This window comes from Curvibacter gracilis ATCC BAA-807 (genome assembly GCF_000518645.1).
Lineage (GTDB): Bacteria > Pseudomonadota > Gammaproteobacteria > Burkholderiales > Burkholderiaceae_C > Curvibacter > Curvibacter gracilis.
In genome coordinates this window covers 137465-193641 of the sequence record NZ_KI912467.1, presented here as the reverse complement: position 1 = coordinate 193641, position 56177 = coordinate 137465, and the positions used below count along the sequence as shown (strand labels likewise).

The following is a 56177-nucleotide window of genomic DNA, read 5'->3' as shown; positions in this document are numbered from 1 at the left end:
CCTGCGCATCCAGGCCCGACCCCTGTGGTGGTGGTCGGGGGCGGCCCGGCCGGCCTGATGGCGGCCGAGGTGATGGCCAGCGCCGGGGTGGCGGTGCATCTGTACGACGCCATGCCCTCGGTGGGGCGCAAGTTTCTGCTGGCGGGAAAGGGCGGCTTGAACCTCACGCATTCCGAGCCGCACGAACCCTTCATGAGCCGCTATGCCGAGGCCCGCGCGGCCCTGGAGCCCGCCATGCACGATTGGGGTGGCCCCGAGTGGCGGGCCTGGGCCGCCGACCTGGGCATAGCAACCTTTGTGGGCAGCTCGGGACGCGTGTTCCCGACCGACATGAAGGCGGCACCGTTGCTGCGGGCCTGGCTGCATCGCCTGCGTGGCCTGGGGGTGCAGTTCCACATGCGACACCGTTGGCTGGGCTGGGATGCCTCGGGGGCTTTGCTCATGCAGGGCCCGCAAGGCCTGGTGACGGTGTCGGCTCGGGCCGTGGTGCTGGCGCTGGGCGGCGCCAGCTGGGCGCGCCTGGGGTCGGACGGGGCCTGGGTGCCCTGGCTGCAGGCGCGTGGCGTGGCGGTGGCGCCGCTGCGCCCTTCGAATTGCGGTTTTGAGGTGGCCGCCACGGCGCGCGAGCGGGGTGAGTCAAGGGGCGAGTCACGGCGCGAGTTCCTGGGCGAACTGCTGGGGCATGAGGCTGCGCCCAAGACCGGCTGGACCCCCTTCTTTGCCGAGCGCTTTGCCGGCCAGCCGTTCAAATCGGTGGCGCTGCGGCATGTGGACGGCGAGGGGCGGGTGTTCGAGCGTCGCGGCGAGTTTGTGGCCACCGCCAGCGGGGTGGAGGGCAGCCTGGTCTATGCGGTGTCGCCCGCCCTGCGTCGTGGCATCGAACAGCACGGCAGCGCCACTTTCGAGCTGGATCTCTTGCCCGACCATTCGGCCGAGCGGGTGCTGGCCGAAGTGCGGCATCCCCGAGGTTCACGCTCCTTGTCCAGCCACCTGAAAGGGCGGCTGGGGCTGGACGGCATCAAGATGGGGGTGCTCAACGAGCTGCTGAGCCGCGAGCAGATGAACGACCCGACCCAGCTCGCCGCAGCCATCAAGGGCTTGCCCATCACCGTGGTCGCCACCCGTCCCCTGGACGAGGCCATCAGCACGGCAGGCGGCGTGACCTTCGAGGGCCTGGACGCCGACCTGATGCTGGGCTCATGCCCGGGCGTGTTCTGTGCCGGCGAGATGCTGGATTGGGAGGCGCCCACGGGCGGCTATCTGTTGACGGCCTGCGCCGCGACCGGCCGCCGTGCCGGGCAGGGTGTGTTGCGCTGGTTGGCAGCCCAGCCCGCTTGAGCGGCCCAGCTCAGCGCCAGCCGCGGTGCCAGCCGTGATCGGGGTGGTGCCAGCCCCAGCCGTAGCGAGGGTGCTGGATCCAGACCCAGCCCACGCCCGGGCTGGCATAGGCGGGGGCCACATACACCGGGGCGGGTGCCGGCGCGACATAGACCGGTCCGGGGTTCACCACCACCGGGCGGGCGGGCACCGGCGCCACGACGCAGCCGGTGAGGCTGGCGCCGATGGCCAGGGTGGCCAGCGTGATCAGGGAGCGGATGGGGGTCTTTTCGAGCATGTGAGGCCTTTTGTCAGCATTCTGATACCGATAACGCCTGACGAATGGCGAGGTTGACCCCTGTTACCGAGGCTTTACACGACCCGGTTGCGACCCCATTGTTTGGCCTGGTACAGCGCCTGATCCGCCGCCGCGTAGAGGGTGTCAAAACTGGCCTCCGCATCGGGTGCGGTGCTGGCCAGGCCAATGCTCATGCAGATGCCCAGAGGGCGCCCCTGCACATGGGCCGGGGTGTTCTGGATGCGCAGGCGCAGCTTTTCGGCCAGCACGCGCCCGGCCTCGGGCCGGGTGGCGGGCAGCAGGATGATGAACTCTTCGCCCCCCAGGCGCCCGACCAGATCGGTGCTGCGCACCGTGCCGGAACACAAGGCCGCCACATGGCGCAGCACCTCGTCACCCGCGGGGTGGCCCCAGGTGTCGTTGACCTGTTTGAAATGGTCCAGGTCCAGCAGCAGCAAGGTGGTCGGTGTGCCCTGGCGCCGGGCCCGGGCCAGCTCGTTGCGCGTCAGTTCGACAAAGGTGGATCGGTTGAGCAGGGCGGTCAGACCATCGACCCGGGTCAGGCGCTCGAGCTCGCGTTGTTTGGTCTGCAGTGCCTGGTTGGCTTTTTCAAGCGCGCGCTGCTGCAGGGTGATCACGGCAAACTTGCGCCACAGCAACACCGACAGCGTGAGCCCCAGCAGGCAGGCGCACACGCCGTTGACGCGGTTGGACAACAGGTTTTCGGGCTGGGCCTGGGTCAGCCCGATGCCCGCCATGAAGCCCCCAGCCGCCAGGGCAAACAGCAGGGCCGATTCGCGTGGCCGCAGGTGCAGCAGCAGGCCGGCCAGCATGCAACCCAGCACAAACGGGGTGATGTTGGGGGTGACCCACTGGTCGATGCAAGCCAGCACCGTGGCATACACCAGTTCGATGACCAGCCAGGCCAGGGGCAGCAACCGGCCGGCCAGGCGCCGGGCGTCATGCCGGAGGTGGTGGGTCAAGCCCATGAAGACCAGCATCAGCAAGCCCATGGCGAGGTGGGCCCAGAGCAGCCCGAACAGCCAGTCGCGCGAGGCGCCCGAACTCTCCAGCAACAGCAATCGGAAGGCAAACACCAGGGTGGACAGCGCACTGAGCCCGCCCAGCAAAGGGGTCAGGATCCGCATGCGGGCCAGGTTGATCTCGCCGGCCTGGGGGGCCACCTGATCGTGCTCGCGGGCCCATTGGCGAAGCTTGAACCGCAGGGCTGGCCAGTCAAACGGGAGGGAGAGCATGTTGAAGCGGGGGGGCTGAAAAGCGGACCATCTACGCGATACCAAAGCACTCTAAACCGATTTGGGGCCCCTTGTCGCATCCGGTGGCAAGGCTTGAGTCCTGTTCAGGCGGTTTGAATGGATGGGCGGATGGCACAATCCGCCCGATCCGATTTGATGGGTGCCCCTTTGTCCAAACGTTTTCCCGGCAGACATTTTTCAGGCCTGGCCCGGGGTCTGTTGCTGCTGCTGATCCAACTGGCCGGCACGCTGGGCTACCACTACATCGGGCGGCCCACCGCAACCTGGATCGACAGCTTCTACATGACCTTCATCACCATCGCCACCATCGGCTATGGCGAGACGGTCGATCTTTCCAACCACCCCATGGGGCGGTTGTTCACCGTGCTGATCGCCGTGGTGGGCATCGGCACCATGAGTTACCTGTTCTCCACCATGGTGGCCTTGCTGGTGGACTACGACCTCAATGCGGCCATCAGGAGAAGACGGATGCAGAAGGAATTGGACCGGCTCAGCGGCCATTACATCGTGTGCGGCATCGGGCGCGTGGGCTCCAATGTGGCCGACGAACTGGACCTGACCCGGCGCCGCTACGTGGTGGTCGAGACCGACCGCCAGGTGCTGGACGCCTGGCTGGAGCACCACCCCGACGCGCTGTACCTGCACGAGGATGCGGCGGACGACGAAGCCCTGCTGCGTGCCGGCCTCAGCCGCGCGGCCGGGGTGTTCGCGGTCACGGGCGACGACAGCCACAACCTGATGGTGTCGCTGTCGGTCAAGCTGATCAACCCCGCGGTGCGCGTGGTGGTGCGCCTGCACGACATCCGCAACGAAAAAAAGGCCCGCCGCGCCGGCGCCGACGAGATCGTGTCGCCCGACTTCACCGGGGGCATGCGCATTGCATCGGCCATGGTGAGGCCGCATGTGGTCAATTTCATGGACCAGATGCTGCACAGCGACGAGGCCATGCGGATGGAGGAACTGGTGCTGCCGGCCCACTTTGTGCCTTGTGCCCTGAGCGAGGCCGTACCCCGCGCACGCGACTATGTGGTGCTGGCCGTTCATGCGGGTGGCGTCTGGGTCTTCAACCCCGATGAATCCCACCAGTTGAAGCCCGGCAATACCCTGGTGCTGATGACCAACCCCGCCGGGCGCGAGGCGCTGGAGCGGCGGCTGAAGGTGTGAGGCGAAGGCTTGGTGGAAAAGCCGATGGATTGCGAGGCCACAGCGCACTTGTTTCAAGCTTGCGTGTGGCACCCATGGCGTACAAACCGTTGTCTTGTGCCGGTGACCCGTGCCAAGTGCTGATCAGCCAACGATTTGAAAGAAGAAGTTGACGAGCCTTACCCCCGGCACTGGCTCCACAGTTAGGGCTGCTTGGTTCCCCACCTGACCCGGTTGGCCGCTTCACCATGCGGGGAGGCCCGTCAGCGATTTCTTCTTCATGTGTTACACGGATGTCGCACAGAAAATATGCCCAAATTCTAGGACAGGAACGGGTTTGAGCTACAGCAAAACCGCTGTGAAAGGGGCTGTTCCGTGCCCTCAAAAACACTTGCAAAGGCGTCAGTTCAACCCCAAGAGCCTTTGAATTTGAAGTTGGTCCTCGTGGCTCAGTGTCAGGGTGTCAGGCCCGTACAGACCGGCATCCAATTTCGCCAAAATTCCCTTCATCACAGCTTCCTGGTCCAGCTTGCCCTGGTTGTCGAACCGCCACTGTGCCACCCTGACAGACTCCAGTTCCAAAACGACGCCGTTCCTGACCAAGACATGTGCGTAGGCCACCTTCATCACCAGGTTGGCAAACTGGCGCAGGCTCAGGTCATCGTCGGTGTAGACCTCGAAAGAATCCGCAAGATCAAAGTTTCGCCATCCTGTGCGTGGGTGCTTGATCAGCACCCGGATTGAAATTTTGGCAGGCGTGTCGTCGCCCCAATCTGTTTCGTTCTGGTTTGTCATGCGCTCTCCCATCAAGCCAAGACGATGGCCAGTACCGCATCCCGGTCGATCACGGTGGGCACCGCGTCGCTGTTGCCAGTGACTTGTCGGTATGCATCGACCAACTTGCGCTCATTGGCGGTCAGGGCAGTGCCCTGCAGCGCTTGCTCGACAACCTCCCACACACCGGGCAGGTATTCGGTCACAACGAGTCGCACCAGATACGCTGGATCGACGCCCAGAGCGGTTGCCACGGCCTGGACATGCTGCACTGGCAGCTTGGCACGACCTTCACCGACCAATTGCAGCAGGTTCGGGCTGCTCAGGTCCGCCTCATTGGCGATCTGGCTGGGAGATTTGCTGGATTCGGCCACGCGCTCGCGGATCAACTGGGCAACGGTGGCGGAATGAGGCTGGTGATTCATCTTCGGGCTCTTTCATTGAGGTTGATCGCACCGTCAAACATCGCGGTGCGAAGCCCTTATTTCAGTGTCGGCAGTGCTTAACTTGCGATGGCAGTTTGTGCGCCCCCAAGCGGTGATCCGGCCCAGGCAGGCTCTGCGAAATGGCCCTGTAAAGCTGTGTACTATCGACGCACATCAACGAACAAAAAGACTGCAGGGAGCGTGCCGATCCACCAGGTGAGGCATCCCTGGTGACGACCTCATGCTGGAAGACATCAAGAAGACCCTCTGGGCCACCGCTGACAAGCTGCGGGCCAATATGGATGCGGCGGAATACAAGCACCTGGTGCTGGGCCTCATCTTCGTCAAATACATCTCGGACACCTTCTCAGCCCGCCGCGCCGAGCTGACCACCCGCCTGACCGACCCCGACGACGAATACTTCTACGGCGATGCCGACCCGGCTGACATCGAGGCCGAGTTGGAAGACCGTGACTACTACAAAGAGGTCAACGTCTTCTGGGTGCCTGCCGAGGCCCGTTGGGAGGCCCTGCGCAACACCGCCAAGCTGACCGACATTGGCAAGCGCATCGACGACGCCCTGACCCTGATCGAGGCCGAGAACCCCAAGCTCAAGGGCATTTTGGACAAGCGCTACGCCCGTGCCCAGTTGCCCGATGGCAAGTTGGGTGAGTTGGTCGATCTGGTGTCCACCATCGGCTTTGGCGAGAACGCCAGTACAGCCCGTGATGTGCTGGGCCAGGTGTACGAATACTTTCTGGGCATGTTTGCGAGCGCCGAGGGCAAGCGGGGCGGGCAGTTCTACACACCGGCCTCCATTGTCAAAACCTTGGTTGCCATCCTGGCCCCGCATGAAGGAAAGGTGTACGACCCCTGCTGCGGTTCAGGCGGCATGTTTGTACAGTCAGAAAAGTTCATTGAGGCGCATGGCGGCAAGTTGGGCGATGTGAGCATCTATGGCCAGGAGGCCAACCCCACCACCTGGCGCCTGGCCGCCATGAACCTGGCCATCCGCGGCATCGACTACAACCTGGGCCGCGAACCCGCCGACACCTTCACCCGCAACCAGCACCCCGATCTGCGGGCCGACTACATCCTGGCCAACCCGCCCTTCAACATCAGTGACTGGTGGCATGGCAGCCTGGCAGGCGACCCGCGCTGGGAGTTTGGTGACCCACCCCAAGGCAATGCCAACTACGCCTGGCTGCAGCACATGCTGCACCACCTCAAGCCCACGGGGCGCGCCGGCATCGTGCTGGCCAATGGCTCGATGAGTTCTAGCCAGAACAACGAGGGCGTGATTCGAGCTGCCATGGTCGATGCCGACGTGGTGGAGATCATGGTGGCCCTGCCAGGCCAGTTGTTCTTCAACACCCAGATCCCCGCCTGCCTGTGGTTTTTGACTAAGCAGAAGACCACCCGCAAGGGTGAGGTGCTGTTCATAGACGCCCGCAAGCAGGCCAGCATGATCAGCCGGGTGCAGGCCGAGCTGACCGATGAGGTCATTGCCCGCATTGAAGGCGTTGTCGCCGCCTGGCGTGGTGAGGCGGGTGCCGGCCCCTATGAAGACGTGAAGGGCTTCTGCCGCAGCGTGCCCCTGGCCGAGATTGCCCAGCATGGCCATGTGCTGACACCTGGGCGCTATGTGGGTGCTGAAGAGGTCGAGGACGACGACGAGGCCTTTGGCGAGAAAATGCGCAAACTGACCGAGAAGCTGGGCGAGCAGATGGCCAAAGGGGCGGAGTTGGATGCGCTGATTCGGGCGAAGTTGGGGGGGCTGGGGTATGAGTTCTGAGTCGTTGCCCGGCTGGAAAATTACTACGATTGGATCGGTTATTGATTGGTTTTCCAGCGGGGAACCATTTCTCAAGTTGGAGTACAGCACTGATGGTGTACCTGTGTTGTCGAAGGGCGATGTAAAGCCTTTTGGTCGACTAGAGTGCAGCGATACTCGATTCATTAGCCATGAATTGGCTCAAAAAAAGGGTTGTCGAGCCACGCAAGATGGCGACTATTTGCTAACCACAAGAGACCTTACGCAAGCCGCGAATTTCTTGGGTCTGCTTGCTCGAATCCCGTCTGACAGGCCATACCTTGTCAATCAAGGGGCGAATGTCGTCAGATTCAAGTCAGGCGTCAATGGGCGCTTTATGGTCTATTGGTGTAATGGACCGATCTACCGTATTTACATCAAGGGACACTGCGTTGGGTCAACTCAGATTCACATCAGAAAAGGCGATTTCCTAGAAGCTCCGCTTTGGCTGCCACCTCTTGACGAGCAGGACCGTATAGTTGGTGTCTTGGGGGCGCTTGATGATCAAATCGATCTACTGCGCGAAACCAACGCCACCCTCGAAGCCATCGCCCAGGCCCTGTTCAAGTCCTGGTTTGTCGATTTCGACCCCGTGCGCGCCAAGATGGAAGGCCGCATGCCCGAAGGCATGGATGAGGCCACGGCGGCCTTGTTTCCGGATGGGTTTGAAGAGACGGAGTTGGGGGAGGTGCCAAGGGGATGGCAGCCAGTGCGTCTGGACTCATTGATCGAGCTTGCTTATGGCAAGGCACTCAAAGCAGAACACCGTAAACCTGGGTCAGTTCCTGTATATGGGTCCGGTGGTATAACAGGGTGGCACGATGTCGCGCTCATTGACAGGCCTTCAATCATCGTCGGGCGCAAAGGCACTGTTGGAAGCCTTTATTGGGAAAGCCGACCGTTCTACCCGATTGATACGGTCTTTTACGTGAAATCTCATCACCCGCTGACCTACTGCCTCCAATTGTTGAAGACCCTTGGGCTGCATGACATGAATACCGATGCGGCTGTTCCTGGGCTTAATAGGGAGAATGCTTACCGGCTGCTGGTGCCGGGTGCCCCGGTGGGTGTGATAGCGGCGTTTGATGTATTTGGCAGCGCTTTGCGTAGGTGCATTGATCATAATGAGGCAGAAGCGCATACGCTCTCCACCCTCCGCGATACCTTGCTTCCCCGTCTCATCTCCGGCCAACTGCGCCTCCCCGATGCTCAATTGCCATTGGAGGCCGCTGATGCCCTTTGAACGATCAACGCCTTATAACGATTTACCCCTGCTTCCACCGGCGGTGGAGTTGGAAACCAAGGCGGTTCTCAAACAGGCCATTTCCACCAACCGGGTGTTGGCCAATCTGCGCGGCCTGGCGGCGCAGATTCCCAATCAAGGGGTGTTGATCAACAGCATCGTGCTGCAAGAAGCCCGGTTATCGTCAGAGATCGAGAACATCGTGACCACGAGTGACGAGCTGTATCGCGCCGATGCCGACGCCGATGGAAAAACCGATCCTCATACCAAAGAAGTGCTGCGCTATCGGGAGGCCTTGAATTTTGGCTTCAAGGAACTCAGCAAGCGGCCGTTGACCACCAATTTGTTCGTCGACATTGTTCGCATCATCAAAGAGGTGGAGTTTGGTATCCGCAGGATTCCGGGGACGGCGCTCCAGAACGATCACAAGGAGGTGGTTTACACCCCACCCGTGGGTGAGGACGTTATTCGAGCCAAGCTGGCTAACCTGGAGCAGTTCATCCACGAGGAGGATGGCCTCGACCCCTTGGTCAAGATGGCGGTCATGCACTACCAGTTCGAAGCCATCCATCCTTTTGAAGATGGCAATGGCCGCACCGGACGGATTCTTAACCTGCTTTATCTGGTGCAGTGCGACTTGTTGGACATTCCCGTGTTGTTTCTGTCTCGCTACATCATCGCCAACAAGGCGGGCTATTACGAGGGCTTGCGAGGCGTCACAGAACATCAGGATTGGGAGAACTGGATTCTGTACATGCTGCGCGCTGTCGAAAGTACAGCCCAGCAGACCTTTGACCAGGTGACCCGCATCCGTGCGCTGATGGAGCAGGTTCGTGAGCGGGTGCAGAAAGAAGCGTTCGGCATCTATAGCAAGGATCTGGTCGAGGTCATCTTCCGTCATCCATACACCAAGATTCAGTTCCTGGTGGACGCTGGCATTGCCAAGCGCCAGACCGCATCAACGTATCTGCAAACCTTGGCGGGCTTGGGCATCTTGCGTGCCGACAAGCACGGCCGTGAGATGTACTACATCAACGATGCCCTGTTTAACGAGCTGGTGACATGACGATGGAATCGACACGTCCTCAGAACGTGTCGATTTTTCTCGAAAAAATAAACATGTTCTCCCTAAGTGTCGATGCCGTCGACATGAGTGCGGAGGCTCAACGGAGCTGCGACGATGGCTTCGTGGTCAAGCAAGTGGCGCGAGGAAAGCCTTCCTGCACCTTGAAATGAGCGTTTAGCAAACTTCATGCTGGACCGGTGTTTGAGGAAAAACTCATTGAAATCAAGGGGTTGTTACGATTTCTGTTAAACACTTTGTTAAACGCTTTGGTGGCTCGACGGGCACGTAGCAAGAAAACGCCGAAATGTATGCGCGTCAACCATGACATGTCTAAAAAAGGCCGCATTTCTATACACATCAGGGAGAGGCATGACCGAAGACCAACTTGAACAAGAAACACTGGCCTGGCTGCAAGGCGTGGGCTACACCCACCGCTACGGCCCCGACATCGCATTTGACGGAGCCTCGCCCGAACGCTCCGACTACCGCCAGGTCTTGCTGCCTCTTCGCCTGCGCGAGGCCATAGCCCGCCTGAACCCCAACATCCCCGCTGCGGCCCGAGAGGACGCTTTGAAGCTGGTGCAAGACCTGGGCATCCCGGCCTTGCTGTCGGCCAACCGGGCCTTTCACAAGCTCTTGGTGGGCGGCGTGCCGGTGCAGTACCAGAAGGACGGCGAGACCCGCGGCGACTTTGTGCGCCTGGTTGATTGGGCGCAGCCTGAGAAGAACGAGTGGTGGGCGGTCAACCAGTTCACGATCAAGGGCGACAAGAGGCCGCGGCGCCCCGACATCATCCTGTTCGTCAATGGTCTGCCTCTGGTTTTGCTGGAGCTGAAGAACCCCGCCGACGAGAACGCCAACATCTGGAAGGCCTTTGACCAGATCCAGACCTACAAAGAGCAGATTCCGGACGTCTTTCAGTACAACGAGGTGCTGGTCATCTCCGACGGCACCGAGGCCTTGATGGGCTCGCTCTCGGCCGATGCCGAGCGCTTCATGGCTTGGCGCACCATCGACGGCGTGACGCTGGACCCGCTGGGCACCTTCCAGGAGTTGCAGACGCTGGTGCGCGGTGTGCTGGCCCCCCAGTACCTGCTGGACTACATCCGCTTCTTTGTGCTGTTTGAGGATGACGGCACCCTGGTCAAGAAGATCGCGGGCTACCACCAGTTCCATGCCGTGCGTGCGGCCATCCAGCAGGTGGTGACGGCATCGCGCCCCGGGGCCTCGCGCAAGGGTGGCGTGGTGTGGCACACCCAGGGCAGCGGCAAGAGCATCACCATGACCTGCTTTGCTGCGCGGGTGATGCAAGAGCCGGCCATGGAGAACCCGACCATCGTGGTGATCACCGACCGCAATGACCTGGACGGCCAGCTCTTCGGCGTGTTCAGCCTGGCGCAAGACCTGTTGCGTGAGCAACCGGTGCAAGTCCTCACGCGGCCCGACTTGCGTGCCAAGCTGGACAACCGCCCTTCGGGCGGCATCATCTTCGCCACCATCCAGAAGTTCATGCCGGGGGAGGATGAAGACACCTTCCCGGTGCTGTCGGAGCGCAGCAACATCGTGGTGATTGCCGATGAGGCCCACCGCACCCAATACGGCTTTGAAGCCAAGCTCAAGACCATCAAAAAGCGCTCGGCAGGCCTGACAGGCCTGGCCACGGGCGACGGCGTTCCGGCCGCTTTGCAGGCTGAATTGGACCCCGGCAAGTACGAGGTGACGCGCTACCAGGCGGGCTACGCCCAGCACCTGCGGGATGCCCTGCCCAACGCCACCTTTGTGGGCTTTACCGGCACGCCCGTCAGCAGCGCCGACCACGATACCCGGGCGGTGTTCGGCGACTACATCCACGTCTACGACATGCAGCAGGCCAAGGAAGATGGCGCCACCGTGGCCATCTACTACGAGTCGCGCCTGGCCAAGCTGCGCCTCAAAGAAGACGAGCTGCCCGCCATCGACGACGAGGTGGACGAGCTGGCCGAGGACGAAGAAGAAAGCACCCAGGCCAAGCTCAAAAGCCGCTGGGCCGCCCTGGAGAAGATTGTGGGCGCCGAACCCCGTGTGGCCCGCGTGGCGGCCGATCTGGTGCAGCACTTCGAGGAGCGCAACCAGGCCCAGACCGGCAAGGCCATGGTCGTGGCCATGAGCCGCGAGATCTGCGTCCACCTCTACAACGAGATCATCAAGCTGCGGCCCGACTGGCACGATGACGACCCGGAGAAGGGCGCCATCAAGATCGTGATGACCGGCTCGGCCAGCGACAAGGCCTTGCTGCGCCCGCACATCTACGATGGCCGGGTCAAGAAACGGCTGGAGAAGCGCTTCAAAGACCCGCAAGACCCGCTGCGCTTGGTGATCGTGCGCGACATGTGGCTGACCGGCTTTGACGCCCCCTGCGTTCACACGCTGTACGTGGACAAGCCCATGCGCGGCCACAACCTGATGCAGGCCATTGCCCGGGTCAACCGGGTGTTCAAGGGCAAGCAAGGCGGCCTGGTGGTGGACTACATCGGCATCGGCAACGAGCTGAAAGCCGCCATGAAGGAATACACCGCCAGCAAGGGCCGGGGCAGCCCCACGGTGGACGCCCATGAGGCCTACAGCGTGCTGATGGAGAAGCTCGACGTGCTGCGGGCCATGCTGCATGGCTGCGACTACAGCGATTTCTTGACCGGGGGCCACCAGACCCTGGCCTGGGCCGCCAACCACGTTCTGGGGCTCAAAGAGGAGGCCGGCAAGGACGGCAAGCGCCGCTTTGCCGATGTCACCCTGGCACTGAGCCAGGCCTTCTCGCTGTGTTGCACCCTGGACGAGGCCAAGCTGGTTCGCGAGGAGGTCGCCTTCATGCAGGCCGTGAAGGTGATCCTGACCAAGCGCGATATCACGGCCCAGAAGCGTACCGACGAGCAGCGAGACGCCGCCATCCGCCAGATCATCAGCAACGCCGTGGTGTCAGACCAGGTGGTGGACATCTTCGACGCCGTGGGTCTGGACAAGCCCAACATCGGCTTGTTGGACGACGAGTTCCTGGTCCAGGTGAAGAACCTGCCCGAGAAGAACCTGGCGGTGGAACTGCTGGAGCGCTTGCTCGAAGGCGAGATCAAGAGCCGGTTCGGCAGCAACGTGGTGCAGGAGAAGAAGTTCTCTGAAATGCTGGGCAACGTCATCAAGCGCTACCAAAACCGCTCCATCGAAACCGCCCAGGTCATGGAAGAGCTGGTCGAGATGGCCAAGAAGTTCCGCGAGCAGGCAAGCCGGGGTGAGCTGCTGGGGCTGTCAGACGACGAAGTGAAGTTCTACGACGCCCTGGTCAACAACGAATCCGCCGTCAAAGAACTGACCGACGAAACCCTCAAGAAGATCGCCCATGAGCTGACCGAGAACCTGCGTCAGAACCTGACTGTGGACTGGTCACAGCGTGAAAGCGTGCGGGCCAAGCTGCGTTTGATGGTCAAGCGCATTCTGCGCAAGTACAAATACCCGCCGGATCAGCAAGAGGCCGCTGTCGAGCTGGTGCTGGAACAGGCGCAGGCATTTGGGGAGGCTTGGGGGGAGTGAGCGGGGTTGAACTCGGGAATGAGGCTTGGTTGAGCTGGTCTTATGACCTGGATCTCCGGCTCACTATAGTTTCGTTTTCTATAGCCTGAGCATAGGTAAATCCGGCCTTTTGTTTCGTGGGCGTCGAAACTATCGAAGTCCTAGAAGGATCCGTGGACGTTGGGGGTGGTCGAGTCCTCAATCCGAGAAATTTCCCGAGGATCCTTATATTTCGGTCAACGTGGCCCGGATGACTCTGCTTCTTCGTGGGGAAGCAGTGGCATCGGAGCCCAGCGAACTGCGTAGACTAGATTCCACCTGCCTTCCGCATCAGGTCTCCTCCAAGATGCCGTTTTCATTTGTGACAAACGAAACAGGGCCTCTTCAAAGTTGGAGTAGTACTCGGGCGATTCCTTGCTGCCTAGCCAATAGTTCTGCGCTATCGGCCTAAGATCCTTCAGGTCGGGGTGGAAGTACGAGCCATCCTTGGCAAAGGGGACGAGAGGGCGGTTGCTTTGATTTGTCTTTCCAGTCATCGGTATGCAGGACTCTTGCCCCCACCAAGGGTGTGGTGGGGTGGCATGGTGCCATAGTTGTTTTGAAAAGTTCAGAGAAGTTAAGACTGTATTGTTGGTCGAAATTGATACAGATAACTTCGGAAAAACAACCATGTCACCCCACCACCCCGCCAACTCCTGGTGTGAGGCCTCAACATTCATCAGGTTGGTTGGGCGCTTCTGAATCTCTTCTCCCAACCCTATGCGTCAGGCCTGTCGAAGGCAAAGACCGTCAGCGCAGCATGCCACTCGCAATTGCATGCCGTTTGACAACTCGGTACTCCTCTGCCCAAGCCTTGCTGTCTTTGGCGTGCCAGGCATCAAGGTTGCGGACGGCGAGCAGGTTGGGGCGGTCGTGACCAATGGAAATGCGGCGCATCTGGTAGGGGATAAGTCGGCGAAGTGCCCTGCCGAGAGCAGTTTCGCTCGTCCTGGTCGAGCCCTCATGCTTATGGAAATGAATCAGGAGGTCTTTCAGGGACACGATCTCCCCGCCAAGTTGGCTGTCGATGAAGTCGTCTGTGATGACGTCAGCAACCCAACGCTCCAACTCTGTCTTGCTCTGGTCAATCATCTCGACCTTTGCCTTTGTCTGCGGAGCGTGCCCATGTGGGTCAAAGCCCGACAGGTCCAAGCTCAACAGGTGGTCCATCAAAGCACTTTGGCCTGCACGCGAGTCCTTCCATTGTGCATAGGCTTCGTAGAAGGCCGGATCCCTGGGTTGAGCGTCAATGGACCAGACGAAAAAGCGCCGGTCATGAACCTCCAGATAGAAAGCGTTGGGGTGGTTCGAAGTGAACATGAAGTTCAGCATGTTCGGCCGCTCTGTCCGGTCAAAGTACTTTCTCTCGACGAACATCGTGTCGCCGGTAATGAGATGTTTCAAACGATTGGAGTCTGCACGTCGATCGGCGCTTGAGTTCTCTTCCCCCAGGACAAACAACGCGTCCTCGGCCCAATTGTTGAACTTGTCGTGAAGCTCTGTAGCCGTGATGGTTTTGCCGTGTGCGCCATACAAGGCACTGACAGTTTCTCCGAGCAGCGACTTGCCCACGCCTTGGCGAGAACTCCAAAGGACGACTGCTGAAGTCAGCTTGGTGCCTGGATGTTGCAGTGGATAGGCGAGCCATTGCTCCATCCACTTCCGTTCGGCTGTGCCGGCCCCGAACATGTAGTCAAGCAGGTCAATCCAAGGCTGGATGTTGCCGGCTCGCGGCTCTGCTCCCCAGCCAGTCCACAGATTGACCTGGTTGTCGACGATCTCAGGTTGACCAGGGCGGAAGGTGAGGTCGATGTGTTCGCGCCGGTCATGTGACTCACTCCAAATCTGGAAGTGGCTCACCTTCTTGGTTTTGAGGCCGTCGCCAACGACGGCCATGGCATTGGCATACCTGTCCCGCATCATCTCCTTGGATTGGCGCTTCTTGTCTTGGATGCTGATGATGACGGAGGGTTTGGTCAGGAACGCGTACTTGCGATTCATCTGCTCGACGATCTTGCTGATCTCGGTTTCGCTGATGTGCGCCTTGCGCTCTGCAGTTTTGAAGATGCTCTTGACGGTGGTTTCGACCTCTCTCTCTGGCAGGGGACTCGGTTGCTTGCTATTCCAGAGGTGGGCGAGTCGCAGCACGAGATCGAGGTCTTTGTTGCGAGCAATAGCTTGGCCAACCAATTGGGTGAGACGAGTGTTGCGAGACCCCACACTGGCGGTTGGAGCCACAAGAGTCAGGGCGCCCGTTGCCGCGCCCGATGTGGCCGCGGTGGCTGCAGGAGCGCTGGGGATGGATGCCAGCGACGTCGTAGCCAATTTTCGATCTACGTACTCACCGTGGAGGCGCGCGGACCTGAACAAGTGCTTGGCGTCAGGCGGGCAGGCTGGCAGGTAAAAGAAGCGCGCAGGTTCCATGCAGGCCTTGTCCAGGTGGCCACCGAGGAGTGCGTCCATCTGTTGGCACATCGACCTGAGCTTGTTGGACGGGATGGGGGCGCTCAAGGGCAGCACAACACGAAACTTGTGCTGGTCAGGGGTGTGGGAGTACGACGTGTGCATCACGGCCTCGAAGCCCGCCAGGAGGTCTTGGGCGTGGTCAAAGGTGATGCCACCGTCGCAGTCCAAGACCACGTAGTGGACGGCTTTGATGTTGTCAGCGTTCCTGCCAGCGGCTTGATTCTTCAGGGAGACCGGCATCCACCCCATGTGGTCCTTCTCCACCTTCTTGGTATCTGCATCAGCGGCCAGGTACTCAGTCAGAGGCAGGCTGCCATGGTGGCAGGGCGCCAGGAGCATGGTGGTCAGTTCGTTCCACGTCATGCTCTGGCTCTGTGGAGCTTTGTCAGTCCTGCATGCCAGGAAGTTGACCTCAGTGGTCTTTGTGCCCGCGTCGTTTGCAGCGTCTTTGTGTTGTGTCGGGGTCTTAGGTTGGGGTACTGCCATGCGTGATTCCTTTCGGGTTGGTGAAGAAGGCCGAAAGGTATCAAGAGAAGGTTGGCACTCAAGACCATATTTTTTAGTTGAGTTTGGCGCGCCACAGAACCTGAGTTCGCCAAGAGCGGGCCTTGTTGCGCCAACCTTCGTGTGGTTGGAAATTCCTCGCTTACCTGGCTTGGCAAAGACAATGCCTCCGTGCATTTGGGCGGAGATAGGTTCGTTCTGCAAGCAAGTCATACACCGCACCGGAGGCTTGGCGAACCTATGCATTCACCAGTGCAGGCATGGGTTTGCCCGACGTCAAACAATGTTAGAGGCTCGTAATGAAATTTTATTCGGTTGGCCGACCCCGTGTTTGGAAGGTGTTAGCATTTGATGCTGGATTAAATTATTAATTTTCAGGGGGTATCTTGGCTTCTTTAAAAAATCGTTCGCAACAGAAATTGCTTGATGCTATTAATGAGCGCGTTCAAGAGTTTCGAGACTATGTGCCGACTGTTGCCATATTTGGGGATTCCGGGGCTGGCAAGTCTAGTCTTTGTAATGCAATCTTTGGAAAAGATGTTGCTGAAATAAGCGATGTGGAGGCTTGTACTCGCGAGCCACAAGATTTTTTATTGAATAATGCTGATTATGGCGGAATTCGACTTTTGGATGTCCCGGGTGTAGGGGAGGATCCTGGTAGGCAGGTTGAGTATATAAAGCTTTATAAAAAACTATTGCCCAAAATTGACTTGGTGTTGTGGGTTCTTAAATCTGATAGTAGAAACTATCACTCCGCAATAGAGGCCTATTCTGCTGTGTTTGGGGGGCGAAAAAATGCACCTCCAGTGATATTTGTCCTGACGCAGGTGGATAAGATTTCTCCCGCTGCTGAGTTTGATTATAAGAAATTCGAGCCTAGTGGATCTCAGTATGAAAATATTTTGAAAAAGCAAGATGATGTATGGCGGCTTTTTAAAGGGGTGGGTTCGGTAATTTCGGTCGCAATCGAGGAGAGGAAATATCGTAAAAACTACAATCTCATTGGTCTTGTTGATTTGATTGTGGAGGTATTGCCTAATGAAAAAAAGTATTCAATTACACGGGAGGCTAATGATGTGGTGGTGAGTTCGGAGGCTAGATTTGGTGCGGAAAAAGGAATTTGGGATGCCGTGAAAGAAATGGCTGGCGATGCTTGGGATGTAGTTAAAGAACGTGCTTCTGAAATAATTATTGGCACGATCGCTGCAAAGGTTCAAAAAATCGTCGCACCTTTTGTAGTTGCGGCTGCAAAGTCAGTCTTTAAGATTTTCGGGCTTTGATGGTTGGCTGAGTCCTATGGTGGATTGATTTGGCTTAAATCTTGTTTTTCTGTTTGTTTGAGGTGGGTATGTATTTTCAATTCAGTTTTCCCGCATGGCGGTTAGTAAGGGTGGCAATTCTTCTGATTTTGTCTGCTGGTTGTGGGGTCTCTTTTGCTGCCAAGGATCCGGCCTATTGCAAGATGATCGCTGATTTGGGGCGCGGAGTCGCGACTTGGCGGGATGCGGGGGTTCCGTATGATGCTGCTTTGAAGAGAATTTCGAGTGCTGCTCGCGATACTCCGAGCTTTGCTGGGATTATGCAGATTGGACAGTCTGCAGTGCAGACTGCATACTTGGATATGCCAAAGATAACACCTGACGGTGCATATAAACTTTATTATGTGGCCTGCATGTCGGGTGGTTAATGTGGTATTGATTATTTGGGGTTGTCATTTTTTTGTCGTGTGATGTTGAGTCCAGCGTATACGATTGCCTCCACGGCTGCTTGTATCTCCTGAAGCGTCCAATGGCCATAGACGATGGTGCCCACTGATCCATGTGCCTTGTGTCCTGTCACCTTGTCCTGGGTCTCCTCCGAGAACCCCGCCTGGCGCATCAAGGGCCTCACGGTGTGCCTGAAGCAATGGAAATCAGGTCGTGCTTCCACCAAGCCAAGAGAATGCCGCTGGTCTTTGAACCAGCGACCGAAGTAGTCGCTCGGTTTGCCATCGCGTAGTTTCAATGATGGCCAAAGCGATCCCTTGCCTGAACTTCTGATTGAGTCCACGTAGTCCAGGAACCCAAGGCGGATGAGTTCGCTGTGAATCGGGACGCTGCGATGGCCTGCCTCGCTCTTGATGCTCTGGCCTTCGCCCTCGTCGGTCAGGACCAGCACAGGGATGCCTTCAAGTGTCTGAACGTCCTGGGTCTGCAGCTGGCATAGCTCACCCAGGCGGGCGCCCGAGTACAGGCCCAGGAGAGGGATCCAGTACGCAGCATGCTGACCGGCATAGGGGTGATTGGGAAGAACGCCTTGTTGGTACAGGGGGGAGCCGAAGAACAGTTGCAGTTCCGCTATAGACCACGGGCGGCGCTTGTTCGTGGTGGTCGCCTTGATGTCCAGCCCCCGCCACGGTTGCTTGGGCAGCCACTCAAGGGTCTCGGTGGCGTACTTCAGCAGGGACTTGATGGCCGTGAGGCGGTCGCGGGCTGTCTTCGGGGTGTTGCAGTTTTCCAGGAGCCATGCCCGGTATTGGTCCCCCAGGTCGCCATTGAAGTCGCTGAGTTCCTTGCCTGGATGTTGCCCCTCGAACTGGTCAACGGCGCGTCTGTAGGCCGCTATGGAGTCCTCGGAGCGGGGCGTAGCGCCGGAGGTCTTCCAGCGTCCAAAAACGGCTCTGAGGGTCCTTCTGTCGCTTTGGGCCTGGGCTTGGGCTGGCGGCGTATTGGATGGGTCTGGTGAGACGGGGGCATTGGCTCGGTTCTGGGGCTGTTCCTGTGACAGAACCAGGCCTCCCAAGACCTCGGCACGCTTGATGGTGCCAACCCGCACGGCTTCACGATGGGTTCGGCAGCCCAAAGACTTGACCCAGCACCCATTGCGGTACTGGCCCCGCAAGGGGTGCCCATCGGGCAGAACGACACGCAGATAGAAGGACGCACCCCGTTTGAAAAGTCCGGTCAGATGAGCCACGCACAACCCCCGAAGGTTTGGGTTAGGTGCTACATCCAGGTGCTACAAATCGCCCACTTTGAGGATCAACATGCTGCAAGCTGTTGATTGCAAACGATTTGAAAGAAGAAGTTGACGAGCCTTACCCCCGGCACTGGCTCCACAGTTAGGGCTGCTTGGTTCCCCACCTGACCCGGTTGGCCGCTTCACCATGCGGGGAGGCCCGTCAGCGAGAAGTATATGCGATGGCGAGGGGCGTTCCGGGCTGCTGCGGCTCAAAGCTGCGTCAATGTCGGGCTGTGCGTTGCCAGGGCAGCATGCGCATCAAGGTGTTGTCGCGCACCAGGTAGTGGTGCACCAGCGCAGCGGCGGTGTGCAGGCCGACGAGCACGTAGCCGAGGGTGGCGCCGGTTTCGTGCAGCTCCATCAGCTGGTGGGCCAGGGCTTTGTCGGGGCCCACCAGGGGGGGCAGTTCAATGCCCCAGAAGAAGGGGATGGTGCGGCCTTTGGCACTGAGCACGGCCCAGCCCAGCAGGGGCATGGCGATCATCAGCAGGTAGAGCAGGCCTTGCACGGCGTGGCTCAGGCCGGTCTGCCAGCGCGGCGGGGGCGGGGTGATGGCCGGTGTGCGGTCGACCCAGCGCAGCACCAGGCGCAGCCACACCAGCACGAACACGGCCAGACCGAGGCGGAAATGCCAGGCCACCAGCCCGGCGCGTATCGGGTCGCCCTTGGGGAACAGTTCGTGCAATTCGACGCAGATCACCAAGGCGACCAGCAGCAAAGCCATGAACCAGTGCAAGGCCATGCTGGGCAGGCCGTACCGGTTTCGGGGTGTCAAGGAACGCATGGAGGAACTCCCTCGCTTCAAAAAGGGTTATTTTGAGACCGGGGCCTGAAGCCAATGTGAAGAGGCTGGTGCCGAGCGGCTGGCCGGGGCACATAGAATCACCCCCCATGTCCTATCTTGTGCTCGCCCGAAAGTACCGCCCCCGCAATTTCACGGAAATGGTGGGGCAAGAGCACGTGGTGCAAGCCCTGGGCAATGCCTTGCAGACCCAGCGCCTGCACCACGCCTACCTGTTCACAGGCACCCGCGGCGTCGGCAAGACCACGGTGTCGCGCATTTTGGCCAAGTCGCTCAATTGCGTGGGCCCCGATGGGCAGGGTGGCATCACCAACACGCCTTGCGGGGTGTGCCAGGCCTGTACCGACATCGACAGCGGTCGTTTTGTCGATTACACCGAGCTGGATGCCGCCTCCAACCGGGGCGTGGACGAGGTCCAGTCGCTGTTGGAGCAGGCGGTCTACAAGCCGGTGCAGGGGCGCTTCAAGGTCTTCATGATCGACGAGGTGCACATGCTGACCAACACCGCGTTCAACGCGATGTTGAAGACCCTCGAGGAGCCGCCCGAGTACCTGAAGTTCGTGCTGGCCACCACCGATCCGCAGAAGGTGCCCGTCACCGTGCTGTCGCGTTGCCTGCAGTTCAACCTGCGGCCGATGGCGCCCGAGACGGTGCTGGAGCACCTGACCCGGGTGCTGGCCCTGGAGTCGGTGCCCGCTGAAGAAGGGGCCTTGCGCCTGCTGGCCCGTGCCGCCCGGGGGTCGATGCGCGACGCGCTGTCCTTGACGGACCAGGCCATCGCCTTCGGCAGTGGTGAATTGCTCGAAGCCGGCGTGCGCCAGATGCTGGGCAGTGTGGACCGCAGCCATGTGTTCCGCGTGATTGCGGCCCTGGCGGCGGGTGATGGGCGCAGCGTGGTCGAGACCACCGACGCCCTGCGCCTCAATGGCCTGTCGGCGGCTTCCACGCTCGAAGAGATGAGTGCTGTGCTGCAACGCATGGCCGTGTTCCAGGCTGTGCCGCAGATGGCCGCCGCCCTGGACCCGACCGACCCCGAGGCGGGTGAGATCGCGCGCCTGGCCGAGCTGCTGCCGGCCGATGAAACCCAGTTGCTCTACAGCATGTGCCTGCACGGCCGCGCCGAGCTGGGCCTGGCCCCGGATGAATACGCGGCCCTGACCATGGTGCTGCTGCGTTTGTTGGCCTTCAAATCGGGCCACCCGCGCAGCGAAACCGGATCGGCTGAAAAAAAAACTCTGAAACCGGCATCGGCCGCCCCTGAACCCGCCGCGGCAGTGGCTCAGGCGCCCGCCGCGGCGGCTTCCAAGCCTGCTTCGTCACCGGTTTCCGCCCCTGTTTCTGCCCCCGTTTCCGCCCCCGTTTCCGCACCCTTCACGGCGACTGTTTCGGCACCACCGCCCGCCCCGGTGCGCGCCAGTCCCCCGGCTTCATCGTCCGAGCCCGTGGTTCGCACGGCCGTGCCTGAGGCCCCGTCCTTGCCCAACCCGGCCCCGGCGAGCGTGACGCCGGTTGCTGCCGCGCCTTCCGCCCAGGTCACCCCTATTGAAGCGGTGGCGCCACCCGTTCAGGTCGCCGCACCGGTGTCGAACCCTGAGCCCCCGGCCCAGGAGGGCCGTTGGAGCGAATCAGCCGACGACGGCGATGCCGGCGGGCCGCCACCCTGGGCCGACGAGTGGCCCGACGATGGCTCGGTGGCCGTCACCCCGTCCCCGACCCGCGGCGCTTCGCTGCCGGTGCGCGAGCCCGGCGACACCCCCTCCGGTGGCGTGGCGGGTGGGCCGGCACCCGATCTGGTGGCCGTGCCGGTGCGCGTGCAGCCTGAGCCTGGCGAGCGCACGCAGCCGCGTTACGACGTGCATGCGGCCTCTCGCGTGGCCCCCACCTTCACCCCCACCGAAGACGGTGAGTTCTGGCACGCCACGGTGCAGCAGTTGGCGGCGGCCGAGGCCATCACCGCCCTGGTGCGCGAGCTGGCGCTGCAGTCCCAGTTGGTGGCGCGCGATGGTCAACACTGGATGCTGCGCGTCGAGCGCGAGTCGCTCAACCAGCCCAACAGCCGCGAGCGGCTGCGTCAGGCCCTGCAGCAGGCCGGTCTGGCCAGCCAGATCACGGTCGAGCTGGGGGTGGTGATCGACAGCCCGGCGCGGCGCAATGCGGCGGCCGCGGCGGCGCGGCAGAAGCTGGCCGAGGAGATCATCCTGGGTGATCCTTTTGTGCAGTCGGTCATGCGCGACTTTGGCGCGAAAATCGTGCCCGGCAGCATCAAGTCGGCCTGACTGGGCCGACGGGTGCTGATGCCTTGAATTTTTCTGTTCGTTTCTTCAATCACTTCTCCTAGAAAGACTTCCGATCATGTTCAACAAGGGACAACTCGCTGGCCTCATGAAGCAGGCCCAGGCCATGCAGGACAACCTCAAGAAGGCCCAGGAAGAACTGGCCCACATCGAGGTCGAGGGTGAGTCCGGCGCCGGCCTCGTGAAGGTGCTGATGACCTGCAAGCACGACGTCAAGCGCGTGACCATCGACCCCAGCCTGCTGGCCGACGACAAGGACATGCTCGAAGACCTGGTGGCGGCTGCTTTCAATGCCGCCGTGCGCAAGGCCGAGGAGACCTCGGAGCAGAAGATGTCCAAGCTCACGGCCGGCATGCCTGGTCTGCCGGGTGGCATGAAGTTCCCGTTCTGAGACCCGTCGCCTTGTCTTCGCTGGGCCGCTGTGCGGCGCATCGGCCATGAGCTCGGACACCCACTCGCTGGACGCCCTGGTGCTGGCGCTGCGGCGCCTGCCCGGGGTGGGCGTCAAGTCGGCCTCGCGCATGGCCTACCACCTGCTGCAGAACGACCGCGAAGGCGCCCAGTTGCTGGCCCATGCGCTGCTGGATGCCAGCGCCAGCATGCGCCACTGCGAGCGTTGCCACACGTTCACGCAACAGCCGGTGTGTGCCACCTGCCTGGACCCGGCGCGCGATGCCACGCGACTGTGCGTGGTCGAGTCGCCGGCCGATCAGGCCGCGCTGGAGCGCACCGGCGCCTACAAAGGCCTTTATTTCGTGCTGCTGGGGCGCATCAGCCCGCTGGATGGCATCGGGCCCCATGAGATCGGCATCGATCTGCTGTTCCAGCGTGCCTGCGATGGCTTGGTGCAGGAGGTGATCCTGGCCACCAATTTCACGGCCGAAGGCGAGGCCACGGCCCATGTGGTCGGCGAGGGCTTGCGTTCGCGCGGGCTGCGGGTGACCCGCCTGGCCCGTGGCGTGCCAGTGGGCAGCGAGTTGGAGTACGTGGACCTGGGCACCATCGCCCATGCGCTGGCGGATCGCCGTTGACGCTCGGCTCAGGGGTCGCCAGTGTGTCTTTTCTGGCGGCTTGGCGCACTGGCCCGTGATGTAATGGCGGGCTTGTTTCATACCCGCCACGGCGCGCCCGGGCCACGTCCGGGCCGGGCTGCCGTGATGAGGGGCTCGTGAGGCCACGGGGCTGCCGCGCAAGATCAGATTTCTGTCATGAACACTCTTCATTTTGTCCGTTTCACGGTCGCCTACTGGTGCCTGCTGGCGGCGGCCTTGCTGCCCTATGTGTGCGCCTTCGTCGCCAAGTCGGGCACTCAGGGCAAGCCCCGCAACCAGGGTGGCTATGACAACGACCACCCCCGCCAATGGATGGCCCGACAGACCGATTGGCGGGCGCGCGCCAATGCGGCCCAGGCCAACAGCTTTGAAGGCCTGCCGTTTTTCATGGCCGCGGTCATCATCGCGCACCAGCTTGGCGCGGCACAGACCTTGCTCGACATCCTGGCCTTTCTGTATGTGCTGACCCGCGTCCTCTACATCACCATGTACGTCGGGGGGCTCTCGAGCGCCCGCAGTGCCGCCTGGGCGGTGGGGATGCTGTTGAACCTGGCGATCCTGTTCATCGGTTACCACTGAAGGTGGTGGCGTGGCGGCACTCGGTGCGCCGCCTTGCAATGGTCCTGACACAGGCAGATGGCACACTGTTCCCCCGACCCGCACGGCGTGATTCCGATGCGGGTATTTTTTTCATCTCGTCGCATGTTCAATCGTCTCCAGCCCCTTGAGGAGTTTTCCGGATGAGGCCGCCCCTGGTGCTGAATCGCCGCGTGTTCGGCGGTGTGCTCACGCTGGCTGCCACCTCTCTGGCGGCCCCTGTGGTCCGGGCCCAGGCGGTGCTGGAGCGCAGCACCGTGTCGATTGCGGTAGGTGGCAAGGCCACGTTCTATTACCTGCCGCTGACCATTGCCGAACAACTGGGCTATTTCAAGGCCGAAGGCCTGGACGTGCAGATTCTTGACTTTCAAGGCGGCGCCCGGGCCTTGCAGGCCTTTGTGGATGGCGGGGCCGACGTCTGCTCGGGGGCTTTCGAGCACACCCTGCGTCTGCAAAGCCGTGGCATGCCCGTCAAGGCCTTTGTGCTGCAGGGGCGTGCCCCTCAGGTGGTGGTGGGTGTGTCGCACCGCACGCTGCCGGGCTACAAAGGCCTGGCCAGCCTGCGTGGGCGTCGCATCGGGGTGTCGGCGCCAGGCTCGTCCACCGACACGGTCTGCCGCCTGTTGCTGGCACGTGCGGGCCTGGCCATGTCCGACATCAACACCGTGGCGGTGGGTGTGGGCAACACCGCGCTCACGGCCCTGCGATCCGGCAGCATCGATGCGCTGAGCAGCGTGGACCCGGTGATGACCATGCTGGCGCAAAAGAACGAGGTGCGCGTGGTGGCCGATACACGCACCCTGCGCGGCAGTGCCGAGGTGTTTGGTGGCCCCATGCCGGCGGGCTGCCTGTTTGCCACTTCGGCCTTCATCCAGAAGAACCCGCGCACCGTGCAGGCCATGACCAATGCCATCGTGCGCGCCCTCAAGTGGCTGCAGACGGCGGGCCCCTCCGATCTGTTGCAGGCGGTGCCCGAGAGCTATCAGCTGGGGGACCGGGCGCTGTACCTGGCGGCCTTCGGCAAGATGCGCGAGGCGATTTCGCCCGATGGCCTGCTGCCGGACGACGGGCCTCGCACGGCCTTGCGCGCCCTGGCCGTGGTGGATGCCTCGATCCAGCCCGAGCGCATGGAGCTGGCGCGGCTCTACACCAACGAATTTGCCCGCCGGGCCAGAGACCTGCTCAAAACCTGAGGGCGGTCTCGCAGGGTTTCAAACCCTGGGCGCTGGCAGCCCGGCTTGCACATCTGCCCTGAACGCCCTGGGCGTGGGGCCGTTCAGTGCTTGCGCCGCGACGGCGCTGCCGCTGGCGTGCTGCGGGTGGGTGCCGCGGCGCTGCGTGCCGCCTGGCGGGTAGGCCGACTGCTGGTGTTGGACACCGCAGCGCGCGGGGGCGGGTTCTTGGCGTTGCTGCCCGAACCACTGTGGCTGGCCAGGCTGGTGGGGCGTGGCTGGTAGGGCAGGTACACGATCACCGACTGGCCCACCTTGAAGGCAGCCGAGGTCTTGGTGTCGTTCCAGTCGGCCACCTGGCTGACGGTGAGCTTGTAGCGCTGGGCAATGCTGAGTACGGTGTCCTTGCGACCGGCCTTGACGACGGTGCGCCGCGTGATGATCTCGGGCGCGAGTGCCAGTTGGCCGGCATCGGCCACCCGGCTGCCCACATCGTTGTCGAGCGCTCCCAGGCGGGGCACGATCAAGGCCGAGCCGGCCTTGATCAGCATGCGGGGCGGGATGTTGTTCACATTGCGCAGGTCGTACTCGCTCATGCCCACGCGCTGCGCGGCCGAGGCCACCGACATGGTGCTGGGGGCCGTCCAGGCCGTCCAGGTGGCCAGGCGCTCGTGGTAGGTTTCAAGGTTGCGCTTGAAGATGGTGGCGTTGTCCCAGGGCAGCAGGATCTGGGGCGTGCCAGCCGCGAGGATCACGGGCCGGTGCACCGAGGGGTTGAGGGCCTTGAAGTCGTCCAGCGGCACCTCGGCCAGCTTCGCGGCCAGGGCCACGTCGATGTCGCCGGGAATGTCCACCGTCTCGAAATAGGGGTGGTTGGGGATCAGGGCCAGCTCGGCCCGGAACAGCTCCGGGTTGGCCACGATGTTCTTCACGGCCTGCAGCTTGGGCACGTAATAGCGGGTTTCGTTGGGCATGCTCAGGTCGACATAGCGGGTCCCCAGGCCTTGCTTCTGGTTGCGCGCGATGGCCCGGCCCACGCTGCCTTCACCCCAGTTGTAGGCCGCCAGGGCAAGTTGCCAGTCGCCAAACATGTTGTAGAGCTTTTGCAGGTAGTCGAGCGCGGCCCGGGTGGAGGCCAGCACGTCGCGCCGGTCATCGCGGAAGACGTTCTGCTTCAGGTCGAAGGTGGTGCCGGTGGCGGGCATGAACTGCCACATGCCGGCCGCCTTGGCCGACGAGACTGCCTGCGGGTTGAAGGCGCTTTCAATGAAGGGCAGCAGGGCCAGCTCGGTGGGCATGCCGCGGCGCTCCAGTTCTTCCACGATGTAGAACAGGTACTTGCGCGAGCGCTCGGTCATGCGGTTGAGGTAGTCCGGTCGAGCCGTGTACCACTGTTCCCGGTCGCGCACCAGATCGGTGTCGAGGTCGGGCATGGCAAAGCCGGAACGGATGCGCTCCCAGATGTCGGAGGGGGCCGCCAACTGGGCCACCGGACGCGAGTAGGCCTCGGCCGCTGCAATCGGTTGCAGCGGATTGGCCCCTCCCAGCGTCAGGGTCATGGGCGAGCGGGGGGCAGACGGGCGCGTGGCGGCGCCGGTCGTGCTGGAGGCTGTGGCCTCCTGGCTGCCCGGGGTCGGGTTGGGTGCACTGGCACAACCGGTCAGCCACAGCAAAGCGGCCAGGCAGGCCGCGGTGAGCAATTTCATTTGAAGTCGTTTTTCCATTCGCGCAGTTGCGCGAACACGGCAGCGTCATTGGCGCCGGAGGTGTCGGGGGCCTGGGCTTGCACGGCCTCGATCACCGAGGGCAGGCGCGAGCGCAAGAAGGGGTTGATGGCCTGCTCCAGCGCGATGGTGGAGGGCAGGGTGGGTTCATGCCGTGCCCGCAGTGCAATGCATTGGGCCTGGTGCTCGATCAGCGCCTGGTTGTGGGGCTCGACCGCCAGCGCAAAGCGCAGGTTGGACAAGGTGTATTCGTGGGCGCAGCACACCCGGGTGTTGCCCGGCAAGGCGCTCAGGCGGTCCAGCGAGGCCAGCATCTGGGCCGGCGTGCCTTCAAACAGCCGCCCGCAACCGCCCGAGAACAAGGTGTCGCCACAGAACAGCAGCGGGGCGGTCGGGTCGGTGGCGGGGTGTTCGAGGTAATAGGCGATGTGCCCTGCTGTGTGCCCAGGCACGCCGATCACCTGAAAACGCAAGCCGGCGGCCTCCACCGAGTCGCCCGCGTTCAGCCGGGTGACGGGTTCGGGCAATTTTTCGCCCGCCGGGCCCCACACACGGGCGCCGGTCTGGGCCTGCAGCGCGGCCACGCCGCCGGTGTGGTCGGCATGGTGGTGGGTGAGCAAAATGCCTTCCAGGTGCAGGCCCGGCAGGCGGGCCAGGGCGTCCAGCACGGGTTGGGCGTCGCCCGGGTCGACCACCAGCGCCCGTTGGCCATCGTGCAGCAGCCAGATGTAGTTGTCCGCGAAAGCCGGCAGGGGAATGAGGTGTGTGGTCATGGACGGGCGGATTATAGAAAGATGAGGGGCTGGCAGGGGGATCGCAGGCGCTATGCTCTGGGGCTGGTTCCCGGTGCTTCTGCGCCGGGTTTCATGGCGCCACCCGGCGTGCCCCAGCCACCGAGTTTCGCATTTTCAGCCCGCCCATGCAGTCGCTTCATGAATGGTTTCAGACCCCGCCCGGGCGCTACCTGATGGCCTGGGAGCAGGCACGCATCGATGCGGCTGTGGCCGACATCTTCGGCTACCACAGCCTGCAGCTCGGCCTGCCCGAACTCGATGGACTGCGGCGCAACCGCATGCCGCACCAATGGCTGGCGGTGGACAGCACGGAGGTGCAGGCCGCACCCGGGGGGCTGCGGGCCGCCCTGGTGACCGACTTTGCGGCGCTGCCCTTTCCTGAGGCCAGCCTCGACCTGGTGGTGCTGCCCCACACGCTGGAGGTGTCGCACGACCCGCACACCACCTTGCGCGAGGTGGCGCGGGTGCTGGTGCCGGAGGGGCGGGTGGTGATCTGCTGCTTCAACCCCACCAGCCTGTGGGGGGCCCGGCAGCGGCGCGAGCACCTCTACCAGCGCTTTGGCTGCGGCCAGCTTTACCTGCCGGGGGCCGGCGACTTTCTGGGCTACCTGCGCTTGCGCGATTGGCTGCGGCTGCTGAGCTTCGAGGTCGAGGAGGCCGACTTCGGCTGCTACCGGCCTGCGGTCGACACTGACACATGGCTGCGGCGTTTTGAATGGATGGACCGCGCAGGCCCGCGCTGGTGGCCGATCTTCGGTGCCGCGTATTGCCTGGTCGCGGTCAAGCGCGTGCGCGGCATGCGCTTGCTGGGGCCGGCCTGGAAGACCGCGCGCCGCCCGGCCGGGGTGCCGGTGCCGGCGGTCAATCGCCAGCATCATCAACCCGCCAAGGCGGCCGGCCAAGCGTCGGCATCCCGTTTTGAATCAGAAGGATTTTGAGTTTTGAACCATGTTGTGATCTACACCGATGGCGCCTGCAAGGGCAACCCTGGGCCCGGTGGCTGGGGCGTGTTGCTGAAATCGGGCAGCTTCGAGAAAGAATTGTTCGGTGGCGAGTTGGGCACCACCAACAACCGCATGGAGATGATGGCGGTGATCGAGGCCTTGACGGCGCTCAAACGGCCCTGCCAGGTCACCCTGTTTCTGGACAGCGAGTACGTGCGCAAGGGCATCACCGAATGGATCCATGGCTGGAAGGCCAAGGGCTGGAAGACGGCCGCCAAGCAGCCCGTGAAAAACGCCGAGCTTTGGCAACGGCTGGATGCGCTGGTGTCCACAGGGGGGCACCAGATCGAGTGGCGCTGGGTGAAGGGGCATGCCGGCGACCCGGGCAATGAGCGCGCCGACGCGCTGGCCAACATGGGGGTTGAAAAGGCCCTGGGCCGGCGTTGATGGCCGGGCATGCGGGGTGACAGAGGTTTGACGGCGTCGTCTGGCCGCAACGCACAGACGTGCGCGTGGCGTGCTGCCTCGTGGGCGCCGTATCCTGTCGTCAACGGGCCTTGCCCGGCGCTTCGGGAGTGAGGGAGATGGATGTCGATCCGCAGGCGGCGGCTGTGCAGGCCGCGCGCCAATCATTGCAGACCTTGCTGACGTCGGGCAACAGCCCGGGCGTGCAGTACCTGTTCATGCACGGCCAGCAGCCGTGGCTGTCCTTTCAGGCCGGTTTGGCCGATCCCGGAACGGGCCAACTGCTGCAGGCGAGCCACCGCTTCAACCTGCATTCGGCCACCCAGCTGTGGACGGCTGCCGCGGTTTTGCGTGGCGTGCAGACGGGGCTGCTGGCCTTGGATGAGCCATTGCAGACCTACCTGCCCGGGCATGCCGAGCTGGGCACGGCCACCGTGCGCCAGGCCTTGTTGCACACGGCCGGGTTCACCAACCCCAACCCCCTGGCCTGGATCCACCTGGGCCGCGACAGCTTTGACCCACCCAAGGTGGCCGAGGCCTTGCTGTTGGAGCATGGGCGCCCGGTTCGTTCACCGGGTGGAGCGTACCGGTATTCGAGCATCGGTCATCTCTGGCTGGGGCAGGTGCTGCGCGCGGTCACCCGGCAATCCTTGCCAAACTACTTGCAGGCCCAGGGCCTGTTGGGTGGCGAGGCCCAGGCGGGCGGGCATCTGAGTTTTGACAGGCCCGAACCGGCCCATCATGCCCGGGGCACCTTGCCCCGCTGGGGATGGTTGAACCCCGTGCTGGCCTGGATGCTGGACCGCGACCGCTTTGTGGCCGGGACGAATGGGAACTGGGTCCGGCTGGAGCACCACCAGGCCGACGCCCAGGCCTGCGGCGGCCTGATCGGCAATGCCGCCGGCGTGGCCGCCAGCCTGCAGGGCTTGCTGGCGCGCCAGGGGCTGGCCAGCAGCGGCTGCCCGTCGGGTCTGTTTGACTCGGTGCCCATGGTGGGGCCGGCGCGTGGCCTGGGCGGCTTCACGGGTTGGCTGGAGGGGCAGCACTGGTGCGGGCACGCCGGCGGCGGTGTGGGCCACTACGGCGAGTGGCGGGTGTATCCGCGTTTGCAGGCTGTGAGTGTGCTGCTGCTCAACCGCGCCGGTTTGCGCGACGAGGGCTTGCTGACGCGCATCGACAAACCTTTGGTGGCGGCCTTGAGGCGGCAACTCGCCCAGGGGGGATCGCCCGGGTAGCTCAGGCCAACCGGGCCAGCTCGGCCGGGGTGTTGACGTTGGCGAAGTCCGTGGGTTGATCTTCCGGTCGATCAAACACGGCCTCACCCAGAGGGTGTCGACTGAGCCAGGCGCCCACCTTGCGCTCGCCTTCTTGCAGCCAAAGAGCCAGGTCGTCTGCCAGGCTGCGGTGCAGTAGGCAGAACACCGGCTGGCGCCAGGGGCCGGGGCGCCCCTGGGGTGTGGCGCCGACGTTGTCGTCCGGAGTGAAGGCCCGCACGGTGGCCACGGCTTTGGGTGGCGTGCCCAGGGCTTGTACCAGGCGTTGGGCCAGATCGGGCGGAAAGTTCGGCACGTCGCAGGGCACGGTCAGCAGCCAATCGGTCTGGCAGTGGCGCAGCCCGCTGAGCATGCCGGCCAGCGGGCCTTGCGGCTCGTCGGCTGGCGCGTCAGGCCAGACCGGAACGCCCAAGGCCTGGTATCGGTCCAGTTGGCGGTTGGCGTTCAGGGCCAGCGTGCCCACCTGGGGCCTCAGGCGTTGCAGGGCATGCCAGGCCAGGGGCTGACCCTGCAGTTGGACCAGGCCTTTTTCCTGCCCCATGCGCTGCCCCAGGCCGCCGGCCAGGACCAGGCCGGTGATGTGCTCCGGGCCGACGGGGGCTTGGATATCTGCTGAAGGCGCGGCCATGCAAGACAGGGTTCAACCGCCGATGTAGCTCATTTCAACCCGTCGGCTGACGTTGGCCGGGGCCGTGGCTTCGGCGGGCAGGCTGGCCCGCAACTCGGAGTACCGATCGCTGCGGCCTTGCCAGATGTGACCGATGGCCGAGGCCAGCTCCGCATCGCTGGCACCGCTGCGCAGCAGGCCGCGCAGGTCGTGGCCTTGGCTCGCGAACAGGCACAGGTAGACCTGGCCTTCGGTGGACAGGCGGGCCCGGTTGCAATCGTGGCAAAAAGCCTGGGTGACGCTGCTGATCACACCGACCTCGCCCAGGGCGGGGTCCCATTCGCCCGCGGGGTTGGCATAGCCCCAGCGCTGGGCGGTTTCACCCGGGGCGGCGGCTTCGAGCGGCACCAGCGGGAACTCGGTCTTCAGCAGGTCGATCACCTGGGCCGAGGGCAGCACTTCGTCCATGCACCAGCCGTTGGTGGCGCCCACGTCCATGTACTCGATGAAGCGCAAGGTGACGCCGCGCCCTCTGAAGTAGCGCGCCATGGGCAGGATCTCGTGTTCGTTGGTGCCGCGCTTGACCACCATGTTGACCTTGAGCCCGCCATGGGCGCCCAGGCCGGCATCACGGGCGGCTTCGATGCCAGCCAGCACATCGGCCACCGGAAAGTCGACATCGTTCATGCGGCGGAACACCGCGTCGTCCAGGCCATCGAGGCTGACGGTGACGCGCTGGAGGCCGGCCTGGCGCAGGGCGGGGGCCTTGCGGGCCAGCAGCGAGCCATTGGTGGTCAGGGTGAGGTCGGGCGGCAGGCCATCGGGCGTGCGCAGGGCGGCGAGCATCTCGATCAGGTGTTCGAGGTTCTTGCGCAGCAGGGGTTCGCCCCCGGTGAGGCGGATCTTGCGCACGCCATGGGCCAGGAACTGCGCCGCCACGCGGGTGATTTCTTCGAAGCTCAGCAGCGAGGCGTGGGGCAAGTAGGGGTAGTTCTTGTCGAACACCTCTTTGGGCATGCAATAGCTGCAGCGGAAGTTGCACCGGTCGGTGACGCTGATGCGCAAATCCCGCAAGGGGCGGTGCAGGCGATCGCGCAACTGGCCCTGAGCCGGGATCAGGGGCAGGGTTTCGGCCACTCGCGCCCCCGACTGGCGCCAATCGGCGACGGGGATGATGCGATTCGCGGGCGGGGAGGGGGAGCGTTCAGTCATGCGGGCAAGGGGGTCGGGAGGGGCCTGGTCGATCCGGCACCCCGGTCATGCGCGCAACGGTACACCAGAAGCAGAGCCCCGACGGGCCTCATGGGGGAAATCCATGAGGCTTGCCTGACGGGAGATCAGACGCAGCGGGCGCCGTCCACTTCGATGCACACGCCCGAGATGAACGCGGCTTCGTCGGACGCCAGGTACAGGGCCGCGTTGGCCACGTCCAGTGCGGTCGAGAAGCGGCCCAGCGGAATGGTGGCCAGAAACTTGGCGCGCCGGGCGTCATCGACCGGGCCACCGGCAAATTCGGCGGCCAGCCCGGTGTCGGGGTTGAACACCGGGTTGATGCAGTTCACACGGATGTTGTCCGGCCCCAGCTCGGCGGCGAGCGATTTGCTGATGGTGATGACGGCGCCCTTGGAGCCGTTGTACCAGGTCAGGCCTGGGCGAGGGCGCACGCCTGCGGTCGAGGCGATGTTGATGAAGCTGCCACCCCCGTTGGCGCGGAACACCGGCGTGGCGTGCAAGGTGGCGAGGTAGATGCTCTTCACGTTGATGGAGAAGCAGCGGTCGAACTCTTCCTCGCTCACTTCGAGGGCGGGGCGGTTGCGGTGGGTCCAGCCAGCGTTGTTCACCATGGCATCGAGCTTGCCGTAGAGGCGAACGGCCTCGTCCACCAGGGCCTTGACCTCGTCCGAGCGGGTGACGTCGGCCTTGAAGAAGGCGGCTGTGCCGCCGCCCGCGGCGATCTCGGCCACCACCCGCTGGCCGCCGGCCTCGTTGATGTCGTTGACGAGCACCTGGGCGCCTTCGGCGGCCAGGCGCTTGGCAATGCCTTCACCGATGCCGTTGCCGGCACCCGTCACGATGATCGATTTTTGGTTCACGCGCATGAAATGTCTCCAGAGGGGGCTGTTGGGGCGGTGTCGGCAGCGTTTGCCATTCCACCGCCGCCGGGCAAAGAAACCTGAGGTGAGGGTGGGGTGATCAACCGTGCCGGATGGCCACGGTCTTCAGGGTGGTGAAGCCGTAGAGGGCTTCAAAGCCCTTCTCGCGACCGTAACCCGAGGACTTGACGCCCCCGAAGGGCAGCTCGACACCGCCACCCGCACCATAGTTGTTGATGAACACCTGACCGCAGCGCAGACGCTTGGCCATGCGGAACTGGCGCCCGCCATCACGGGTCCAGACGCCGGCCACCAGGCCGAAGTGGGTGGCGTTGGCCAGCTCCACCGCGTGGTCTTCATCGCGGAAACGCATGGCGGCGAGCACCGGGCCGAACACTTCCTCTTGCGCCAGGCGGTGGTCCACCGGCACATCGCGCAGCAGGGTGGGGGCCTGGTAGTAGCCGGTTTCGGGGGCTTCTTCGACCACCCGGCCCTGGGCCACCATGGCAATGCCGGCCACCTGGGCATCGGACAGGAAATCCCAGACCCGCTGCTGCTGGGTCTGCCGGATCAAGGGGCCGACATCCAGATCCAGGTGGGCCGGGCCCACGCGCAGGGCCTCGAAGGCATGGCCCAGGCGCTCCAGCAAGGGCTCGTAGATGCTGTCCTGGATCAGCACGCGCGAGCCGGCCGAGCAGGTCTGGCCGGCGTTCTGCACGATGGCATTGATGATCACCGGCACGGCCGCATCGAGGTCGGCATCTTCAAAAATGATCTGCGGGCTCTTGCCGCCCAGCTCCAGCGTGACCGGGCAGTGGCGTTCGGCGGCCACCTGCTGGATCAGCGTGCCCACCTTGGGGCTGCCTGTGAAACTGATGTGGTCGATGCCGGGGTGGCGCGCCAGGGCGTCACCCACTTCGTGGCCGTAGCCGGTGACGATGTTCAGGGCGCCGGCCGGGAAACCCACCTCGGCGGCCAATTGCGCCACCCGGATCAACGACAGGCAGGCGTCTTCGGCCGGCTTGACCACGCACACATTGCCCGCCGCCAGGGCGCCGCCCACGCTGCGACCGAAGATCTGCATCGGGTAGTTCCAGGGAATCACGTGGCCGGTCACGCCGTGCGCTTCGCGCCAGGTCAGCACGCTGTAGCCGTCCTGGTAGGGAATGGTTTCGCCGTGGAACTTGTCGGCCGCACCGGCGTAGAACTCGAAATACCGCACCAGGGCCAGGGCATCGGCCCGGGCCTGCTTGGTCGGCTTGCCGCAGTCGCGCTGCTCCAGGGCGGCCAGCTCGTCGGCATGTTCGCCGACCTTGACCGACAGGCGCATCAGCAATCGGCCGCGCTCGGCGGCACTCAGCTTGCCCCAGACCGTGTCGTAGCACTGACGCGCCGCCCGGACAGCGTCGTCGATGTCCTGGGCGTTGCTGCGCTGAAGGTGATCAAAGACCTGCCCGTCCGAAGGATCGATCACTGGCAGGGTTTTGCCCGAAGAACTGGGCACCGATGCGTTGGCGATGAAGTTGAGTTGCATGCCGGCATTTTGCGCCAATGTAGCAATGCCTACATCAGGGGCGTGACGGAGCGGGGACACCCCAGCCCTCGCGCTTGGGGGCGGCTGCCATCGTCAATACCGGGGAGCAAAGGGTTGGGGGAGACTGTGCTGTGGTGCAGCAAATTGAATCGCCGAACGACAAAAAGCGCCAATCAAGGCGCTTTTGGGAGGTGTCGTGGGGTTGTTGGGCCGTCTGGGGGAGAGGGTTCCCCCGGCCAGGGGTCAACGCTGAGGGCTGCGCTTGCGATCGCGATCGTCGTGGGGCCAGGCGTTGACAGGTTGTTTGGCGAAGCTGGAATTCATGTGAAATCTCCGTGGATGGAGCTACAACGAAAGGCCAGCAGACTTGGTTGACAGTTTTTTTAGAAAATTTTTAGGTGGGCGAAAGTTCGGTAAAGACACGCCTCGGCCGAAGTTCCAGGTGTTATGTCGGGACTGAACTGGTTATGTTTTATTATTTTTATTGCCACTGTCCGACAGGGTCAGCGCCAGCGTCTGGCGGGTGATGGCTTCGGCTTCCTGGGCCTCAGGCGTTCGATGGGCGATCTTGAGCAGCAAGATCAGCTCGTCCAGCCCGGCGAGCGCATCATGCACGGCCAGACGCAGCTGGCGTAACTGAGCATCTGTGGAGTCCATGCATCATTCTGGTCCGCCAAGCGCCGACTTCAAGGGGCTCTTTGATAAGAAATGTAAGGCGTGTGCGACGCATTGCACGGACACCGGCTTGGCGCCGCAGTCTGCACTGGGCAAGCTTGTCGCGTGTCTTTTATGACTGGCCTGCCCGACAGGAATCGAACCTGTGACCCACAGCTTAGAAGGCTGTTGCTCTATCCAACTGAGCTACGGGCAGTCCTGGGCGAAGCCTTGGCATTGCGGGATGAACGCCTGTTCGCCTGGGCCGCCTGTGTTTGACGGCCAGCCTTGGATGATACCGTTGGTTGGAGGCGCCGCTGCCATGGCTGTGAACTGAATTCGTGCCAGATTCTGTGCCGTTGTTGGGGTGTGCGCTCGTTGACGGCTGCAGGCTGCCCCATTTCTGACAAATAATTCATTTTTCAGTGAATTTGAAATGCCATGCTGGAGCGCTTGTCAAAGTTCTTGAAACCTGATCATTCCGCAGCCTTGGGTGCCTGGGCCAAGCGTGAAGGCCTGGCTTTTGAGACCCTCCGCAGTGAAGACCGTCTGATCTGGACCGGGCACCTCGGTGGGGTGGCCATGCGCATGGAGAGCATGCCGCCGCGACGTGACTACCTGAGCGGGCACGAATTGCGCCTGCGCATGAATCTGGATTTGCCGGACCGGCTGTCTTTGATGGTGATGAGTCGCTGGTTGAAGACCCGGCTGGAGCAGCAGGCCTACGAGGGTTACACCGACAAGGTGCGGACCACCGGCAATCTGAAGCTGCACGAAGAGAGCCGATGGTTGGCACTGTTCGGCGAGCTGGGCTGGACCACGATGGCGCCAGACCTGTGGGCACGATATGCCGTGCTGGGCGAGAGGCGGGAAGAAGCGCAAGCCTGGCTGGAGGGGCCGTTGACGGCGGGTTTGCTGACCTGGGAGGGGCCGGAGGCGGGCGCCATCCCCCTGGTCATGATGCTGACACGCGGTAGCCTGTATCTGCGCACCCAGCATGACCGCTCCAAGGTGCAGGAGTTGACCCGCACCTTGGAACTGGCCCGGTTGGCTGCCAACCGGGCTCAGGTGTTTGCCGGTTTCGGGCTCAGCAGCCTCGTGTGATCGGCATTTCGACTTCGACGGGGCGAGCGGCGTACTTGCCCAGTTCGAGCTTGGCGATGGCGTTGCGGTGCACTTCGTCCGGACCGTCGGCGAAACGCAGGGTGCGGGCACCGGCGTAGGCGTAGGCCAGGGGGAAGTCGTCGCACATGCCGCCGCCGCCATGCACCTGCATGGCCCAGTCGATGACCTGGCAGGCCATGCTGGGGGCCACGACCTTGATCATGGCGATTTCGGTCTTGGCCACCTTGTTGCCGGCCACGTCCATCATCCAGGCGGCCTTGAGCGTGAGCAGGCGGGCCATGTCGATCTTGCAGCGGGCTTCGGCAATGCGCTCTTGCGTGACGGTCTGCTGAGCCACGGTCTTGCCGAAGGCGGTACGGGCCGAGGCGCGGCGGCACATCAGTTCAAGCGCACGCTCGGCCAGGCCGATCAGGCGCATGCAGTGGTGGATGCGCCCGGGGCCAAGGCGACCTTGGGCGATTTCGAAGCCGCGGCCCTCGCCCAGCAGGATGTTGCCCACGGGTACACGCACGTTCTCGAAGGTCATCTCGACGTGGCCGTGCGGGGCATCGTCGTAGCCGAACACATTGAGCGGGCGCAGGATCTTGATGCCGGGCGCGTCGGCGGGCACCACCACCATGCTTTGTTGCGAGTGGCGGGGGGCTTCCGGATCGGTCTTGCCCATGGTGATGAAGACGGCGCAGCGGGGATCGGCAGCACCCGAGATCCACCATTTGCGACCATTGATGACGTATTCGTCGCCCTGGCGTTCGATGCGGGTTTCGATGTTGGTGGCGTCGCTGGAGGCCACATCGGGTTCGGTCATGGCAAAGGCGGAGCGGATCTTGCCTTCGAGCAGGGGTTTGAGCCAGCGTTCACGGATCTCGGGCGAGCCGTAACGGGCGATGGTTTCCATGTTGCCGGTGTCGGGGGCCGAGCAGTTGAACACTTCGCTGGCCCAGGGCACTGCGCCCATGATCTCGGCCAGCGGGGCGTATTCCTGGTTGGTCAGACCCGCACCCTTGTAGCCCGAGGCCTCAGCGGTGTCGACCGGCAGGAACAGGTTCCACAGGCCGGCCGCCTGCGCCTTGGGCTTGAGGTCTTCAATGGTCTTCAAGGCCGACCAGCGTTTGCCCGCGGCCGTGTTGGCCTCGAGTTCGGCGTGGTAGGCGCCCTCGGACGGGTAAATGTGCTCGGCCATGAACTGCTTCAGCCGTGCCTGGAGTTCCTTGGTTTTCGGTGAATAGTCAAAGTCCATGTGCTTCTCCTGTTGGATTGATTGGCGCTGTGCCGGTGGCTTCTTGTGGAAAGAACGAAAGAGTGAGGGGACGCTGCCTGCCGCGCGGGTCAGCCGCCTGCGCGTTGGGCAAACTGCCAGGCCATCTGGGCCAGGGGGCGTGCGCCAGCCGCCGAGCTGACGGCCTGCGCGCTGGAGGCCGTGCCGGTCTCCACGCGCTTGGCGATGCCTTGCAGAATCGCGGCGAGGCGAAACAGGTTGTAGGCCAGGTAGAAGTTCCAGTCGGCCTTCAGGGCCTCGGGGGTGGTGAGGCCGGTCCGCTCGCAGTACAGGCGGATGTATTCGTCTTCCGTGGGAATGCCCAGGCTTTGCACGTCCAGCCCGCCAATGCCGCGGAAAGAGCCGGGCGGGATGTGCCAGGCCATGCAGTGGTAGCTGAAGTCGGCCAAAGGATGGCCCAGGGTGGAGAGCTCCCAGTCGAGCACGGCCAAGACCCGTGGCTCGGTGGGGTGGAACATCAGGTTGTCGAGCCGGTAGTCGCCGTGCACGATGGAGACCATGTTCTCGTCGCGTGCTGCAGCCGGGATGTTGGCAGGCAGCCAGGCCATCAACTGGTCCATCTCGGGGATGGGCTGGGTGATGGAGGCCACGTACTGCTTGCTCCAGCGGCCGATCTGGCGCTCGAAATAGTTGCCCGGCTTGCCGTAGGTGGCCAGGCCGCGCTCAGCAAACTTGACGCTGTGCAAGGCCGAGATCACGCGGTTCATCTCGAGGTAGATCTCGCGGCGCTGTGCGGGCGTCATGCCCGGCAAGGACTGGTCCCACATCACGCGGCCATCCACGAACTCCATGACGTAGAAGGCGCGGCCGATGATGGATTCGTCTTCGCACAGGCAGTGCATCTGGGCCACCGGCACGTCGGTGCCGGCCAGACCGGTCATCACGGCGAACTCGCGTTCGATGGCATGGGCCGAGGGCAGCAGTTTGGCCACGGGGCCGGGCTTGGCGCGCATCACATAGGAGCGCTTCGGGGTGACCAGTTTGTAGGTGGGGTTGGACTGGCCGCCCTTGAACATCTCGACGCTCAGCGGCCCCTCGAACCCGGCCAGGTGCTGGCTCAACCACTGCGACAGGGCGGCAGTGTCGATGGCGTGCTGGTCTGTCACGGGGCGCGTGCCAACAAAGTGTTCGTAGTTGCTCATGGGCGGGTGTTTGTCTCTTTGGGTTTCAGGGGCAGGGCGGCTGGATCAGAGGTCGCTGTCGGCGATGCGCATCAGCGCATCGCGGTCACGCACGATCAGGCCTCCCGGTTCGATGCGGATCGCGTCTTCGCGCTCCATGGCTTTCAGTTCCTGGTTGACGCGCTGACGCGAGGCTCCCAGCAACTGGGCCAGTTCTTCTTGAGCCAGGTGCAGGCTGATGCGCATTTCGCGACCATCCGACAAGCTGGGCACACCGTAGCTGCGCACCAGGTGCACCAATTGCTTGGCCAGACGCGCTCGCAGAGGCAATGTGTTGAGGTCTTCCACCAGGCCGAACAGCTGTCGGATGCGCCGCGCATGCAGCCGCAGCATGGCTTCGTACAGTTCCACGTGCATGGCCAGGATCTTCTTGAAGTCGGCCTTGGCCACGCACAGGATGGTGGTGTCGCCATGCGCGTAGGCATCGTGCGTGCGCCGGTCCCCGTCGAAGATGGCCACGTCGCCAAACCAGATTCCGGGCTCGACATAGGTCAGCGTGATCTGCTTGCCCGAGATCGAGGTGGAGCTCACCCGCACGGCACCCTTGGCACAGGCAATCCACTCTTCCGGTGGATCGCCCCGTGCTGCAATCAGCTCGCCGTCGCGGTATCGCTTCACGTATGCGCATCGGAGTATGTCGTGCCGGAGTGAGGGTGAAAGGGATGAGAACCAGCGACCTGAGTTGATCGCTTCACGTTCTTCGATATTAAGAATCGGGTCGTCCATGGCCTGTCTTTTGCGTGACTGAAAACAGGCTCATTGTCGCGTCTGGGACCGGTGCGATCCCACAGGGTTGTCACCTGCGTGTCTGGGGTGCCGGCGGGGGCTGCAGGCTGCGCAGGCCCGGTGCACAAGGGGCCTGCTGCGTGAGGTGTGGGGCGGGCGTCAGGCGTGAAGCGCTGAGTCGCGTGGAGGTCTGTGTGGAGGTCTGTGTGGAGGTCTGCGTGGGTGCAGGCAGGCCTGCCCGGCGGACGCGGCCTGGGGCGCCATCAGTAGCGCGGTGTGGTCTTGTTCAGAAAGGCGTCGATGCCCAGTCCAGCATTGACGTGGTGCAGGTTGCGCACAAAGTGCTCTCGTTCTGCTTCGAGGTGCTGGTTCAAGGTGTGCTGGTCTGCCTCGTTGATCAGGTCCTTGATGCTGGCCAGTGCATTGGGTGCGCGCGCGTTGAGGCGTTCGGCCCATTGCAGGGCGTCCTGAAGCGCCTGGCCGGGTTCGCTGACATGGTTCACCAGGCCATGCTGCTGCAGTGCGCTGGCCGAGATGCGGTTGCCGAACATCAGCAGCTCCGTGACGAGTTGCCGCGGCAGTGCCCGCGCCAGGCTCCAGCTGCCGCCACCGTCTGGCGAGAGGGCGATGTTGCTGTAGGCCATCACGAACTGGGCGTCGCGTGCGGCCAGCACGAAATCACAGGCCAATGCCAGTGAAAATCCCGCACCCGCGGCAGCCCCTTCGACGGCCGCGAGCACCGGCTTGGGGAACAGCCGGATGGCTTCGATCCAGGTGTGCAGCCCTTCGATGCTTTCGGCCTGCACGGCGGGCGGCAGTTGTCGGTTCGCCTGCAGTCGCTGCAGGTTGCCACCGGCACAGAACCAGGGGCCGGCGCCCGTGATGACCACCGAACGCACATCCGTGCTGCGCTCGGCCACATTGAGGGCCTCGACCCCGGCCGCGTAGATCTCGGGTCCGAGCGCATTGCGGAACTCGGGGTTGTGCAGGGTCAGGATCAGGGTCTGGCCCTGGCTGGTGCTTTGCAGTTCGGCGGACATGGTGGGGTGGTGCGGTGATCGCGATGGGTCAGGACTCGACGTGGCTCAGGCTCAGGCCGATGGCGCCGCGGCGGCGCAGCCAGGGGCTGGGGCGGTAGCGCTGATCTCCATACACGGTCTGCATGTTGAACAGCACCTCGAGCACGTTGGTGGGGCCGTAGCGGTCTCCCATGGCGAGCGGGCCCATGGGGTAGCCCAGTCCCAGGGTGACTGCCAGTTCCAGGTCGCGTGGGCTGCAAATGCCTTGCTGGCAGATGTCGGTGGCAATGTTGATGATGGTGGCCACCACCCGCTGGGTGACGAAGCCCCCGCTGTCGCGGATCACGCTCACGGCCTTGCCGTCGCGTGCGAACAGCGCATGTGCGGCGTCACGCATGTCGGCGCGGGTGGCCGGGTTGGTGGCCAACACGCGGCGCTTGGTGCTGGCATCGTCGACCAGCATGTCGATGCCCACGGTGCGGCTGGGGTCGAGCCGTTCAACCACCGCCACCGTGGTCACATCGAAGCCCAGTGGCGCCACCAGGGTGAGTGCTTGCGGTGATGGTGATGTGCCGGTTTCGATGGTGGCGCCCAGGTCCTTCAGCAGTTGGTACAACTCGGCCCGGCGTGCGGCGCGGCTCGAAACCCACACGGGTGGCATCTCATGAACCTGGGGCACGGGGGGCTCGGGTGGCAGCTGCGCCTGTTGCCCCTCGTAACGGTAAAACCCCTGGCCTGTCTTGCGGCCCAGCATGCCCCCTGCCAGCCGTTGGGCTGTGATGACGCTGGGGCGGTACCTGGCCTCTTCGTAGTACTGACGGTAGATCGACTCCATCACCGGATGCGATACATCGAGGGCCGTGAGGTCCAGCAGTTCAAACGGGCCCAGCTTGAAGCCCACCTGGTCTTTCAGGATGCGGTCGATGGTGGCGAAATCGGCCACGCCCTCCGAGACGATGCGCAAGGCCTCGGTACCGTAGCCGCGGCCGGCGTGGTTGACGATGAAGCCCGGGGTGTCTTGAGCGGCCACCGGGGTGTGGCCCATCTGGCGGGCGTAGTCGCTGAGTGCCGAGCAGGTCGGCTGCGCCGTGGCCAGGCCGGCAATCACTTCAACGACCTTCATCAGCGGAACGGGATTGAAGAAGTGGTAGCCCGCCACCCGATCGGGTCGGGCACAGGCTGCGGCGATGGCCGTGATGGAGAGGGAGGATGTGTTGCTGGCGAGCACGCATTCGGGGCCCACCACGGCCTCCAGCTCGCGAAACAGTGCCCGTTTGGCTTCCAGGTTCTCGACGATGGCTTCGATGACCAACTGACAGCCAGCCAGTTCTGACAGGCTCTCAGCCACATGCAGTTGGCTCAGGTATTGCGTCAGTTGCTCCGGGCTGATGCGGCCCTTGGCCGCCAGCTTTTCCCACTGGGTGCCGATTTCTTGGCGTGCCGAATGGGCGGCACCCTGTTTGGCATCGAACAAATACACTTGACTGCCGGCCTGGGCAGCAATCTGTGCAATGCCGCGTCCCATGGCGCCACTGCCCACGATTGCAACGCTTTGGTAAATTATTTTCATGATTGAATTATCCCTTGCTTGGAGTTCGGAAGCCTTGTGCCAGAATCTGCGATAAAGCAAACACGAAATTGTGAAAATACGTAATATTTTCGTTGGGGTGCCACTGTTGGCGCTGGCTGGAAGCAGTTTTGCTCTCAGCTTGGGGGGCGTGCGCGGTACCGCTGTATTGGGTCAGACGCTTTCGCTGGCGTTCGAGTTGAAACTCGACTCCGGCGAAGACGTGGACGCGGGGTGCCTGCGTGCGCAGTTGACCCAGGGCGACACTGTCATTGACGGCTCCCGCGTCACACTGGCGATTTCCGGCAGCGCCGGCGACCGCGTCGTGCGTTTGCGATCCAGCGTCGCGGTGGATGAGCCCATGGTGACCGTGATGCTGTCCTCGACCTGCGGTCAGCAGGTCTCCCGCCGCTATGTGCTGCTGACGGATTTGCCGCAGGATTCCCGAGCGTCGACATCCGCAGTCGCCTCTGCTTCTGTGGTGCCGTTGCCGATGGTGCAGGCCCCCAAAACAACCGTGTCGGAAGCGCCCTTGGCCTCGGCTTCTTCGAGTGCATCGCGTGGTGCACGGGGCGCTTCGCCAGCCCAGGCGGCTGATCGCACTTCAACGGCAGCGCGCAACGCGGCGCCCAAAGTGGCGACTGCCAAGCCAACGGCTGCCTCACAGGGGAGCAAGGCCCGCCTCCGACTGGACGGCCCGGTGGATGTGCCTGAGCGCGTTGTGGGATTGAAGCCTTCGCCGATGCTCAGTGTGGTGCCGCAAGAGGGGGCCTCTCCGCAGCGAGCCCAGGCCTTGGCGGCTTGGGCCTCGCTCAACCGGTCGCTGGAGCAGATTCTGTCGGACACCGACGACCGTGCGCGTTTGGAGGCCGAGAACAAGCGTCTCAAGTCACTGGACAAGCAAAGCCAGGCGCAGTTGAACGAGCTGAAGGGGCGACTGGCTGAGGCCGAGGATGAGCGCTACGCCAATCCGCTCGTGTATGGTTTGAGCGGCTTGGTGCTTCTGCTGCTCGGTGCTGGGGCTTATTTTGGGCTGCGCATCAAGCGCAGTGGCGTCGCCCCCAAGGCGGCCGCTGCGGTGCCCAAGACATCCCGCAAGGGAAAGACGCCTTGGTGGCAGGCTGGCCTCAAATCAAACCAGGCGGCGGATGCCGGGGCCTCCATCCTGCCTGAGCAGGCCCCTGTTGCGGCTGGCAAAGCGCCTGCGGCTGTTGAGCCTAAGCCTGTCCTGGCCGATGTGGCCAAGCCAGCATTTCTGCCCTCGATGTCGGGTGTCCATGTGGATCTGGACCTGAGCGAATCGGCCTTCCAGCGTCTGGAGAGCATGGGCAAGGCCTCTGCGGCATCGCCCACCGATTTCCTGAAATCCGAATTGCGGCCCGCGAGCCCGTCTGACTCCGTCGGTGTGCCTGTGCCGGGAGCGGGCGCGAAGCCCTCATTGGATCTGTTTGATGTGCAGCAGCACGCCGAGTTCTTCGTTTCGCTCGGTCAGTACGATGAGGCCATCGCCGTGTTGCAGAACTACATTGATCAGCATCCGGAAAGCACGCCTCTGGCCTACCTGGATCTGCTGAAAATCCACCACACACTCAGCCACACCGGCGAATACGCGCGTCTTCGCGAGCGTTTCAACCAGACTTTCAGTGCCGAAGTACCTGCCTTCAGTGCCTTCTCCAAGGCAGGCAAGACGCTGGAATCCTACCCGCGCACTCTCTCTTACCTCGAAAAGGTCTGGGGCAGTCCAGGGGCGCTGAAGGCGGTTGAGGATGCGGTGTTCCGCCCCCATGCCGTCTCTATCGGTGAGTTTTTTGATCTGGACGCGTTCAAGGAACTGCTGGTGCTGCAAGCCGTGGCGCGCCAACTCGACCAGGAGGCGCGCAGTGATGGTGCCTCGGGGGTCAGCAGCCCGCGTTTGCAGGCCGGTGACCTGTCCACGGCCTTCCAGAGCGTGCGCGACTCTCAGTTTGCTGCAAGCCCTGGACAAATCCCTGTGGAATTCATGCCCGTGGGCCCGATTTCGGGCTTTGGTCCATCGACCCAGATGCCAGACACCGACAGCGTGATGAACCTGGATCTGGATTTGAGTGAGATGGAGTCGGCTTTGGTTGCACCCAGGGCTCCGACGGAACTGCTTGTTGATCAGCGCGGCAAAGCTGGGCCGGGTGCGGCCAAGGGGGAGGCGCTTGTTTCACCCCTGGATTCACCATTTGACTCGCCACTTGATTCGCCCCTGGACTCACCGCTGGACTTCACCCTCGACGGGACCGGGCTTGGCGAATTGGATCGGGCCCCGGTAACGATGCCTGTGGAGTCTTCGACCATCGAAGACAGCAATCTGATTGACTTCGACATGTTTGAAGCCGATCTTGCGAAGTCACTCTCCAAGCCGGACAAGGCCTGAGGTCATGGGCCTGCGGCGCTGAGGCTGTCTGAGATTTGACCTCCCAAGACCCATGGCTGGAACCTGGATCTTGAGTCGCACCAGCCTGTGTGCGCTGGCATCAGCGCGATCTTGAGGTGGCCTGGATCAGCGGCGAACCTGCAGGGCACCCGGGTTGACGATGTTGGTGGGTGTGCCTCGGATGTAGTTCACCAGGTTGTCGAAAGCGGCGCCAAAGTACAACTCGTAACTGTCTAGCTCCACGTAGCCGATGTGGGGGGTGCAGACGCAGTTTTCCAGTCTCAGCAGGGCATGGCCCTGTAAGATGGGCTCACTTTCGAACACGTCTACAGCCGCCATGCCGGGGCGGCCACGGTTCAGGGCTGCGATCAAGGCATCGGGCTCCAGCAGTTCGGCGCGGGATGTGTTGACGATCAAGGCGCTGGGCTTCATGCGCGACAGGTCTTCCAGGGTCACGATGCCCCGGGTGTCGTCATTCAGGCGCAGGTGAAGGCTCAACACATCGCATTGCTCAAAGAATTCCTCGCGGCTGTTGGCCGCCTGGTAGCCATCCGACAAGGCCTGGGCCCGCGATGCCTCCCGACCCCAGACGCGCACGTTCATGCCAAATGCCGCGCCATAGCTGGCGACCAGTTGTCCGATCTTGCCGTAACCCCAGATGCCCAGCGTCTTGCCTCGAAGCACATTGCCCAGACCGAAGTTGGGTGGCATGGAGGCGGACTTCAGTCCCGATTGCTGCCATGCGCCGTGCTTGAGGTTGGAGATGTACTGGGGCAGCCGCCTCATGCTCGCCATGATCAGAGCCCAGGTCAACTCGGCAGGTGCCACGGGAGATCCAACGCCCTCGGCCACAGCAATGCCTTTTTCGGTGCAAGCGCCCACGTCGATGTGGCTACCAACCCGCCCGGTCTGAGAGATCAGCCTGAGTTTGGGCAGCTTTTCGATCAGTTGCCGTGTGATGTGAGTCCGCTCCCGAATCAGCACGATGACTTCCGCATCCTTGAGCCGCACCGAAAGCTGCCCAAGGCCCTTCACCGTGTTGGTGTAGACCTTGGCGGAGTAAGGGTCCAGTCGTGCCGCGCAATTGAGTTTGCGCACTGCGTCTTGGTAGTCGTCCAGAATCACAATGTTCATCCCCTGATTGTGCCTTGCCTGCGATCGGCGTCGGGCTTGGAACAGGAGGATCATCGATCGCGAGGGGGTGAATGCGGGCATTTGCCCGGTCCAGGAGCGGCTGGGGTCGGGACTGCCTGGGGACTGACGCGTGCCTTGCCGTTTTGAAGGTGTTCGGATGCGTTCAGATGCGTTCAGATGCGTTCAGGGGTGGCCGTGATTGCGACGGAGCATCGGCGTGCGGCGTGCACGGCCAGGTGAGGCCCGGCCTTCGAGGCTCAGTGCACCAGGCCTGGGTGGGCGGCGGCCAGGCGCTCCAGCTCGGCGCAGACATCGGCCATGCGCCCAGAGATCACCAGTCGGCCGGCCTGTCGCGGGTGGGGGGCATTCTCCCGGATCCGCAGCACGCGAAGCGGCCTCGCGCTGGGTGCGGGTGCTGAATGCACATGGGTGGCGGTCACGGCAGGCTTCTGGGCTGTGCGTGCCTCAGGCGAGGCGGAGGGGGATCGCGGTTGGATGGCGATGCCGACAAGATCTTGGCCCGTTTGGGGTGTGCCATGCGCAGGTTCGCTGCGCTTCGATGCCGCGTTGGAGGCTTGCGCGCCCAGCTTGGCATCGTTCAAGGTGGCGGGGTTGACGCGCCTGGGAGCCAGAATGGCGCCCAAAGGGGCGAGCCAACGCACGGCAGTGTTGAATGCCTTTCCCATGTGAAACTCCAGTTCGATTCAGGGGTTGAACACAGGCAGGATTGAAAGATAGAGCCAGCGCAGGGTTGTTCGGCAAGCTCGTCTTGCCTCAAACGCCCGCCACCTGCGCAGGCCCTCTGCCTTACATCAGCATGGTGTTCCGGATCAGACCGACGGCCAAGCCTTCGATCTCGAACGGGTCGCCCGGTTGGACGATGATGGGCGCGTAATCGGGGTTCTCTGCGATCAGCTCGATGTGCTGGGGCGTTTTTCGCAAACGCTTGACCGTGACCTCTTCGCCCAGCCGTGCCACGATGATCTGACCATTCTTGGCTTCACGCGTGGATTGCACCGCCAGCAGGTCACCGTCCATGATGCCGGCGTCACGCATCGACATGCCACGCACCTTCAGCAGGTAATCGGGTTTGTGCTGGAACAGGCTGTTTTCTACGTAATAGGTTTGATCCACGTGCTCTTGGGCGAGAATCGGTGAGCCTGCGGCGACGCGGCCGATCAGTGGCAGGGCCAATTGGCTGAGACCTGGCAGCGGCAGCGAGAATTGAGGGTCACGGCTTTGGTTCAGCTGGCGCAAGGTCTCGCCACGCAGTCGGATGCCGCGCGAGGTGCCGCTGACCAGTTCGATGACCCCTTTGCGTGCCAGGGCCTGCAGGTGCTCTTCGGCGGCATTGGCTGATTTGAAGCCCAGCTCGGATGCGATCTCGGCCCGGGTGGGGGGAGCACCGGTGCGGCCGATGGCGCTCTGGATCAGTTCCAGAATCTGTTGCTGTCGTGCGGTGAGCTTGGGCATGTCCATGGTGGCGGCTCCTGAGGGCTGTTTTAATATCCAGTAACTGTATTTTTCACCAGTTTTTTCTGAAATGCAAGCCAACATCACGACTTCTTCGCACCTTGTTGTATTGGGTACCGGCGGCACCATCGCAGGCGAGGCCGGCAGACCCGATGACAACATTGGCTACCGTGCTGCGCAGCGTGGTGTGGCGGATCTTCTGGCGGGGCTGCCTTTGACCCAGGGTGTCACCGTGAGTTGCGAGCAGGTGGCTCAACTCGACAGCAAGGACATGGATCACCCCACCTGGCAGGTGTTGTTGCAGCGAGTTCAGCATTGGCTGTCCGACCCTTCCGTGCAGGGGGTGGTGATCACCCATGGCACCGATACGCTGGAGGAGACCGCCTATTTCTTGAGCGCCACCTTGGGTTCCTGTGCCAAGCCTGTGGTGCTGACCTGCTCCATGCGCCCGGCGACGGCGTTGGCGCCGGACGGTCCGCAAAATCTGGTCGATGCCGTGGCGGTGGCAGCTGATCCGCAGGCCAGTGGGGTGCTGGTGGTGTGTGCGGGTCTGGTTCACGAAGCCAGATCGGTGCAGAAGGTGCACACCTATCAGCCGGACGCCTTCAGTTCAGGCGATGTCGGACCATGTGCGCGTCTGTACGAGGGGCGGGTGACATGGTTGCGAACCATTTCTTCAACGCCGAACAGCGCGGCGTCGGCGCCCTTGGCCACGGCTTGTCTGGCTTTGCCGGCCGTGGATTGGCCCTGGGTGTCCGTGTTGTACAGCCATGCCGGAGCGCAGGGGCGTGAGGTGGACGCCTTGGTGGCTCAAGGCGTGCGCGGTCTGGTGATCGCGGCCACTGGCAATGGCACGTTGAACCAGGGCCTGGATCAGGCCTTGCAGCGTGCTGCGGCGGCAGGCGTGGCGGTCGTTCGCAGTTCCCGTTGTGCCTTTGGCCCGGTGCTGGTGACGGAGGCCGGGGGCTGGCCTGTCATGCCCGGGTTGAATCCGGTCAAGGCCCGGGTCGCCCTGATGCTGAAGTTGATGGCTTGATTGCCTGCGGCAGCTTGGTCCACACGCGCAAAAAAGCCACCCGAAGGTGGCTTGTCGCTTGAGGCCAGTGGGCGCTCAGCTGGCGAGTGCCTGCAGGGCGCGAGCCGTGATCTCATCGACCGAGCCCATGCCGCTGATGGCGCGGTACTTCGGGGCGGCGGCGGCGTCGCTCTTGGCCCAGTTGCCGTAGTAGTCCACCAGAGGGCGGGTTTGCGCGCTGTAGACCTCCAGGCGCTTCTTGACGGTCTCTTCCTTGTCGTCGTCGCGCTGGATCAGCGGTTCGCCGGTGAGGTCGTCCAGGCCTTCGGTCTTGGGCGGGTTGAACTTGACATGGTAGGTGCGGCCCGAGGCCGGGTGCGAGCGGCGGCCGCTCATGCGTTCGATGATGGCTTCGAAAGGCACATCGATTTCAAGCACGTAGTCGAGCTTGACGCCCGCCGCCTTCATGGCATCGGCCTGGGGGATGGTGCGGGGAAAGCCGTCGAACAGGAAGCCATTGGCGCAATCGGCTTGTGCAATGCGTTCCTTGACCAGGTTGATGATCAACTCATCGCTCACCAGGCCACCGGACTCCATCACGCTCTTGGCCTGCAGGCCCAGGGGGGTGCCGGCCTTGACCGCTGCGCGCAGCATGTCGCCCGTTGAAATCTGGGGGATGCCGTACTTCTGGCAAATGAAGGTGGCTTGCGTGCCTTTACCCGCGCCTGGCGCGCCCAGCAGAATCAGTCTCATGGAAGTCCTCGGATAGTGTCAAATCGGCCGGCACCACTGGCTGCGCACGAGCTGACCCCGAAGGGCCAAGGCAGATGCAGTGCTCATTTGGCCCAGAGGATAGCATGGGCAGCCCTGCGCCAGCCTTACGCTTGTGACAAAGCGCTGGCGCCCGGGCCCCGGCAGATTCAGTCCTGGAGCGTGCTGAAATGCGCTCGCACGCGTGCCAGGTCTTCGGGGGTGTCGACGCCGGGGCCGGGAGCCTGTTCACTCAGGTGGACAGCAATGCGGTGTCCGTGCCACACCGCCCGCATCTGTTCGAGCGATTCCACCACCTCCAGCGGTGCCTGTGGCAGGCTGGGGAAGGCACGCAAAAAGCCCACGCGGTAGCCGTAGATGCCGATGTGGCGCAATGGTTTGAGCCCTGCAGCCGCCGGGTTGCGCCACCAGGCCTGGCCAGCCATATCGCGCGACCAGGGGATGGGTGCTCGGCTGAAGGTCAGCGCCAGCCCCGATGCCTCCAGCACCACCTTGACCACATTCGGGTTGTTGAACTCTTCCAGCGAGTCAATGGCGTGCGCGGCCGTGCTCATGCTGGCCCCGGGGTGTTGGCGCAACAGGGCGGCCACGGCATCGATCAGGCCCGGGTCGATCAAGGGCTCGTCACCCTGCACATTCACCACCAGCTCGTCGTCTGCCAGGCCCAGCACGCCGCAGGCTTCGGCCAGCCGATCGCTGCCCGAGGGGTGGTCGGCGCGGGTCAGGATGGCCTGCACCCCGTGTTGCTGGCAGGCCGCGACGATGCGGTCATCGTCGGCGGCCACCACCACCTGGGCGGCCTGGCTCAACTGGGCCTGGCGCGCCACCCGCACGACCATCGGCAGGCCTGCGATGTCGGCCAGCGGCTTGTCAGGCAGCCGCGACGACGCCAGCCGTGCCGGGATCAGAACCGTGTAGCTCACAGGCCCAGTTCCTCGTCACTGAGCGTGCGCGCCTCGTTTTCGAGAAGGATGGGAATGCCATCGCGCACCGGGTAGGCCAGGCGGGCGCTGTGGGACACCAGTTCCTCGCGTTGTTTGTCGTAGGTCAGCGGGCCCTTGGTCACGGGGCAGACCAGCAGTTCAAGAAGTTTGCTGTCCATGCGGAGAAAGTGTTGGGTCAGGAGGTACGAAAGGAAGGCCTGGATGATAGCGCCGCCTCCAGCCTTTGCTGCAGGTCGACCCAGAATGCAGGTTCGGGTTCGAATTGCAGCGGCAAGGCCCAGGCGTCAGGCTGGATCGCCCACAGCTTGTGGGCGTCCTTTTCGGTGCAGATGAGTCCGAGTCCTGCGGCACTGGGGGGCACGCCATGGCGGAAGTCATGGTGATCGGGCAGCGCCGTGGTCTGTTGCACATCGAATCCAAGGTCTTGCAACATGCCGAAAAACCGCTCGGGATGGGCGATGCCGGCCATGGCGTGCCAGGCACGCTGGCGCAACACCTCGACAGGGCAGGTCTCGCCGTGCCCGTTGTGTGCCACAGAGGCCAATTGGCGATGGGCCCGGTAGCCCGCAAAGGCGGGGTGCTCACCGGTGTGCAACACCAGATCCACAGGCCGGGGCCAGGGCTCGCGCAGCGGCCCGGCGGGCTGCAGAAAGCCGTTGCCAACACCACGGTCATCGAACACGCACAGCTCGATGTCGCGCTGCAGGGCCAGATGTTGCAATCCGTCGTCACACACGATCACCTGGGTGCTGGGATGCTGGCTCAGCAAGGCCTGCGCGGCTTGCGCCCTCAGTCGCGCCACAAAGACCGGGGCGCCGCTGCGCCGCTGGATCAGCAAGGGCTCGTCTCCCACCTCATGGGCCTGGCTGCTGGCGGTGACCTCGCGGCAATCGTCGGTCTGGCGGCCGTGGCCGCGCGACACCACCCCGACCGCCAGTCCGCGTTGGCGCAGCCATTGCACCAAAGCCAGCACGGTGGGGGTCTTGCCGGCTCCGCCAGCCACCACATTGCCGACCACGATCACCACCGCCGGTACGCGTTGGCTGGCCAGCCAGCCTCGCCGGTAGCCGCTGCGCCGCAGGGCCACCAGCGCGCCCAGCACCAGTGACACCGGCCACAGGGCCCAGGCCACCGGGCCGCGGTGCTGCCAGGCCTGCAGCAGGCGTGTCGAGAGCCCGGTGCTGGATCGGGTCATGGTGGGTGGGTGAAGCGGGGCCTCAGCGATTGCCGGCCCGGGGGGACTGGGTGGCAAACGTGACTTGCGACAGCCCGCTGCGGCGTGCGGCTTCCATCACGTTGATCACCGACTGGTGGGTGGCGCTGGCATCAGCGCTGATCACCACCACCGTATCTCGCCCGCCTTTGGCCGCCTCGGCCATGGCCATGGCCAGGCTGTCGGGGTTGCCTTGAACCGGAACCTTGTTGACGGCGAATCGCCCTTCGGCGCTGACGCTCACGATCAGCTCGCGTGGGTAGTCACGTTGTGCATCGGCATCGGCCTGGGGCAGGCGCAGCTGAAGCTCCGTGAACTTGCTGTAAGTGGTGGAGAGCATCAGAAAAATCAGCACCACCAGCAGCACGTCGATGAAGGGAATCAGGTTGATCTCGGGCTCATCCTGGCGGCGCGGGCGAAAGTTCATGGGAGCTTACTTGCGCAGGGTGTTGAGGTGGCGCAGCAGGCGCTCTGCAGCCAGTTCCATGGTCAGCAGGTAGGCGTCGGCGCGGCTGCGGAAGTAGCGCCAGAAGATCAGGCTCGGAATGGCCACGATCAGGCCGAAGGCGGTGTTGTAGAGGGCCACCGAGATCCCCTGGGCCAGTTGGGCCGGGTTGCTGCCACCGCCGAGGGCCCCCGGCCCGGCAGCCTGCGATCCAAAGATGTCGATCATGCCGATCACCGTGCCCAACAGGCCCAGCAGGGGGGCTGCCGATGCAATGGTGGCCAAGGCGGTGAGGTGCTTGTCCAGTTGGGCCGCCACGCGGCGACCGGTGCCCTCGAGTTCGGCACGCAGATCGGCTTCGGAGCATTGGGGGTGTTGCAGCAGGGCCTTGAAGCCGCTGGCCAGCACCTCGCCCAGGGCCGAGTTCTGCTCGAGCTGTTGCACCACTTCACCTGACGGCAGGCCATGGGCAGAGACCGTGAGCGCTTCGTCCAACAGACTGGGGGGGGCAATCCGGGAGGGCCGCAGGCTGATCAGCCGCTCCAGAACGAGCGCCAAGGCCAGCACGGAGCAGACCAGCAGAGGCCAGATGGGCCAGCCAGCGGCTTGAATGATCGAAAACAAAGGGTCTCTCCCAGGGGGTGTGGTTCCGCACCGGATTATGGCGGAGCTTTGGGCCGCTGCTATGACGAACGGCATGGCCTGTGCTTGCGGTCCGGTCACTCACAAAATCTGTGGATAACTTTGTGGGGAACTCGGGGGGGGAGCGCGCCCAGATGGCGCCAAATGGTCGTTTGCATACTTTGCTTAAAAAATAGGCATTGGAAAATTCAATGAAATCAAGGGGTTATCACGTACTTGCTGGATTTCCGGATGCTCGGAAGGGCTGAGGAGCGGCGATCAGCGGTTGCGGTGGCTTGTGGAGTACTTTCGCAGGCAGAGCGCCTTGCCAAGCCCTAAAGCACTGCAATTTTCGAAGAAGGCGTCACATTGGCGGGCTGTTTCGGGCCTTTTGCCGTGTCAGCCCGCATCGCCATTGCTTTGGCTTGGTTGCAGGGGCTCTGCATGAGGCCTGAGGCTGCATGGCTGGGCTGGAGGCCTTGCCAGAAAAGGCGGGCACACGAGCTCCGTCGGCCTGGGGGGAGGCACCGGGCGGGGGCGTCCGCTGGGGCGGATCCTGGGCCAGTGGGCGGGTTGATCGAGGGCTGTCGCATGCCTGCTCGAATTAGTTTCTACAATGCGCCAGCAAAGCTGTTTTTTCACGATAAACCACACGAGGAAACCATGGAACATACCCTGCCCGCACTGCCCTATGCCATCGATGCACTGGCACCGCATTACTCCCAGGAAACCCTGGAGTTTCACCACGGCAAGCACCACAACGCTTATGTCGTGAACCTGAACAACCTGCAAAAGGGCACCGAGTTCGAAACCAAGACCCTGGAAGAGATCATCAAGACCTCCAGCGGTGGCATCTACAACAATGCAGCCCAGATCTGGAACCACACCTTCTTCTGGAACAGCATGAAGCCCGCAGGTGGTGGTGAACCCACCGGCGCCCTGGCTGCCGCCATCAACGCCAAGTGGGGCAGCTACGCGGCCTTCAAGGAAGCTTTCGTGAAGTCGGCTGTCGGCAACTTCGGTTCGGGCTGGACCTGGCTGGTCAAGAAGCCTGATGGCAGCGTCGACATCGTCAACACCGGCGCGGCGGGCACCCCCCTGACCACCGCCGACAAGGCCTTGCTGACCGTGGACGTGTGGGAACACGCCTACTACATCGACTACCGCAACCTGCGTCCGAAGTTTGTCGAAACCTTCCTCGACAAGCTGGCCAACTGGGGCTTTGCAGAAGCCAACTTCGCCTGAGCCATGCGGCTTGCGATGGGAGCGGCCTGCCGCTCCCAGGCCTCGACATGCCACCTTCGGGTGGCATTTTTCATGGGCGATGAAAAATCAGGCGGGGAAGCCGTTCAACGTTTTTCGAACGGTGGACCGCTGAGCTTGAGGCCGGCCTTGAAGCCCCGCTTCTGGAACCAGCCCTGGTTCATCTCCAGCACGAAGCGAACGGGTTTGCTGCTGCAGTGCGAGTCGGTGGTCTGCGGCTTCATGTCGACCAGGTTCACCACCGTGCCGTCATCGGCCACGAAGGCCGCGGTCAGGGGCAGCAGGGTGTTCTTCATCCAGAAGCACTGGGTGGCGGGCACCTCGAAGACGAACAGCATGCCTTCCTGTTGCGGCATGCTGGGGCGGTTCATCAGGCCGATCTGGCGCTCGACAGGGGCTGTGGCCACCTGGGCATCGATCTGGTACATGCCGGCGGTCAAGGCCACGCGGGGCAGGTCGAGCTGAGGGCCTTCCTGTGCGAAGGCGGCGAGGCCGGATAGCGACAGCAGTGCACACAGCAATGCCTGAGACAGGGGGTGGCGGGGCAGTTTCATGGTGGGGTGATCCTGTGGTGTGGCCCAAAAGCAGCTCACATCCACGTTCGATTTTGGCCTAAAAACAGTGGGTCGCCTCGTCGGCCTGGCCAACTTTGCACGACTGCGCGCCCCGCGCCGGCCGCATCGGCGAAGCGCTTCGGCCGCCATGCCGTCGACCCGCGCCGGCCTTGGCGCGCAAGGGCTTCTGGCCCGTCGTCGATGGCGGCAATGGCAGGCGCTAAGATCAGCAGGTTTTACTTCATTTGCTAAGTTGTTCAGCCTCACCGGAGACGTCAGTCCATGACCCGTTATCAGCACATCCAGGTTCCCGAGCAGGGCGAGAAGATCACCGTCAATGCGGACAAGACCCTCAAGGTGCCCGATCATCCGATCATCCCGTTCATCGAAGGCGATGGTGTCGGGCGTGACATCACGCCGGTGATGCTGAAGGTGGTGGATGCGGCGGTGGCCAAGGCCTATGGCGGGCAGCGCAAGATCCATTGGATGGAGGTGTTTGCCGGCGAAAAGGCCACTCACCTCTACGGGCCGGATGTCTGGTTGCCTGAGGAAACGGTGGATGTGGTGCGCGACTACCTGGTGTCCATCAAGGGGCCATTGACCACACCGGTGGGTGGCGGCATCCGCTCGCTCAACGTGGCCTTGCGCCAGGAGCTTGACCTGTATGTCTGCCTGCGCCCCATCCAGTATTTCAAGGGCGTGCCTTCGCCGCTCAAGGAGCCCGAGAAGACCAACATGGTGATCTTCCGCGAGAACTCGGAAGACATCTATGCCGGCATCGAATTCGAGGCCGGCAGTGACCAGGCCAAGCGTCTGATCAAGTTCCTGCACGACGAATTCGGCATCACCAAGATCCGCTTCCCCGAAACCTCGGGCCTGGGCATCAAGCCGGTCTCGCAGGAGGGCACCGAGCGCCTGGTGCGCAAGGCCATCCAGTACGCGATCGACAACAACAAGCCCAATGTGACCATCGTGCACAAGGGCAACATCATGAAGTTCACCGAGGGCAGCTTCCGTGAATGGGCCTATGGCCTGGCCGCCAAGGAGTTCGGCGGCGAGTTGATCGATGGCGGCCCCTGGATGCGCGTGCCCAACCCCAAGACCGGTGGCCAGATCGTGATCAAGGACAGCATCACCGATGCCTTCCTGCAACAGATCCTGCTGCGCCCTGTCGAGTACAGCGTGGTGGCCACGCTCAACCTCAATGGCGACTACATCTCTGATGCCGTGGCGGCCCAGGTGGGCGGCATCGGCATCGCGCCCGGGGCCAATCTGTCGGACACCGTGGCCATGTTTGAGGCCACTCATGGCACGGCGCCGCGCTATGCAGGCAAGGACTACGTGAATCCGGGCTCGGAGATCCTCTCCGCCGAGATGATGCTGCGCCACATGGGCTGGAAGGAGGCTGCGGACCTCATCATCCGCTCGCTGGAGAAGGCCATCCTGAGCAAGAAGGTCACGTATGACTTTGCCCGCCTGATGGAGGGCGCTGTGCAGGTCAGCTGCTCGGGCTTCGGTCAGGTCATCATCGACCAGATGCAGGAGTGAGGGCGCTTGCCGGGGGCAGCGCTCCCGGCGGCTTGAGGAGGCTTGAGGCATGGCCTGCGGCCATGCCGGGGGCATACCCGGGACATGCCCGGCCTCAGGCCTTGATCAGCACCGTTTCGTCGATCTTGTTGGCCAATTGGGCGATGGCCATCGCGGCGGGGCTGTTCGGGTTGTTGATCGACAGCAGTTGGCGGCGCATCACGGCGTCGCGCACCGAGGGGTCGGCCGGGATGTCGCCCAGGTGGATCAGGCGCACCGGGCGGCCTGTGTCGGTGCTCACAAAGCGGTCCAGCACCTGCTGCAGCTGTCCGGTGATGGCGCGGCCATCACCCGGGCGGACGGTCTGGTTGATGATCATGCGCACCTGGCGGCGCTTTTGTTGCATCGACAGCACCTTGATGGCGGCGTAGGCATCGGTCAGGGAGGTGGGCTCAGGCGTGGCCACCAGCAACACCTCGCCGGCCAGCGAGACCGCAAACAACACCACGTCGGAAATGCCGGCGCCCGTGTCGAGCAGCACCACGTCAAAGCGCGGCAGCAGGCTGCGCAGCACGCGCACAAATTCATCGCGCACTTCAGGGGTGAGGCGCGAGTATTCGACCATGCCCGAGCCGGCCAGCAACACGCTGAAGCCGCCCGGGGCCTTGACAATGGCTTCGTCCACCGTGGCCTTGCCGGTGAACACATCGTGCAGCGTGACCTTTGGGTGCAGGTTCAGCACCACGTCCAGATTGGCCAGGCCCAGGTCGGCATCCAGCACCAGCACGCGTTGGCCGCGGCGGGTCAGCGCCGCCGCCAGGTTGGCCGCGACAAAGGTCTTGCCGACGCCGCCTTTGCCGCTGGTGATGGCCAGAACCTTGGCCGACACAGCTTCCGCAGGGGTGGTTTTCAGCGCTTCGCTCATCTGTTCACTTTCGGTTGGCGCTGTCGGCCGGGTCACTTTGATCGGTTGAAGTTCCAACATCGTCCTGATCGGGGACGTCGTAGAACAGC

53 protein-coding genes, 1 tRNA gene and 2 other RNA genes (2 of these 56 running past the window's edge) are annotated in these 56177 nt (G+C 63.2%); 22 read left to right on the top strand and 34 right to left on the bottom strand.

What is annotated here, in order from left to right:
- Positions 1-1338, top strand: partial view of a TIGR03862 family flavoprotein gene (locus L880_RS0129560; RefSeq protein ID WP_027478668.1) — the 3' portion only. Its footprint begins 51 nt before the window's first position; the window shows 1338 of its 1389 coding nt (coding positions 52-1389); its start codon lies off the left edge, out of view; the stop codon is at positions 1336-1338.
- A gap of 10 nt (positions 1339-1348) precedes the next feature.
- Here L880_RS0129560 and L880_RS0129555 read toward each other — a convergent pair whose 3' ends face one another.
- Together L880_RS0129555 and L880_RS33945 are read right to left on the bottom strand one after the other, a co-directional pair.
- A complete protein-coding gene (locus tag L880_RS0129555) occupies positions 1349-1615 on the bottom strand; it encodes a hypothetical protein (RefSeq protein ID WP_043331016.1) in 267 nt (88 codons plus the stop codon).
- Between the two features lie 74 nt (positions 1616-1689).
- Complete coding sequence (locus L880_RS33945) at positions 1690-2871, bottom strand: GGDEF domain-containing protein (protein WP_051443674.1); 1182 nt, start codon at positions 2869-2871, stop codon at positions 1690-1692.
- 168 nt (positions 2872-3039) lie between these two features.
- Between L880_RS33945 and L880_RS0129545 the strand changes: the two genes are divergently transcribed.
- On the top strand, positions 3040-4056 hold the full coding sequence (locus tag L880_RS0129545; protein WP_245615430.1) for a potassium channel family protein: 1017 nt from the start codon (positions 3040-3042) through the stop codon (positions 4054-4056).
- Between the two features lie 147 nt (positions 4057-4203).
- On the opposite strand, the gene ffs (L880_RS35335) is transcribed toward L880_RS0129545, so the two are convergent.
- The 3 genes from ffs (L880_RS35335) to L880_RS0129535 all read right to left on the bottom strand — a co-directional run bounded on the left by ffs (L880_RS35335) (position 4204) and on the right by L880_RS0129535 (position 5234).
- An RNA gene (gene ffs / locus L880_RS35335) (signal recognition particle sRNA small type) lies at positions 4204-4300 on the bottom strand.
- 137 nt (positions 4301-4437) lie between these two features.
- Positions 4438-4830 (bottom strand): hypothetical protein, encoded by a 393-nt coding sequence (locus tag L880_RS0129540; protein ID WP_043331014.1) that lies wholly within the window; start codon positions 4828-4830, stop codon positions 4438-4440.
- An 11-nt stretch (positions 4831-4841) separates the two neighbouring features.
- Positions 4842-5234 carry a hypothetical protein gene (locus L880_RS0129535; protein ID WP_027478664.1) on the bottom strand — a complete coding sequence of 131 codons (393 nt, stop codon included), beginning with the start codon at positions 5232-5234 and terminating at the stop codon, positions 4842-4844.
- Between the two features lie 241 nt (positions 5235-5475).
- On the opposite strand from L880_RS0129535, the gene L880_RS0129530 reads away from it, so the two are divergent.
- From L880_RS0129530 to L880_RS0129510, 5 genes are all read left to right on the top strand, one after another.
- Entirely contained in the window at positions 5476-7029 is a 1554-nt protein-coding gene (locus tag L880_RS0129530) for a class I SAM-dependent DNA methyltransferase (RefSeq protein ID WP_027478663.1), read from the top strand.
- The gene (locus L880_RS33940; RefSeq protein ID WP_084461745.1) at positions 7019-8290 is read left to right on the top strand and encodes a restriction endonuclease subunit S; all 1272 of its coding nucleotides are present in this window, start codon (positions 7019-7021) and stop codon (positions 8288-8290) included. The genes L880_RS0129530 and L880_RS33940 overlap by 11 nt, the downstream gene beginning before the upstream one ends.
- Positions 8280-9356 (top strand): Fic family protein, encoded by a 1077-nt coding sequence (locus L880_RS0129520; protein WP_027478661.1) that lies wholly within the window; start codon positions 8280-8282, stop codon positions 9354-9356. Before L880_RS33940 ends, L880_RS0129520 begins: the two co-directional genes overlap by 11 nt.
- Positions 9353-9526 carry a hypothetical protein gene (locus L880_RS35990; RefSeq protein WP_157463115.1) on the top strand — a complete coding sequence of 58 codons (174 nt, stop codon included), beginning with the start codon at positions 9353-9355 and terminating at the stop codon, positions 9524-9526. Before L880_RS0129520 ends, L880_RS35990 begins: the two co-directional genes overlap by 4 nt.
- Positions 9527-9725: 199 nt before the next feature.
- Entirely contained in the window at positions 9726-12914 is a 3189-nt protein-coding gene (locus tag L880_RS0129510; RefSeq protein WP_027478660.1) for a type I restriction endonuclease subunit R, read from the top strand.
- A 768-nt stretch (positions 12915-13682) separates the two neighbouring features.
- Here L880_RS0129510 and L880_RS0129505 read toward each other — a convergent pair.
- On the bottom strand, positions 13683-15761 hold the full coding sequence (locus L880_RS0129505; RefSeq protein WP_027478659.1) for a DUF5906 domain-containing protein: 2079 nt from the start codon (positions 15759-15761) through the stop codon (positions 13683-13685).
- 527 nt (positions 15762-16288) lie between these two features.
- On the opposite strand from L880_RS0129505, the gene L880_RS35330 reads away from it, so the two are divergent.
- Together L880_RS35330 and L880_RS35985 are read left to right on the top strand one after the other, a co-directional pair.
- A complete protein-coding gene (locus L880_RS35330) occupies positions 16289-17182 on the top strand; it encodes a GTPase family protein (protein WP_169737817.1) in 894 nt (297 codons plus the stop codon).
- 68 nt (positions 17183-17250) lie between these two features.
- Entirely contained in the window at positions 17251-17589 is a 339-nt protein-coding gene (locus L880_RS35985) for a hypothetical protein (RefSeq protein ID WP_157463114.1), read from the top strand.
- An 11-nt stretch (positions 17590-17600) separates the two neighbouring features.
- Here the strand turns inward: L880_RS35985 and L880_RS0129495 are convergent, their stop codons facing one another.
- From L880_RS0129495 to L880_RS0129490, 3 genes are all read right to left on the bottom strand, one after another.
- Positions 17601-18857 carry a site-specific integrase gene (locus L880_RS0129495; protein ID WP_169737816.1) on the bottom strand — a complete coding sequence of 419 codons (1257 nt, stop codon included), beginning with the start codon at positions 18855-18857 and terminating at the stop codon, positions 17601-17603.
- Positions 18858-18967: 110 nt separating this feature from the next.
- Positions 18968-19064, bottom strand: an RNA gene (ffs, locus tag L880_RS35325) — signal recognition particle sRNA small type.
- Between the two features lie 58 nt (positions 19065-19122).
- Positions 19123-19686 (bottom strand): cytochrome b, encoded by a 564-nt coding sequence (locus L880_RS0129490; protein WP_027478657.1) that lies wholly within the window; start codon positions 19684-19686, stop codon positions 19123-19125.
- 107 nt (positions 19687-19793) lie between these two features.
- On the opposite strand from L880_RS0129490, the gene dnaX reads away from it, so the two are divergent.
- The 5 genes from dnaX to L880_RS0129465 all read left to right on the top strand — a co-directional run bounded on the left by dnaX (position 19794) and on the right by L880_RS0129465 (position 24840).
- Positions 19794-21980, top strand: a complete 2187-nt coding sequence (gene dnaX / locus L880_RS0129485; protein WP_027478656.1) for a DNA polymerase III subunit gamma/tau — start codon at positions 19794-19796, stop codon at positions 21978-21980.
- A gap of 76 nt (positions 21981-22056) precedes the next feature.
- Positions 22057-22389, top strand: coding sequence for a YbaB/EbfC family nucleoid-associated protein (locus L880_RS0129480; protein WP_027478655.1), 333 nt, complete (start codon positions 22057-22059; stop codon positions 22387-22389).
- A gap of 46 nt (positions 22390-22435) precedes the next feature.
- Positions 22436-23029, top strand: a complete 594-nt coding sequence (recR, locus tag L880_RS0129475) for a recombination mediator RecR (RefSeq protein WP_027478654.1) — start codon at positions 22436-22438, stop codon at positions 23027-23029.
- 177 nt (positions 23030-23206) lie between these two features.
- Entirely contained in the window at positions 23207-23629 is a 423-nt protein-coding gene (locus L880_RS0129470; RefSeq protein ID WP_027478653.1) for an MAPEG family protein, read from the top strand.
- Positions 23630-23790: 161 nt separating this feature from the next.
- The gene (locus L880_RS0129465; protein ID WP_157463112.1) at positions 23791-24840 is read left to right on the top strand and encodes an ABC transporter substrate-binding protein; all 1050 of its coding nucleotides are present in this window, start codon (positions 23791-23793) and stop codon (positions 24838-24840) included.
- Between the two features lie 83 nt (positions 24841-24923).
- Here the strand turns inward: L880_RS0129465 and L880_RS0129460 are convergent, their stop codons facing one another.
- Positions 24924-26525 (bottom strand): transglycosylase SLT domain-containing protein, encoded by a 1602-nt coding sequence (locus L880_RS0129460; protein ID WP_027478651.1) that lies wholly within the window; start codon positions 26523-26525, stop codon positions 24924-24926.
- Positions 26522-27316 (bottom strand): hydroxyacylglutathione hydrolase, encoded by a 795-nt coding sequence (gloB, locus tag L880_RS0129455; protein ID WP_027478650.1) that lies wholly within the window; start codon positions 27314-27316, stop codon positions 26522-26524. Before gloB ends, L880_RS0129460 begins: the two co-directional genes overlap by 4 nt.
- Before the next feature lie 146 nt (positions 27317-27462).
- Here gloB and L880_RS0129450 point away from each other — a divergent pair, with 146 nt between their 5' ends.
- The 3 genes from L880_RS0129450 (at position 27463) to L880_RS0129440 (ending at position 29981) form a co-directional block, all read left to right on the top strand.
- Positions 27463-28275, top strand: coding sequence for a class I SAM-dependent methyltransferase (locus tag L880_RS0129450; protein ID WP_027478649.1), 813 nt, complete (start codon positions 27463-27465; stop codon positions 28273-28275).
- A gap of 3 nt (positions 28276-28278) precedes the next feature.
- Complete coding sequence (rnhA, locus tag L880_RS0129445) at positions 28279-28728, top strand: ribonuclease HI (RefSeq protein ID WP_027478648.1); 450 nt, start codon at positions 28279-28281, stop codon at positions 28726-28728.
- A 137-nt stretch (positions 28729-28865) separates the two neighbouring features.
- Complete coding sequence (locus L880_RS0129440; protein WP_027478647.1) at positions 28866-29981, top strand: serine hydrolase domain-containing protein; 1116 nt, start codon at positions 28866-28868, stop codon at positions 29979-29981.
- Position 29982: 1 nt separating this feature from the next.
- Here L880_RS0129440 and mobA read toward each other — a convergent pair whose 3' ends face one another.
- The 6 genes from mobA to L880_RS0129410 form a co-directional block, all read right to left on the bottom strand.
- Positions 29983-30648, bottom strand: a complete 666-nt coding sequence (gene mobA, locus L880_RS0129435; protein ID WP_051443672.1) for a molybdenum cofactor guanylyltransferase MobA — start codon at positions 30646-30648, stop codon at positions 29983-29985.
- Between the two features lie 12 nt (positions 30649-30660).
- Positions 30661-31839 (bottom strand): GTP 3',8-cyclase MoaA, encoded by a 1179-nt coding sequence (gene moaA / locus L880_RS0129430; protein ID WP_043331012.1) that lies wholly within the window; start codon positions 31837-31839, stop codon positions 30661-30663.
- Between the two features lie 125 nt (positions 31840-31964).
- Complete coding sequence (locus tag L880_RS0129425; RefSeq protein WP_027478644.1) at positions 31965-32726, bottom strand: SDR family oxidoreductase; 762 nt, start codon at positions 32724-32726, stop codon at positions 31965-31967.
- A gap of 94 nt (positions 32727-32820) precedes the next feature.
- Positions 32821-34254, bottom strand: coding sequence for an aldehyde dehydrogenase family protein (locus tag L880_RS0129420; RefSeq protein ID WP_027478643.1), 1434 nt, complete (start codon positions 34252-34254; stop codon positions 32821-32823).
- A 465-nt stretch (positions 34255-34719) separates the two neighbouring features.
- Positions 34720-34911, bottom strand: a complete 192-nt coding sequence (locus L880_RS0129415) for a hypothetical protein (protein ID WP_027478642.1) — start codon at positions 34909-34911, stop codon at positions 34720-34722.
- Positions 34912-35048: 137 nt separating this feature from the next.
- Positions 35049-35125: transfer RNA gene (locus L880_RS0129410), tRNA-Arg, on the bottom strand.
- A 248-nt stretch (positions 35126-35373) separates the two neighbouring features.
- Here L880_RS0129410 and L880_RS33935 point away from each other — a divergent pair.
- Positions 35374-36012: a hypothetical protein gene (locus tag L880_RS33935; protein ID WP_157463111.1), complete on the top strand. Its 639-nt coding sequence runs from the start codon at positions 35374-35376 to the stop codon at positions 36010-36012.
- Here the strand turns inward: L880_RS33935 and L880_RS0129400 are convergent.
- The 5 genes from L880_RS0129400 to L880_RS0129380 form a co-directional block, all read right to left on the bottom strand.
- Positions 35996-37270 (bottom strand): acyl-CoA dehydrogenase family protein, encoded by a 1275-nt coding sequence (locus tag L880_RS0129400; RefSeq protein ID WP_027478641.1) that lies wholly within the window; start codon positions 37268-37270, stop codon positions 35996-35998. The two genes, L880_RS33935 and L880_RS0129400, sit on opposite strands and share 17 nt — an antisense overlap.
- Before the next feature lie 89 nt (positions 37271-37359).
- Complete coding sequence (locus L880_RS0129395; protein WP_027478640.1) at positions 37360-38451, bottom strand: phosphotransferase family protein; 1092 nt, start codon at positions 38449-38451, stop codon at positions 37360-37362.
- Positions 38452-38496: 45 nt separating this feature from the next.
- The gene (locus tag L880_RS0129390) at positions 38497-39216 is read right to left on the bottom strand and encodes a Crp/Fnr family transcriptional regulator (RefSeq protein WP_027478639.1); all 720 of its coding nucleotides are present in this window, start codon (positions 39214-39216) and stop codon (positions 38497-38499) included.
- 263 nt (positions 39217-39479) lie between these two features.
- Positions 39480-40256, bottom strand: coding sequence for an oxepin-CoA hydrolase, alternative type (locus L880_RS0129385; protein ID WP_027478638.1), 777 nt, complete (start codon positions 40254-40256; stop codon positions 39480-39482).
- 28 nt (positions 40257-40284) lie between these two features.
- On the bottom strand, positions 40285-41805 hold the full coding sequence (locus tag L880_RS0129380) for a 3-hydroxyacyl-CoA dehydrogenase (protein ID WP_027478637.1): 1521 nt from the start codon (positions 41803-41805) through the stop codon (positions 40285-40287).
- A gap of 70 nt (positions 41806-41875) precedes the next feature.
- On the opposite strand from L880_RS0129380, the gene L880_RS0129375 reads away from it, so the two are divergent.
- Positions 41876-44203, top strand: a complete 2328-nt coding sequence (locus L880_RS0129375) for a type IV pilus assembly protein FimV (protein ID WP_157463110.1) — start codon at positions 41876-41878, stop codon at positions 44201-44203.
- Positions 44204-44329: 126 nt separating this feature from the next.
- Here the strand turns inward: L880_RS0129375 and L880_RS0129370 are convergent, their stop codons facing one another.
- The 3 genes from L880_RS0129370 to lexA form a co-directional block, all read right to left on the bottom strand.
- Positions 44330-45337 (bottom strand): D-2-hydroxyacid dehydrogenase family protein, encoded by a 1008-nt coding sequence (locus L880_RS0129370; RefSeq protein WP_027478635.1) that lies wholly within the window; start codon positions 45335-45337, stop codon positions 44330-44332.
- A 257-nt stretch (positions 45338-45594) separates the two neighbouring features.
- Complete coding sequence (locus L880_RS35980) at positions 45595-45777, bottom strand: hypothetical protein (RefSeq protein WP_157463109.1); 183 nt, start codon at positions 45775-45777, stop codon at positions 45595-45597.
- A 367-nt stretch (positions 45778-46144) separates the two neighbouring features.
- Positions 46145-46816 carry a transcriptional repressor LexA gene (lexA, locus tag L880_RS0129360; protein WP_027478634.1) on the bottom strand — a complete coding sequence of 224 codons (672 nt, stop codon included), beginning with the start codon at positions 46814-46816 and terminating at the stop codon, positions 46145-46147.
- 64 nt (positions 46817-46880) lie between these two features.
- On the opposite strand from lexA, the gene L880_RS0129355 reads away from it, so the two are divergent.
- On the top strand, positions 46881-47846 hold the full coding sequence (locus L880_RS0129355) for an asparaginase (RefSeq protein WP_027478633.1): 966 nt from the start codon (positions 46881-46883) through the stop codon (positions 47844-47846).
- 75 nt (positions 47847-47921) lie between these two features.
- On the opposite strand, the gene adk is transcribed toward L880_RS0129355, so the two are convergent.
- The 6 genes from adk to L880_RS0129325 all read right to left on the bottom strand — a co-directional run bounded on the left by adk (position 47922) and on the right by L880_RS0129325 (position 51822).
- Positions 47922-48578 (bottom strand): adenylate kinase, encoded by a 657-nt coding sequence (gene adk / locus L880_RS0129350; RefSeq protein WP_019573480.1) that lies wholly within the window; start codon positions 48576-48578, stop codon positions 47922-47924.
- A 167-nt stretch (positions 48579-48745) separates the two neighbouring features.
- Positions 48746-49519, bottom strand: a complete 774-nt coding sequence (gene kdsB, locus L880_RS0129345; protein WP_027478632.1) for a 3-deoxy-manno-octulosonate cytidylyltransferase — start codon at positions 49517-49519, stop codon at positions 48746-48748.
- Complete coding sequence (locus L880_RS0129340) at positions 49516-49698, bottom strand: Trm112 family protein (protein WP_027478631.1); 183 nt, start codon at positions 49696-49698, stop codon at positions 49516-49518. Before L880_RS0129340 ends, kdsB begins: the two co-directional genes overlap by 4 nt.
- Before the next feature lie 17 nt (positions 49699-49715).
- Positions 49716-50735 carry a tetraacyldisaccharide 4'-kinase gene (gene lpxK / locus L880_RS0129335; RefSeq protein WP_027478630.1) on the bottom strand — a complete coding sequence of 340 codons (1020 nt, stop codon included), beginning with the start codon at positions 50733-50735 and terminating at the stop codon, positions 49716-49718.
- 22 nt (positions 50736-50757) lie between these two features.
- Positions 50758-51180: an ExbD/TolR family protein gene (locus tag L880_RS0129330; RefSeq protein WP_027478629.1), complete on the bottom strand. Its 423-nt coding sequence runs from the start codon at positions 51178-51180 to the stop codon at positions 50758-50760.
- Positions 51181-51186: 6 nt separating this feature from the next.
- Positions 51187-51822, bottom strand: a complete 636-nt coding sequence (locus L880_RS0129325; protein WP_027478628.1) for a MotA/TolQ/ExbB proton channel family protein — start codon at positions 51820-51822, stop codon at positions 51187-51189.
- A 660-nt stretch (positions 51823-52482) separates the two neighbouring features.
- On the opposite strand from L880_RS0129325, the gene L880_RS0129320 reads away from it, so the two are divergent.
- Positions 52483-53064, top strand: a complete 582-nt coding sequence (locus L880_RS0129320) for a superoxide dismutase (RefSeq protein WP_027478627.1) — start codon at positions 52483-52485, stop codon at positions 53062-53064.
- Positions 53065-53168: 104 nt separating this feature from the next.
- On the opposite strand, the gene L880_RS0129315 is transcribed toward L880_RS0129320, so the two are convergent.
- Positions 53169-53636, bottom strand: a complete 468-nt coding sequence (locus L880_RS0129315) for a DUF192 domain-containing protein (RefSeq protein WP_027478626.1) — start codon at positions 53634-53636, stop codon at positions 53169-53171.
- Between the two features lie 282 nt (positions 53637-53918).
- On the opposite strand from L880_RS0129315, the gene icd reads away from it, so the two are divergent.
- Positions 53919-55184, top strand: a complete 1266-nt coding sequence (gene icd / locus L880_RS0129310) for an NADP-dependent isocitrate dehydrogenase (RefSeq protein WP_027478625.1) — start codon at positions 53919-53921, stop codon at positions 55182-55184.
- A gap of 94 nt (positions 55185-55278) precedes the next feature.
- Here icd and L880_RS0129305 read toward each other — a convergent pair whose 3' ends face one another.
- A complete protein-coding gene (locus tag L880_RS0129305; RefSeq protein WP_027478624.1) occupies positions 55279-56088 on the bottom strand; it encodes a MinD/ParA family protein in 810 nt (269 codons plus the stop codon).
- A 4-nt stretch (positions 56089-56092) separates the two neighbouring features.
- Positions 56093-56177, bottom strand: partial view of a GGDEF domain-containing protein gene (locus tag L880_RS33925; RefSeq protein WP_157463120.1) — the final stretch only. It continues 662 nt past the right edge of the window; only the last 85 of its 747 coding nucleotides appear in the window; its start codon lies beyond the right edge, outside the window; the stop codon is at positions 56093-56095.

Coding starts and splice junctions, on each gene's coding strand:
- L880_RS0129555 (WP_043331016.1), bottom strand. CDS start 1,615: ATGCTCGAAAAGACCCCCATCCGCTCCCTGATCACGCTGGCCACCCTG.
- L880_RS33945 (WP_051443674.1), bottom strand. CDS start 2,871: ATGCTCTCCCTCCCGTTTGACTGGCCAGCCCTGCGGTTCAAGCTTCGC.
- L880_RS0129540 (WP_043331014.1), bottom strand. CDS start 4,830: ATGACAAACCAGAACGAAACAGATTGGGGCGACGACACGCCTGCCAAA.
- L880_RS0129535 (WP_027478664.1), bottom strand. CDS start 5,234: ATGAATCACCAGCCTCATTCCGCCACCGTTGCCCAGTTGATCCGCGAG.
- L880_RS0129530 (WP_027478663.1), top strand. CDS start 5,476: ATGCTGGAAGACATCAAGAAGACCCTCTGGGCCACCGCTGACAAGCTG.
- L880_RS33940 (WP_084461745.1), top strand. CDS start 7,019: ATGAGTTCTGAGTCGTTGCCCGGCTGGAAAATTACTACGATTGGATCG.
- L880_RS0129520 (WP_027478661.1), top strand. CDS start 8,280: ATGCCCTTTGAACGATCAACGCCTTATAACGATTTACCCCTGCTTCCA.
- L880_RS35990 (WP_157463115.1), top strand. CDS start 9,353: ATGACGATGGAATCGACACGTCCTCAGAACGTGTCGATTTTTCTCGAA.
- L880_RS0129510 (WP_027478660.1), top strand. CDS start 9,726: ATGACCGAAGACCAACTTGAACAAGAAACACTGGCCTGGCTGCAAGGC.
- L880_RS0129505 (WP_027478659.1), bottom strand. CDS start 15,761: ATGACGTGGAACGAACTGACCACCATGCTCCTGGCGCCCTGCCACCAT.
- L880_RS35985 (WP_157463114.1), top strand. CDS start 17,251: ATGTATTTTCAATTCAGTTTTCCCGCATGGCGGTTAGTAAGGGTGGCA.
- L880_RS0129490 (WP_027478657.1), bottom strand. CDS start 19,686: ATGCGTTCCTTGACACCCCGAAACCGGTACGGCCTGCCCAGCATGGCC.
- dnaX (WP_027478656.1), top strand. CDS start 19,794: ATGTCCTATCTTGTGCTCGCCCGAAAGTACCGCCCCCGCAATTTCACG.
- L880_RS0129480 (WP_027478655.1), top strand. CDS start 22,057: ATGTTCAACAAGGGACAACTCGCTGGCCTCATGAAGCAGGCCCAGGCC.
- recR (WP_027478654.1), top strand. CDS start 22,436: ATGAGCTCGGACACCCACTCGCTGGACGCCCTGGTGCTGGCGCTGCGG.
- L880_RS0129470 (WP_027478653.1), top strand. CDS start 23,207: ATGAACACTCTTCATTTTGTCCGTTTCACGGTCGCCTACTGGTGCCTG.
- L880_RS0129465 (WP_157463112.1), top strand. CDS start 23,791: ATGAGGCCGCCCCTGGTGCTGAATCGCCGCGTGTTCGGCGGTGTGCTC.
- L880_RS0129460 (WP_027478651.1), bottom strand. CDS start 26,525: ATGAAATTGCTCACCGCGGCCTGCCTGGCCGCTTTGCTGTGGCTGACC.
- gloB (WP_027478650.1), bottom strand. CDS start 27,316: ATGACCACACACCTCATTCCCCTGCCGGCTTTCGCGGACAACTACATC.
- L880_RS0129450 (WP_027478649.1), top strand. CDS start 27,463: ATGCAGTCGCTTCATGAATGGTTTCAGACCCCGCCCGGGCGCTACCTG.
- L880_RS0129440 (WP_027478647.1), top strand. CDS start 28,866: ATGGATGTCGATCCGCAGGCGGCGGCTGTGCAGGCCGCGCGCCAATCA.
- mobA (WP_051443672.1), bottom strand. CDS start 30,648: ATGGCCGCGCCTTCAGCAGATATCCAAGCCCCCGTCGGCCCGGAGCAC.
- moaA (WP_043331012.1), bottom strand. CDS start 31,839: ATGACTGAACGCTCCCCCTCCCCGCCCGCGAATCGCATCATCCCCGTC.
- L880_RS0129425 (WP_027478644.1), bottom strand. CDS start 32,726: ATGCGCGTGAACCAAAAATCGATCATCGTGACGGGTGCCGGCAACGGC.
- L880_RS0129420 (WP_027478643.1), bottom strand. CDS start 34,254: ATGCAACTCAACTTCATCGCCAACGCATCGGTGCCCAGTTCTTCGGGC.
- L880_RS0129415 (WP_027478642.1), bottom strand. CDS start 34,911: ATGGACTCCACAGATGCTCAGTTACGCCAGCTGCGTCTGGCCGTGCAT.
- L880_RS0129400 (WP_027478641.1), bottom strand. CDS start 37,270: ATGGACTTTGACTATTCACCGAAAACCAAGGAACTCCAGGCACGGCTG.
- L880_RS0129395 (WP_027478640.1), bottom strand. CDS start 38,451: ATGAGCAACTACGAACACTTTGTTGGCACGCGCCCCGTGACAGACCAG.
- L880_RS0129390 (WP_027478639.1), bottom strand. CDS start 39,216: ATGGACGACCCGATTCTTAATATCGAAGAACGTGAAGCGATCAACTCA.
- L880_RS0129385 (WP_027478638.1), bottom strand. CDS start 40,256: ATGTCCGCCGAACTGCAAAGCACCAGCCAGGGCCAGACCCTGATCCTG.
- L880_RS0129380 (WP_027478637.1), bottom strand. CDS start 41,805: ATGAAAATAATTTACCAAAGCGTTGCAATCGTGGGCAGTGGCGCCATG.
- L880_RS0129370 (WP_027478635.1), bottom strand. CDS start 45,337: ATGAACATTGTGATTCTGGACGACTACCAAGACGCAGTGCGCAAACTC.
- lexA (WP_027478634.1), bottom strand. CDS start 46,816: ATGGACATGCCCAAGCTCACCGCACGACAGCAACAGATTCTGGAACTG.
- L880_RS0129355 (WP_027478633.1), top strand. CDS start 46,881: ATGCAAGCCAACATCACGACTTCTTCGCACCTTGTTGTATTGGGTACC.
- adk (WP_019573480.1), bottom strand. CDS start 48,578: ATGAGACTGATTCTGCTGGGCGCGCCAGGCGCGGGTAAAGGCACGCAA.
- L880_RS0129340 (WP_027478631.1), bottom strand. CDS start 49,698: ATGGACAGCAAACTTCTTGAACTGCTGGTCTGCCCCGTGACCAAGGGC.
- lpxK (WP_027478630.1), bottom strand. CDS start 50,735: ATGACCCGATCCAGCACCGGGCTCTCGACACGCCTGCTGCAGGCCTGG.
- L880_RS0129330 (WP_027478629.1), bottom strand. CDS start 51,180: ATGAACTTTCGCCCGCGCCGCCAGGATGAGCCCGAGATCAACCTGATT.
- L880_RS0129320 (WP_027478627.1), top strand. CDS start 52,483: ATGGAACATACCCTGCCCGCACTGCCCTATGCCATCGATGCACTGGCA.
- L880_RS0129315 (WP_027478626.1), bottom strand. CDS start 53,636: ATGAAACTGCCCCGCCACCCCCTGTCTCAGGCATTGCTGTGTGCACTG.
- icd (WP_027478625.1), top strand. CDS start 53,919: ATGACCCGTTATCAGCACATCCAGGTTCCCGAGCAGGGCGAGAAGATC.
- L880_RS0129305 (WP_027478624.1), bottom strand. CDS start 56,088: ATGAGCGAAGCGCTGAAAACCACCCCTGCGGAAGCTGTGTCGGCCAAG.